Annotated in this window: 50 protein-coding genes; 25 read left to right on the top strand and 25 right to left on the bottom strand. The window is 63.1% G+C overall.

Annotated features, from left to right (window positions below; all coding sequences use genetic code 11):
• Positions 1-100: 100 nt before the first annotated feature.
• The 4 genes from DOM57_RS15505 to hutU (DOM57_RS15490) form a co-directional block, all read right to left on the bottom strand.
• Positions 101-1636, bottom strand: a complete 1536-nt coding sequence (locus DOM57_RS15505; RefSeq protein ID WP_110650098.1) for an HAL/PAL/TAL family ammonia-lyase — start codon at positions 1634-1636, stop codon at positions 101-103.
• A 375-nt stretch (positions 1637-2011) separates the two neighbouring features.
• A complete protein-coding gene (hutG, locus tag DOM57_RS15500) occupies positions 2012-2833 on the bottom strand; it encodes an N-formylglutamate deformylase (RefSeq protein WP_110650097.1) in 822 nt (273 codons plus the stop codon).
• The gene (hutI, locus tag DOM57_RS15495; protein ID WP_110650096.1) at positions 2830-4062 is read right to left on the bottom strand and encodes an imidazolonepropionase; all 1233 of its coding nucleotides are present in this window, start codon (positions 4060-4062) and stop codon (positions 2830-2832) included. The genes hutG and hutI (DOM57_RS15495) overlap by 4 nt, the downstream gene beginning before the upstream one ends.
• Before the next feature lie 10 nt (positions 4063-4072).
• Complete coding sequence (hutU, locus tag DOM57_RS15490; RefSeq protein WP_110650095.1) at positions 4073-5737, bottom strand: urocanate hydratase; 1665 nt, start codon at positions 5735-5737, stop codon at positions 4073-4075.
• Between the two features lie 228 nt (positions 5738-5965).
• Between hutU (DOM57_RS15490) and DOM57_RS15485 the strand changes: the two genes are divergently transcribed.
• Entirely contained in the window at positions 5966-7327 is a 1362-nt protein-coding gene (locus DOM57_RS15485) for a formimidoylglutamate deiminase (protein ID WP_110650094.1), read from the top strand.
• A gap of 50 nt (positions 7328-7377) precedes the next feature.
• Positions 7378-8694 carry a YjiH family protein gene (locus DOM57_RS15480; protein WP_110650093.1) on the top strand — a complete coding sequence of 439 codons (1317 nt, stop codon included), beginning with the start codon at positions 7378-7380 and terminating at the stop codon, positions 8692-8694.
• A gap of 15 nt (positions 8695-8709) precedes the next feature.
• Here the strand turns inward: DOM57_RS15480 and hutC (DOM57_RS15475) are convergent, their stop codons facing one another.
• From hutC (DOM57_RS15475) to DOM57_RS15465, 3 genes are read right to left on the bottom strand one after another with little or no spacing between them, the layout of a single operon-like run.
• Positions 8710-9423, bottom strand: a complete 714-nt coding sequence (hutC, locus tag DOM57_RS15475) for a histidine utilization repressor (RefSeq protein WP_110650092.1) — start codon at positions 9421-9423, stop codon at positions 8710-8712.
• Between the two features lie 51 nt (positions 9424-9474).
• On the bottom strand, positions 9475-10068 hold the full coding sequence (locus DOM57_RS15470) for a HutD/Ves family protein (RefSeq protein WP_110650091.1): 594 nt from the start codon (positions 10066-10068) through the stop codon (positions 9475-9477).
• A gap of 1 nt (position 10069) precedes the next feature.
• Positions 10070-11041 carry an isopenicillin N synthase family dioxygenase gene (locus tag DOM57_RS15465; RefSeq protein ID WP_110650090.1) on the bottom strand — a complete coding sequence of 324 codons (972 nt, stop codon included), beginning with the start codon at positions 11039-11041 and terminating at the stop codon, positions 10070-10072.
• Positions 11042-11376: 335 nt separating this feature from the next.
• Between DOM57_RS15465 and hutH the strand changes: the two genes are divergently transcribed.
• From hutH to hutC (DOM57_RS15420), 9 genes are all read left to right on the top strand, one after another.
• Positions 11377-12909, top strand: coding sequence for a histidine ammonia-lyase (gene hutH, locus DOM57_RS15460; protein ID WP_110650089.1), 1533 nt, complete (start codon positions 11377-11379; stop codon positions 12907-12909).
• A 1-nt stretch (position 12910) separates the two neighbouring features.
• Positions 12911-14152, top strand: coding sequence for an alpha-hydroxy acid oxidase (locus tag DOM57_RS15455; RefSeq protein WP_204352994.1), 1242 nt, complete (start codon positions 12911-12913; stop codon positions 14150-14152).
• Positions 14149-15606, top strand: a complete 1458-nt coding sequence (locus DOM57_RS15450; RefSeq protein WP_110650087.1) for an FAD-binding oxidoreductase — start codon at positions 14149-14151, stop codon at positions 15604-15606. Before DOM57_RS15455 ends, DOM57_RS15450 begins: the two co-directional genes overlap by 4 nt.
• Before the next feature lie 183 nt (positions 15607-15789).
• Positions 15790-16614, top strand: coding sequence for a transporter substrate-binding domain-containing protein (locus DOM57_RS15445; RefSeq protein WP_110650086.1), 825 nt, complete (start codon positions 15790-15792; stop codon positions 16612-16614).
• 13 nt (positions 16615-16627) lie between these two features.
• Entirely contained in the window at positions 16628-17284 is a 657-nt protein-coding gene (locus DOM57_RS15440) for an amino acid ABC transporter permease (RefSeq protein ID WP_110650085.1), read from the top strand.
• On the top strand, positions 17281-17979 hold the full coding sequence (locus DOM57_RS15435; protein ID WP_110650084.1) for an amino acid ABC transporter permease: 699 nt from the start codon (positions 17281-17283) through the stop codon (positions 17977-17979). The genes DOM57_RS15440 and DOM57_RS15435 overlap by 4 nt, the downstream gene beginning before the upstream one ends.
• Positions 17976-18806: an amino acid ABC transporter ATP-binding protein gene (locus DOM57_RS15430; RefSeq protein WP_110650083.1), complete on the top strand. Its 831-nt coding sequence runs from the start codon at positions 17976-17978 to the stop codon at positions 18804-18806. Before DOM57_RS15435 ends, DOM57_RS15430 begins: the two co-directional genes overlap by 4 nt.
• Positions 18799-19965: a histidinol-phosphate transaminase gene (hisC, locus tag DOM57_RS15425; protein WP_110650082.1), complete on the top strand. Its 1167-nt coding sequence runs from the start codon at positions 18799-18801 to the stop codon at positions 19963-19965. Before DOM57_RS15430 ends, hisC begins: the two co-directional genes overlap by 8 nt.
• Positions 19952-20701, top strand: a complete 750-nt coding sequence (gene hutC / locus DOM57_RS15420; RefSeq protein ID WP_110650081.1) for a histidine utilization repressor — start codon at positions 19952-19954, stop codon at positions 20699-20701. The genes hisC and hutC (DOM57_RS15420) overlap by 14 nt, the downstream gene beginning before the upstream one ends.
• A 62-nt stretch (positions 20702-20763) precedes the next feature.
• On the opposite strand, the gene gloA is transcribed toward hutC (DOM57_RS15420), so the two are convergent.
• Entirely contained in the window at positions 20764-21294 is a 531-nt protein-coding gene (gene gloA, locus DOM57_RS15415) for a lactoylglutathione lyase (protein WP_110650080.1), read from the bottom strand.
• Positions 21295-21426: 132 nt separating this feature from the next.
• Here gloA and DOM57_RS15410 point away from each other — a divergent pair, with 132 nt between their 5' ends.
• Positions 21427-21984, top strand: a complete 558-nt coding sequence (locus DOM57_RS15410) for a C40 family peptidase (protein WP_239496262.1) — start codon at positions 21427-21429, stop codon at positions 21982-21984.
• A 171-nt stretch (positions 21985-22155) separates the two neighbouring features.
• Positions 22156-22968: a phytanoyl-CoA dioxygenase family protein gene (locus tag DOM57_RS15405; protein WP_110650078.1), complete on the top strand. Its 813-nt coding sequence runs from the start codon at positions 22156-22158 to the stop codon at positions 22966-22968.
• Positions 22969-23177: 209 nt separating this feature from the next.
• On the opposite strand, the gene DOM57_RS15400 is transcribed toward DOM57_RS15405, so the two are convergent.
• Positions 23178-24302: an FAD-dependent oxidoreductase gene (locus DOM57_RS15400; protein WP_110650077.1), complete on the bottom strand. Its 1125-nt coding sequence runs from the start codon at positions 24300-24302 to the stop codon at positions 23178-23180.
• A 41-nt stretch (positions 24303-24343) separates the two neighbouring features.
• A complete protein-coding gene (locus tag DOM57_RS15395) occupies positions 24344-25165 on the bottom strand; it encodes an aspartate dehydrogenase (RefSeq protein ID WP_110650076.1) in 822 nt (273 codons plus the stop codon).
• A gap of 238 nt (positions 25166-25403) precedes the next feature.
• On the opposite strand from DOM57_RS15395, the gene DOM57_RS15390 reads away from it, so the two are divergent.
• From DOM57_RS15390 to DOM57_RS15380, 3 genes are all read left to right on the top strand, one after another.
• Positions 25404-26360, top strand: coding sequence for an ABC transporter substrate-binding protein (locus tag DOM57_RS15390; RefSeq protein WP_110650075.1), 957 nt, complete (start codon positions 25404-25406; stop codon positions 26358-26360).
• Positions 26361-26509: 149 nt separating this feature from the next.
• The gene (locus DOM57_RS15385) at positions 26510-27328 is read left to right on the top strand and encodes an ABC transporter ATP-binding protein (RefSeq protein ID WP_110650074.1); all 819 of its coding nucleotides are present in this window, start codon (positions 26510-26512) and stop codon (positions 27326-27328) included.
• Positions 27329-27365: 37 nt separating this feature from the next.
• Entirely contained in the window at positions 27366-28241 is an 876-nt protein-coding gene (locus DOM57_RS15380; RefSeq protein WP_162619562.1) for an ABC transporter permease, read from the top strand.
• Here DOM57_RS15380 and DOM57_RS15375 read toward each other — a convergent pair.
• A complete protein-coding gene (locus tag DOM57_RS15375) occupies positions 28232-29203 on the bottom strand; it encodes a LysR substrate-binding domain-containing protein (RefSeq protein ID WP_110650072.1) in 972 nt (323 codons plus the stop codon). The two genes, DOM57_RS15380 and DOM57_RS15375, sit on opposite strands and share 10 nt — an antisense overlap.
• Positions 29204-29336: 133 nt before the next feature.
• Here DOM57_RS15375 and DOM57_RS15370 point away from each other — a divergent pair, with 133 nt between their 5' ends.
• From DOM57_RS15370 to DOM57_RS15355, 4 genes are all read left to right on the top strand, one after another.
• Complete coding sequence (locus tag DOM57_RS15370) at positions 29337-30362, top strand: DODA-type extradiol aromatic ring-opening family dioxygenase (RefSeq protein WP_110650071.1); 1026 nt, start codon at positions 29337-29339, stop codon at positions 30360-30362.
• Between the two features lie 26 nt (positions 30363-30388).
• Entirely contained in the window at positions 30389-31183 is a 795-nt protein-coding gene (locus DOM57_RS15365) for an alpha/beta fold hydrolase (RefSeq protein WP_162619561.1), read from the top strand.
• Entirely contained in the window at positions 31173-32129 is a 957-nt protein-coding gene (locus DOM57_RS15360; RefSeq protein ID WP_110650069.1) for a Gfo/Idh/MocA family oxidoreductase, read from the top strand. Before DOM57_RS15365 ends, DOM57_RS15360 begins: the two co-directional genes overlap by 11 nt.
• Positions 32130-32399: 270 nt before the next feature.
• Positions 32400-33035 carry a peroxiredoxin gene (locus tag DOM57_RS15355; RefSeq protein WP_110650068.1) on the top strand — a complete coding sequence of 212 codons (636 nt, stop codon included), beginning with the start codon at positions 32400-32402 and terminating at the stop codon, positions 33033-33035.
• Positions 33036-33170: 135 nt separating this feature from the next.
• Here the strand turns inward: DOM57_RS15355 and hutI (DOM57_RS15350) are convergent, their stop codons facing one another.
• The 3 genes from hutI (DOM57_RS15350) to hutU (DOM57_RS15340) form a co-directional block, all read right to left on the bottom strand.
• The gene (gene hutI / locus DOM57_RS15350) at positions 33171-34379 is read right to left on the bottom strand and encodes an imidazolonepropionase (RefSeq protein WP_110650067.1); all 1209 of its coding nucleotides are present in this window, start codon (positions 34377-34379) and stop codon (positions 33171-33173) included.
• 72 nt (positions 34380-34451) lie between these two features.
• Positions 34452-36011 (bottom strand): HAL/PAL/TAL family ammonia-lyase, encoded by a 1560-nt coding sequence (locus DOM57_RS15345; RefSeq protein ID WP_239496261.1) that lies wholly within the window; start codon positions 36009-36011, stop codon positions 34452-34454.
• A gap of 81 nt (positions 36012-36092) precedes the next feature.
• Positions 36093-37766 carry a urocanate hydratase gene (gene hutU / locus DOM57_RS15340; protein WP_110650065.1) on the bottom strand — a complete coding sequence of 558 codons (1674 nt, stop codon included), beginning with the start codon at positions 37764-37766 and terminating at the stop codon, positions 36093-36095.
• 278 nt (positions 37767-38044) lie between these two features.
• On the opposite strand from hutU (DOM57_RS15340), the gene DOM57_RS15335 reads away from it, so the two are divergent.
• The gene (locus DOM57_RS15335) at positions 38045-39427 is read left to right on the top strand and encodes a formimidoylglutamate deiminase (RefSeq protein WP_110650064.1); all 1383 of its coding nucleotides are present in this window, start codon (positions 38045-38047) and stop codon (positions 39425-39427) included.
• A 27-nt stretch (positions 39428-39454) separates the two neighbouring features.
• Here the strand turns inward: DOM57_RS15335 and hutC (DOM57_RS15330) are convergent, their stop codons facing one another.
• Entirely contained in the window at positions 39455-40171 is a 717-nt protein-coding gene (gene hutC, locus DOM57_RS15330; RefSeq protein ID WP_110650063.1) for a histidine utilization repressor, read from the bottom strand.
• A gap of 213 nt (positions 40172-40384) precedes the next feature.
• Between hutC (DOM57_RS15330) and DOM57_RS15325 the strand changes: the two genes are divergently transcribed.
• Positions 40385-41245, top strand: a complete 861-nt coding sequence (locus DOM57_RS15325) for a glycine betaine ABC transporter substrate-binding protein (RefSeq protein WP_239496260.1) — start codon at positions 40385-40387, stop codon at positions 41243-41245.
• Between the two features lie 159 nt (positions 41246-41404).
• Here DOM57_RS15325 and DOM57_RS15320 read toward each other — a convergent pair whose 3' ends face one another.
• On the bottom strand, positions 41405-41590 hold the full coding sequence (locus DOM57_RS15320; RefSeq protein WP_110650061.1) for a hypothetical protein: 186 nt from the start codon (positions 41588-41590) through the stop codon (positions 41405-41407).
• A gap of 157 nt (positions 41591-41747) precedes the next feature.
• On the opposite strand from DOM57_RS15320, the gene DOM57_RS15315 reads away from it, so the two are divergent.
• Positions 41748-42302 (top strand): flavin reductase family protein, encoded by a 555-nt coding sequence (locus DOM57_RS15315; protein ID WP_204352993.1) that lies wholly within the window; start codon positions 41748-41750, stop codon positions 42300-42302.
• Positions 42303-42473: 171 nt separating this feature from the next.
• Here DOM57_RS15315 and DOM57_RS15310 read toward each other — a convergent pair whose 3' ends face one another.
• From DOM57_RS15310 to DOM57_RS15275, 8 genes are all read right to left on the bottom strand, one after another.
• Positions 42474-42809 (bottom strand): helix-turn-helix domain-containing protein, encoded by a 336-nt coding sequence (locus DOM57_RS15310; protein WP_110650059.1) that lies wholly within the window; start codon positions 42807-42809, stop codon positions 42474-42476.
• A 207-nt stretch (positions 42810-43016) separates the two neighbouring features.
• Positions 43017-44036 (bottom strand): histone deacetylase family protein, encoded by a 1020-nt coding sequence (locus DOM57_RS15305; RefSeq protein WP_110650058.1) that lies wholly within the window; start codon positions 44034-44036, stop codon positions 43017-43019.
• A gap of 31 nt (positions 44037-44067) precedes the next feature.
• Entirely contained in the window at positions 44068-45060 is a 993-nt protein-coding gene (locus DOM57_RS15300; RefSeq protein ID WP_239496259.1) for a 2-hydroxyacid dehydrogenase, read from the bottom strand.
• Between the two features lie 49 nt (positions 45061-45109).
• A complete protein-coding gene (locus DOM57_RS15295; RefSeq protein ID WP_110650057.1) occupies positions 45110-46747 on the bottom strand; it encodes an ABC transporter ATP-binding protein in 1638 nt (545 codons plus the stop codon).
• A 10-nt stretch (positions 46748-46757) separates the two neighbouring features.
• Entirely contained in the window at positions 46758-47591 is an 834-nt protein-coding gene (locus DOM57_RS15290) for an ABC transporter permease (RefSeq protein WP_110650056.1), read from the bottom strand.
• Positions 47592-47800: 209 nt separating this feature from the next.
• Positions 47801-48781 (bottom strand): ABC transporter permease, encoded by a 981-nt coding sequence (locus DOM57_RS15285; protein WP_110650055.1) that lies wholly within the window; start codon positions 48779-48781, stop codon positions 47801-47803.
• Between the two features lie 148 nt (positions 48782-48929).
• Positions 48930-50504 carry an ABC transporter substrate-binding protein gene (locus tag DOM57_RS15280; protein ID WP_110650054.1) on the bottom strand — a complete coding sequence of 525 codons (1575 nt, stop codon included), beginning with the start codon at positions 50502-50504 and terminating at the stop codon, positions 48930-48932.
• A gap of 122 nt (positions 50505-50626) precedes the next feature.
• Positions 50627-51394: a class II aldolase/adducin family protein gene (locus DOM57_RS15275; RefSeq protein WP_420820237.1), complete on the bottom strand. Its 768-nt coding sequence runs from the start codon at positions 51392-51394 to the stop codon at positions 50627-50629.
• A gap of 213 nt (positions 51395-51607) precedes the next feature.
• Between DOM57_RS15275 and DOM57_RS15270 the strand changes: the two genes are divergently transcribed.
• Together DOM57_RS15270 and DOM57_RS15265 are read left to right on the top strand one after the other, a co-directional pair.
• Complete coding sequence (locus DOM57_RS15270; RefSeq protein WP_110650053.1) at positions 51608-52291, top strand: GntR family transcriptional regulator; 684 nt, start codon at positions 51608-51610, stop codon at positions 52289-52291.
• A gap of 83 nt (positions 52292-52374) precedes the next feature.
• On the top strand, positions 52375-52968 hold the full coding sequence (locus DOM57_RS15265; protein ID WP_110650052.1) for an HAD family hydrolase: 594 nt from the start codon (positions 52375-52377) through the stop codon (positions 52966-52968).
• A gap of 110 nt (positions 52969-53078) precedes the next feature.
• Here DOM57_RS15265 and DOM57_RS15260 read toward each other — a convergent pair whose 3' ends face one another.
• Complete coding sequence (locus tag DOM57_RS15260; protein ID WP_110650051.1) at positions 53079-54608, bottom strand: alpha/beta hydrolase domain-containing protein; 1530 nt, start codon at positions 54606-54608, stop codon at positions 53079-53081.
• Positions 54609-54717 lie beyond the last annotated feature (109 nt).

Below are 54717 nucleotides of genomic sequence, written 5' to 3'. Positions count from 1 at the left end.
GACCGAACACCCTTCAATAGCGTTGCGCTTGGAACTTGAGACCGCCATGTTTTCATTGTTTTCCTCCTGGAGCGTTATTGTTGCTGTCGTGTGAGGCGAGTTATGGATCCAGATCAGCCGTCGGCGAAATTTGTTTTGTTATCAAACGATTGATCGTTTCGAAATCACAGTTGTGAGGTCTGTCTTCATGCAGGGCGGCGACATGTTCGCGCACGAAAGCCAAGGCTTTCCGGGTACCATGACCGAGGGCATTGGACGCACTACGCAAATCCACCGCCTGGGCGGAAACCACCAACTCGATCGACACCAGCCAGCGCATGCGCTCGACGACTTCCGCGACGTTCGCCAACGTGCTGGGAGCAAGTGAGGCATGATCCTCGACTCCATCAGCGACGGGGATGGCAGACATTGGCATAGGAGCGGCGAAGTGACGAATCTCCGCTTCGAGCATCGAGACGGTCTTCTGCACAGTGGCAAAACCGGTACGACTCTGACCCAGCGGAGTGAGAAAACGCGGCAATCCGGAATCGTGCGGCGACATCAGCTTCATGATGCGATGAGCGGTGGCATTGGCACTTTGCGCTATGGCCAGAGCAAGCCGCGCCCAACTCAATGTAAAGGCTGTGGTATCGAAGTTGCCGTTCGGTAGCACCAGTGCCTCATCCGCCAGGATGACCGGGTTGTCACCGCCGCTTGCCAGCTCGATACGCGTCGCCTCGCGCGCTTCGTCGAGCGCGTGCATGACAGCGCCCAGAATCTGCGGCAGGCAACGATAACTGAGCGGGTCCTGAAGCTTCCTCGCAGCCCCTTCTGCCATCAGCTCACCACCGCGAAGATGAGCGAGTAATCGAGAGGCTGCCTGCCGCTGACCAAAGGCCGGGCGAGCCGCCATGGCCCTTTCATCGAAGGCATTGGTGTTGGCGCGGAAACCTTCGCAGTTCAGGGCGGCGGCAAGACAGGACCAATCTAGCAAACGCCCAATATCCGCCAGCCGCAAGCAGGCTTGGCCAACCGAGAAGCTGTTGGCAGCCACCAGGGCATGCCCATCCCGGGGGCCCAACTCCAGGGGTACGAGACCCGCGCGGGCGAGTGCCTCCCCGGCATCGAGCACGTGACCCTGCCATTCCACTCGGCCATCCCCCATCAGCGCCCGGGTCATCTGCGCAAGCTGTGCCAGGTCCGCCGCCCCCAGCGAGCCGTGCCGAGGGATGACTGGATGAAAGCCCGCATTGATGGCGTCGATCAGCCGGGTCAGCACGATCGAAGAAACGCCACTGCCACCTGCCGCCAACCCGCAGGCCCTCGCCACCATCATCGCTCTGACGGCTTCGCGCGGAACACTGTCACCAACAGCTACGGAACGTGCCAGGGGAACCCGGTTCTGGAATGCAACCAAATCGTCGGCGTCCAGTGTCGTATCGACCCCAGCGCCCAAGCCGGTCGTCAATCCGTAGATGGGTAACTGTTCCGCAACGCTGCGTTCGACGACCCAACGCGCCGCCGCGAGTCTAGACTCGATCTCGGGAGAGACGGTCAACCAGGCTTTTCCGCAGGCGACAGCCGCGACATCGTCAACATCGAGTGGCAACGTATCAGGGAGGAGCCGATACGAAGGAGCTGATGCAAAGGAACTCATGTAATGCTACCTCCATGTCGGCCACTCACTGCTGAAAGGTGCCGGCAATTTGATTGTTGTTGTCTTTGCGGTGGAGCTTCAACACGACCACTATGTATATACAATCACTCTTTCAGTGGAGCTGCAACAGCAATCAAGCTGTCCTCGTGACTAGGTCATGGAGGTCATTGAATGAGCCCAATACTTGAGACTATTTGTATATACAAATAAAAACCATGGCCTTCCACCGAGATTTCATTACATCGTCCAAGTATCGAGCCGTAGGGCTTACCAATGCCCAGTGCCGGCGCCGTCGTCAGGCGCGCGGGCGTTTTCATGGCCGGCCCCAGCCATGAGAATGAACCGCCACGGGTTCCAGCCATCGTCAAACGAATGCTAGCACTGTGGCGGTCGCCACTGCGTCAAGGCGAGCAGCAGACGCTCGAGCACCGGCTTGACACGTCCGGCATGTGCCTCCCGATAGGGAAACGTCGTTGATGCCTCGATCTGATCGGCCTCCCGCGGCTCCTCCATATAGGTCGCCTGGGAAAGCTCGAGTTGCACGGCGTGGACATTATCGCGCGGCATTCCGTAGTGACGGGTAATGAAGCCGCCCTTGAACCGCCCGTTGGTCACCCAGGTGTAGTCGGTCTGTGCGTCGCAGATCGCCTCGAGTCGATCGCTCAAGGTAGGATCGCAACTCCCACCATCATTGGTTCCGAGGTTGATGTCGGGCAACTGGCCATCGAACAGCCTCGCCACCCGCGACCGAATCGAGTGCGCGTCGAACAGCACCACGTAGCCAAAACGCCGGCGAAGACGCTCGAGCTCCTCGCTCAAAGCAGCGTGGTAAGGCCGCCATACGTTCTCTAGCGCCCACTCCCGGGCGTCTTTTGAAGGCTCATGCCCCGCCCGATACAGCGGCTCGCCGTCGAAATCGATCTCCGGGAACAGACCGGTGGTCGCGCCGGCATAGAGCGGCTTGTCGTCTTGAGACCGGTTCAGATCGACGACATAGCGAGAGTATTCGGCCTGCAGCCGACTCACACCGAGGGCGTCGAGGAAATCGTACAGGCACGGAAGATGCCAGTCGGTATCGAGCAATGATCGTCCACGTTCGCTCAGTCCGGCTTCGACTTGCGGCGTCAGGCGAGTCCCGGCGTGAGGCATCGATACCAGTAAAGGCGTCGTTCCCCGGATCAATTGGAAACTGCTCATGCGCTGATTGTCTCTCCATGGTGGAAGCGAATGCTGGGTAGCTGGCCGCCCAGCCAGTAGGCGAGTTCCGCCGGCCCGGTCACGTCCCAGGCAACCGCGTCAGCCACCTTGCCCACCTCGAGCGAGCCATGACTGGCGCCGATGCCGAGCGCCCTGGCCGCATTCAGCGTCACACCGGCCAGGGCTTCCTCCGGTGTCAGGCGGAACAGCGTGCAAGCGAGATTCATCATCAGCCGCAGCGACAGCACCGGCGAGGTACCAGGGTTGAGATCACTGGCCAGCGCCATGGCGACGCCATGTTCCCGAAACGCCTCGATCGGCGGCAATTGGGTCTCCCGCAGCGTCAGAAACGCACCGGGCAGCAGCACGGCAGTGGTACCACTGGCCGCCATCGCCTTCGCATCGTCGCCGTTGGCGTACTCGACATGATCGGCCGACAGCGCGCCGAACTTGGCCGCCAGCTCACAGCCTCCCAGGCGCGACAGTTGCTCAGCGTGCAGCTTGACCGGCAGGCCGAGCCGGCGTGCCGTCTCGAAGACCCGACGCATCTGTACCGGAGAAAACGCAATGCCCTCGCAGAAGCCATCGACGGCATCGATCAGCCCCTCTCCCGCCAGCGTTGGCAGGATCGTCTCGCACACCCGTTCGATGTAGTCATCGCCGCGACCGGCGTACTCCGGCGGCGGGGCGTGGGCGGCCAGGCAAGTCGTCTTTACCGTGACGGGCAAGCGTTTTCCCAGTTCCCGGGCGACCTGCAGCATGCGCCTTTCGCTGTCGAGATCGAGACCGTAGCCGGACTTGATCTCGAGCGTGGTAACGCCTTCGGCTAGCAACACCCGCGCTCGTGCTTCGGCACTCGCGTAGAGCGTCTCGAAGTCGGTTTCCCGGGTCGCTCTGACACTGCTGACGATCCCGCCGCCCTGGCGTGCGATCTCGCTATAGCTGACCCCCTCCAGGCGCTGCTCGAACTCACGACTGCGATCACCGCCGAACACCAGGTGAGTGTGGCAATCGATCAACCCCGGGGTCAGCCAGCGCCCGCCGAGATCGCGGGTCTCGCTGACCTTGACGGGGGGCAGTTCGGCTTCGGGACCGATCCAGGCGATATGTCCGTCGCGGATCACCAGCGCGGCCTCGTCGATCACCGCGTAGCCGCCGCCACGCATCGTCACCGCCTGCAGGTTGCGCCACAGGCTGTCACCCGCCAATGGCTGGTTGTCTACATCCATACGTGCCTCCTCAGTCGACCATCGGCAGATCGAGGCCCTGCTCGCGGGCGCAGTCGATGGCGATATCGTAGCCGGCATCGGCGTGGCGCATCACGCCGGTAGCCGGGTCGTTGTGCAGTACCCGGGCGATGCGCCGGTCGGCCTCTTCGCTGCCGTCGCAGACGATCACCATGCCGGCGTGCTGGGAAAAGCCCATTCCCACGCCGCCGCCATGGTGCAGCGAGACCCAGGTGGCACCGCTGGCGGTATTCAACAACGCATTGAGCAGCGCCCAGTCGGAGACCGCATCCGAGCCGTCCTGCATGCCCTCGGTCTCGCGGTTGGGGCTAGCCACCGAGCCGGAATCGAGATGGTCTCGGCCGATCACCACCGGCGCCGAGAGTTCGCCGGAGCGGACCATGGCATTGAACGCCAGACCGAGCTTGGCGCGCTGGCCCAACCCGACCCAGCAGATGCGTGCCGGCAGACCCTGAAAGCTGATCCGCTCGCGGGCCATGTCGAGCCAGCGGTGCAGCGGCGCATCGTCGATCAGCTCCTTGACCTTGGCGTCGGTCTTATAAATGTCCTCAGGGTCACCGGACAGCGCCGCCCAGCGGAACGGGCCAATGCCACGGCAGAACAACGGGCGGATGTAGGCGGGCACGAAGCCGGGGAAATCGAAGGCGTTGGCGACGCCCTCTTCCTGGGCCATCTGGCGGATATTATTGCCGTAATCGAAGGTCGGCACGCCCAGCGCCTGGAAGTCGAGCATCGCCTGGACATGCACCGCCATCGACTGCTTGGCGGCCTCGACTACCGCCTCCGGCTCGCGCTTGCCGCGCTCACGGTAGTCGTCCCACTCCCAGCCCGCCGGCAGGTATCCATTGAGCGGATCGTGGGCGCTGGTCTGGTCGGTGACCATGTCGGGTCGTACGCCGCGCCGGATCAGCTCGGGCAGAATCTCCGCGGCGTTGCCGTGCAGGGCGACCGACTTGGCCTCGCCGGCCTGGGTGTACTTCTCGATGCGCGCCAGGGCGTCGTCGAGATCGTCAGCCTGCTCGTCGACGTAGCGGGTGCGCAGGCGCATGTCGATGCGGCTCTGCTGACACTCGATGTTCAGGCTGCAGGCCCCGGCCAGCGTCGCCGCCAGCGGCTGCGCGCCGCCCATGCCGCCCAGCCCGGCGGTGAGAATCCAGCGCCCGCGCAGGTCGCCGTCATAATGCTGTCGCCCGGCCTCGACGAAAGTTTCGTAAGTGCCCTGAACGATGCCCTGGCTGCCGATGTAGATCCACGAGCCGGCGGTCATCTGGCCGTACATCATCAGACCCTTGGCATCGAGCTCGTTGAAGTGCTCCCAGTTGGCCCAGTGCGGCACCAGGTTGGAGTTGGCGATCAACACTCGCGGCGCGTCCGCGTGGGTTTTGAACACGCCCACCGGCTTGCCGGACTGCACCAGCAGCGTCTCGTCGTCGTCGAGTCGCTTGAGAGCATCGACGATGGCGTCGTAGCACTCCCAGTTGCGCGCGGCGCGGCCGATGCCGCCGTATACCACCAGCTCCTTGGGATTCTCGGCCACGTCGGGGTCGAGGTTGTTCATCAGCATGCGCAGCGGCGCCTCGGTGAGCCAGCTCTTGGCGCTCAGCTGACTGCCGTGGGGGGCGCGGATCTCGGTATCGCGAAAACGGGAAGAGGCCATGGTCGCTCCTGGGAGTGGTATCGGATGGATTGAGATATGTATATACATTATGCCAGCCATGCACTGCGTGCAATGCTTCCCTCACCGCCGCTGAAGACGCCCTAATTTGGGGCCTAAAGCGATTTATTGCACCAAAGTAGCGCTTCCGGATCTGAGCATTCGCAAGGATTTACTCGGCGCTTGCTCTTCGGTATATGTATATACATTAGACCTTCATAGGAGTTCGTCATGGCCCAACGCCTCTTCGCGGAACATGCCCTGCTAGCCGACGGCTGGGCCCGGCACGTGCTGATCGAGGTCGACGACGCCGGCTTCATCGCAGCGGTCTCGCCGGATAGCGGCGCCGGGGATGCCCAACGCCTGGCCGGACCGGCGCTGCCCGGCATGCCCAACCTGCATTCGCACGCCTTCCAGCGCGCCATGGCGGGGCTCGCCGAGATCGGCAGCGAGCGCCCGGATAGTTTCTGGAGCTGGCGCGAGCGCATGTACGGCCTTGTCGATACCCTGACTCCCGAACAGGTAGCGACCATCGCCCAAGCGCTCTATGTCGAGATGCTCAAGGGCGGCTACACCCAGGTCAGCGAGTTCCACTACTTGCATCACGACCCGGCCGGCCGCGCCTACGCCGACCCCGCGGAGATGGCCTGGGCAATCAGCGCTGCCGCCGAGCGCAGCGGCATCGGTCTGACCCTGCTGCCGGTGCTCTACGCTCACGGCGGCTTCGGCGGTCAACCGCCCAATGCCGGACAGCGCCGCTTCATTCACGACGCGCCGGGCTTTCTGCATCTGCTCGAGCGGTTGACGCCGCGCCTGTCCAACCATCCGACCCAAGCGCTGGGCCTGGCCTTCCACTCGCTGCGTGCAGTGACCCCGGAGCAGATCCGCGAAGTCCTCGCGTCTGACCCCGCCGGCCCCCGGCATATCCACGTCGCCGAGCAGCAGCGCGAAGTCGAGGACAGCGTGGCCTATTCGGGGTGTCGACCGGTGCGCTGGCTGCTGGACAACGTCGCGGTCGATGCGCGCTGGTGTCTGATCCACGCCACCCATCTCGATGCCGGCGAAGTACGCGATCTTGCCGCCAGCGGAGCGGTCATCGGGCTCTGCCCGACCACCGAAGCCAACCTCGGCGACGGGCTGTTTCCTGCTGTCGACTATGCCACCCGGGGCGGGCGGCTGGGCATCGGCTCCGACAGCCACGTCTCGCTCGACGTGGTCGAAGAGTTGCGCCTGCTCGAATACGGCCAACGGCTGGTCCGTCAGCAGCGCAACTGTCTGCAGAACGGCGACACCCGCCAGGTCGGTGACTGGCTTTACCGTCACGCACTGGCCGGCGGCGCCCAGGCCTCCGGGCAACCGATCGGCGCCATCGCCCCGGGCATGCGTGCCGACCTGGTGATACTTGAAGGCGACGATCCCTACCTGGCCACGGCCAGCGACGAGACGCGTCTGGGACGCTGGCTGTTCGGCGGTTCAAAGCAGCAGATCCGCGATGTGATGGTCGCCGGTCGCTGGGTCGTCGAGGCGCGCCGTCACCTGCTCGACGCCAACAACCAGGCGGCGCTGACCCGGCTGTTCCGCGAACTTGGCTAGGGAACAGCACCCACCCGACAACAACAACCCCAACAATCCTGGAGTCCCCCATGGCCACCGCCAACGCCATCCCCAAGCCCACCCCCGCGACGCTGTTCAAGCTGCTGGTGCCCAGCTTGCTGGGCATTCTGGTGTTCTTCGTACCGCTGCCCATCAACGGCAAGACGACGATCCTGCTCGACCATATGGTGACCGCCGTGCGCGGTCTGCTCGGCGGCGCCGTGCCGTACTACGCCATGGCGGTGATCATCGCCGGGGCGCTCTATCCGGTGATCACCGGACGCTGGCGCGCCAATCGCACCGAGAGCGTGTTCACCGTATTCAAGTGGCTGGGCGTGCTGTTCGGCGTGCTGGCGCTGACCGGCGCCGGACCGGCGGCATTGCATACCCCGGACATGCTGCCGTTCCTGTTCGACAAGCTGGTGATCTCGGTGGGGCTGATCGTGCCGATCGGCGCGATCTTCCTGGCGCTGCTGATCAACTACGGCCTGCTCGAGGGCGTCGGGGTCGTCTGCCAGCCGCTGATGCGGCCGCTATGGCGCACCCCGGGGCGTTCGGCCATCGATGCCGTGGCGTCGTTCGTCGGCAGCTACTCGATCGGCCTGCTGATCACCAACCGCGTCTACCAGGCCGGCCAGTACTCGGCTCGCGAAGCGGCGATCATCGCCACCGGTTTCTCCACCGTCTCGGCCACCTTCATGATCGTGGTCGCCAAGACGCTGGATCTAATGGCGATGTGGAACCTGTATTTCTGGCTGACCCTGCTGATCACCTTCGTGGTCACCGCGATCACCGTGCGCCTGCCGCCACTCTCGCGGATCAACGACGACACGCCGAAAGCAGAGGCGCCGGTGGCCCGCGGCCATAGGCTGAACCGAGCCTGGCAGGAGAGCCTGAGCGCCGCCGAACGCGCGCCCAGCCTCGGCCGCAGCGTGGCGATCAACCTCAAGGAAGGCATGCGGATGACCATGAGCATCCTGCCCTCGATCCTCTCGGTGGGCCTGCTCGGCCTGTTGCTGGCCAAGTACACTCCGGTGTTCGAATGGATCGGGCTGGTCTTCTACCCGCTGATTGCGCTGTTCGGCATCGACGAGGCGAGCCAGCTGGCACAGGCGACGGCCTCGGGGCTGGCCGAGATGTTCCTGCCGGCACTGCTGATGGCCGACGCCGGGCTACCCGCACGCTTCGCCGCCGGGGTAGTCTCGGTGTCGTCGATCCTGTTCTTCTCGGCGTCGATCCCGTGCATTCTGTCGACGACCATTCCACTTTCCATCGGCCGCATCGTGGTGATCTGGCTGATCCGCACGCTGCTCAGCCTGGCGCTGGCGATTCCCGCCGGGTATTTCGCCGCCTGGCTGGTGGGTTGATAACTGGCTGGTGAATTAGGTAGCCGAATGGGCCATGGAACGCAGCTTGTAGCGATCGCCGGGATGCAGCAGATGGGCATAGCTGATCAGGTGATCGCCCGACCAGGTGCGCCGGCGCACGCTCAGGCAGGGAAGTGAAGGTTCGACCTCCAGCCAGTCAGCGGCCTGGGGGTCCGCCAGCACCGCCTCGACGACGTGCTCCATGTCGCTGATCGGGCAGGCGGCGACCAGCACCTCGTTGGGCGTCTGGCGCGAGAAATCGGCCTCGAGGTAACCGGGTACCCAGCGCGGATTGACGTAGCGATCCTCGAGCTGGATCGGCAGGCCGTCCTCCAGATGGATGAGGATCGAGTGGAACAGCGTCACGCCGATGCGCACCCCCATGCGCAGCGCTATCTCGTCGTCGGCGCTGATCGCTTCGCAGGAGAGCACGCGGTTGGCGTAGCCATGACCCCGGCGGCGCACTTCGTCGGCGATATTGTTGATCTCGACCAGCGGCGATTCCGAGCGACGATCGGTGACGAAAGTGCCAATCCCCGACTGACGGACCAGATAGCCCTCCTGCACCAGATCGCGGATCGCCTTGTTGGCGGTCATGCGGCTGACGCCGAAGGTCACCGCCAGTTGCTCCTCCGGCGGGATTTGATGATCGGCCGGAAAATGCCCCGTGCGGATGTTCTCCAGCAGGTACTGCTTGATCTGTTGATAACGGGGCGGTTGGCGTCCCACGGGTTCTCCTCGAAGTCCTCTGCCGCCCAGCCCCGTCGCTCGAACAGAACGTCAGGTCAGCGGTCGCAGATCAATCCTGGTCAGGCGTGCCGTCTCCGGCGCCTCCAGCGTATAGGTCGTCGACGTCGCGAGCGGGCCAAGCCTACGCCAGTGCCAGGCGTCGCCACAATCGAGACGCGCCGACGCCTGCCCGGCCAATCGCACGTCGCCGATCACGGCCAGCAGCAGCGTCTCGCAATCGCCATCGTGCGTCAGCGCTTCGCCGGGGTCGAGCCAGGCGATACTGGCCCGCCAGCGCTGCGGATTGTACATCAGGTTCAGCGCCCGGCTGGGGCCGTCGGGCAGCAGGCAACTCACCGAGGCGTCGCCGGCGAAGGCCAGGCTTTCCAAGGGCACCAGCTCGACACGCCGCTCGCCGAGCATGAGCGTTACCGGCTGCGCGCCGATCACCGTGAAGTGACGCGCCAGGCCGGCGAATGTCGAGAACGGCACCGGCCTATCGAGCTCGGCGATCGAGACCCGCCAACCCGGATCTGCGCCCTCTTCATGCGTTGCCTCACGAGCCAGTTCGCGGGTGATCCCGCCGCCGTTGCGCCAGGCAACCGGCTCAAGCTCGGCGAAGCGCAGCGTTTCAGGCAGGCCCATGTCAGGACGCGGCGGTCTTACGATAGCTCATCGAGGCATCGATGCGCCCCAGGATGTAATCGCCCGCCGCCACCGGCGGGTAGCGGGCCTCGTCCACCGACACGCCGAGATCGACCGGGTCGACGCGGGCGCCGTAGTCGGGATCGTAGAAGGTCGCGATGGAGTAGCGCTCGCGGCCACTGGTGTTGATCACCCGATGCAGGGTTGAGCGGAAACGATCGTTGGACCAGCGCGCCAGCAGATCGCCGACATTGACCACCAGCGACCCTTCGATGAACGGCGCATCGATCCAGCGTTCGCTGCCCAGCTCGCGGACCTGCAAGCCACCGATGGCATCTTGGTAGAGTAGCGTGATGCAACCGTAATCGGTATGCGGGGCGACGCCGAACTGGTCCGCCGGGCGATCATCGGGCTGCACCGGGTAATAGACCGCCTGGGTGCGCTGCAACGGTTTGGTGTACTTGGCGACGAAGAACTCGGGGTCGATCTCCAGGCTGACCGCCACGGCGCGCAGCAGGTCGGCACCGCAGCGCCCCACCTCGAGAAAGTAGCTGTCCATCGCCCGCTGCAGCTCAGGCATAAAGCCGGGCCATTGATTGGGCCCGCGCAGCGCCTCACCCGCCAGCACGCTGGGGTCGTCTTCCGCCAGGTCGAGCCCGAAGCCGAAGAACTCCTTCTCGTCGGGACGGGTGGCCTGATACATGGTCGCGCCGCCCCGTCGATGGAAACCGCGGTGGCGCTTGTTGACCGCTACCTCGGTCTTGCGCTCCAGCGGCTCGGCAAAGAAGGCCTGGGCCGCCTGCATGGCGTCGTCGATCACCGTCTGGGGCAGGCTGTGGTTGACGATGTAGAAGAAGCCAACCTCGGTGCAGGCGCGACGTATCGCTTCGCCGGCCCGGGTCAGGCTCTGTGGGTCCCTCTCGCGCACGCCCTGCATGTCGACCAGGGGTATTGTAGTTGTTGGTTGGGTCATGACTGCTTTTCTCCCATCGTAAGGATTCATCCGCCTAAGGCAGCGCTCGGTCCAGCTGCCGCACGCCATAAGTATATACATGCAAATTTGCCAACGCGCCATTCGCGAAGAAAGCGAACTCGCGATAACTCGGCGATTTTGATGCACTAAAAAGGGATAAATGACCTAAACATGCACTAAAACTTACCACTAACTCGCCAACCATTGTCCAACGCACATTCCTTCCCGTACGGCACTTGCATCGAAAAGTGTTCCTGTATATACAGGATAAAACCCTGCCTTTGCGCACCTGCTTCACGGCGGCAGACATCGCCGGCACCCGTAAGGGAACGATCATGACAACAACGCTGCGGCTCTCTCCGGGCAATCTGACACTCGACACGCTGCGTGAACTCTACGAGCGCAGCCCTACGCTTACGCTCGACGACGCTAGCCGCGCCCGGGTCGACGACGCCGAGGCCACGGTCAGCGCCATCCTGGACAGCGGACGTACCGTCTACGGCATCAATACCGGCTTCGGCGTGCTCGCCCAGACCTCGATACCGCGCGCCTCGCTGACCGAACTGCAGCGCAATCTGGTGCTGTCGCACAGCACCGGGGTCGGCGACGCACTGGATGACGCCACGGTGGGGCTGATCCTGGCGCTCAAGGCGACCTCGCTGGCGCGCGGCCACTCGGGGGTGCGCTGGACGATCATCGAAGCGCTGCTGGCTCTGTACAACGCGCGGGTCTACCCGTGCATTCCGGCCAAGGGTTCGGTGGGCGCCTCGGGAGATCTGGCGCCGCTGGCGCATCTGTCGGCGACGCTGCTCGGCGAGGGCCGCATGCGCCACCAGGGGCGCGAGATGCCGGCCACCGAAGGGCTCGCGCTGGCCGGCCTCGCGCCGCTGACGCTGGCGCCCAAGGAGGGCCTGGCGCTGATCAACGGCACCCAGGTGTCCACCGCGCTGGCGCTGCGCGGGCTGTTCGCCACCGAGAAGCTGTTCACCGCCGCGGTGGTCGCGGGAAGCCTGACGGTGGACGCCCTGAAGGGCTCGGATACCCCGTTCGACGAACGCATCCAGGCGGTTCGCGGCCATCCCGGTCAGCGTGACGTGGCGGCCTACTACCGCGAACTGCTCGCCGGCAGCCGGATCCGCGAATCGCACCGCGACTGCCCGCGGGTGCAGGACCCCTATTCGCTGCGCTGCCAGCCGCAGGTGATGGGCGCCTGCCTGGATCACCTGCGCTTCGCCGCCGGGGTGTTCCTGCGCGAGGCCAACGCGGTCTCCGACAATCCGTTGGTCTTCGACAACGGCGACGTGCTTTCCGGCGGCAACTTCCATGCCGAGCCGGTCGCCATGGCCGCCGATGTGCTGGCGCTGGTGATCGCGGAGATCGGCGCGCTCTCGGAGCGGCGCATCGCACAACTCGTCGACCCGGCGCTATCGGGGTTGCCGGCCTTCCTGGTCGAGGACAGTGGACTCAACTCCGGCTTCATGATCGCCCAGGTCAGCGCGGCGGCACTGGCCTCGGAGAACAAGACCCTGGCGCACCCGGCTTCGGTGGATAGCCTGCCGACCTCCGCCAACCAGGAGGACCACGTCTCGATGGCGACCTTCGCGGCCCGCCGGCTGGCCGACATGGCGTTCAATTCCAGCGCGGTGGTCGCCATCGAGCTGCTGGCGGCGGCCCAGGGCATCGAGTTCCATCGCCCCATGGCCACCTCGCCGGCCCTCGAAGAAGCGCTGACGCTGATCCGCCGCGACGTGGCACGTTATGAACGAGACCGCTATTTCGCCCCCGATCTCGACGCCGCGCAGCGCTTCGTCGATGATGCTGCCTTCGAGAAGTTGCTGCCCCGCCCACGCCTGTACACCGAGGATTGACGTGAAACGACGCTTCGCCCGCAGCCATCGCTGGCACCATGCCCAGAGCATCGACGAGCTCGCCGCGATGGCCCGCCAGCGGCTGCCCGCCTTCGCCTGGGAGTACGTCAGTGCCGGCGCCGAGGATGAACGTACCCTCGCCGACAACCGCCACGCCTTCCAGCGCTGGCAGTGGCGGCCGCGCACCCTGGTCGACCTGAGCGAGACCGACAGTCGCGCCACCCTGCTGGGCCGGGACTGTGCGATGCCGCTGGCGATCGCCCCGACCGGCTACAACGGCATGCTGTGGCGCGATGCCGACATCGCCCTGGCTCGTGCGGCACAGCGTCACGACGTGCCGTTCACATTGAGCACGGTGTCCTGCAACAGTCTCGAGGAAGTCGCCGCCGCGGTTCCCGAAGGACGGCTGTGGTTCCAGCTCTATCCGCTGCGCGACAAGCAGGCGACCCGGGACCTGATCGAGCGCGCCCGGGCGGCCAACACCGAGGCCTTGGTGATTACCACCGACGCCGTGGTGCTGGGCCGGCGCGAATGGGATAGCCGCAGCTACCTGAGCCCGCGGCGCCTGACCCCGGGCCACACGCTGGATGCCCTGTGCCACCCGCGCTGGGCCGCCCAGGCGCTGTGGCCCGACAGCCTGCCGACGCTGGGCAACCTGCTCAAGTATCTGCCCGCCGGACAGCACAGCGCGGCCAGCGCGGCGACCTACATCGGCCAGCAGATGGCCAGCGACCTGACCTGGGACACCCTGACCGAGATTCGCCGGCACTGGTCGGGCAAGCTGATCGTCAAGGGCATTCTCGGTGCCGAGGACGCCCGGCGCTGCCAGCAACTGGGTGCCGACGGCATCGTGGTGACCAACCACGGCGGCCGCCAGCTCGACGACTCGCCGGCCAGCCTCGACTGCCTCCCGGCGATCGTCGACGCCGTGGGCCAGGAGCTCGAGATCCTGCTCGACAGCGGCATCCGGCGCGGCAGCGACATCGCCAAGGCGCTGGCCCTGGGTGCGCATGGCGTACTCAGCGGGCGAGCCACGCTGTATGGCCTCGCGGTCGGCGGCGAGGCCGGCGCGGCGCACGCCCTGACGCTGCTCCACGAGCAGCTCCACAACACCCTCGCGCTGCTGGGACGGCCCCGCCTGGCCCAGCTCGACCGCGACTGCCTGAGCCCTTCCCCGCAGCTGTCCCCGTCCGGCGCGCCAGCGACCGCCACCGCCCAGCCGGCCACGGGAGATCTGCCATGAGTTCCGCCAGCACCGCCGACGACGCCTTTCTGGATGCGCTGCAAGACGCCTTCGGCGACAGCGTGCTGCTGGGCGAGGCGATTCCCGAGTCCTGCCACAGCGACTGGACCGGCCACGCCGCCTGCCGACCACTGGCCCTGGTGCGCCCGGCCAGCACGGCTGAAGTCGCCAGGCTGCTGAAACTGTGTCATGAACACCGCCGCGCGGTGGTCCCCCAGGGCGGCATGACCGGGCTGGCTGGCGCGGCGGTGCCCAGCGCCGACAGCGTCGCGCTGTCGCTGGCCCGGCTCACCGGCGTGGAAAGCGTCGACCGTGCCGCCGCGACCCTGACGGTGCGCGCCGGCACGACACTACAGGCCGTGCAGGACGCCGCAGAAGAGGCCGGCTTCCGCTACCCGGTCGACTTCGGCGCCCGCGGCACCTGCCAGATCGGCGGCACCATCGCCACCAACGCCGGCGGCCACGCGGTGATCCGTCACGGCATGACCCGCGACCGGGTGCTCGGCCTAGAGGTGGTGCTGGCCGACGGCCGGGTTCTCGATCTGATGAATACCATGATCAAGAACAATACCGGCTACGACCTCAAGCACTGCTTCATCGGCGCCGAGGGCACGCTGGGCGTCATCACCCGCGCCGTGCTGCGCCTGGCGCCGCCCCAGGGCGAAACCCACACCCTGCTGTGTGCGCTGCGCGACTATCCGGCGGCGGTCTCGCTGCTGCACCGCCTGCGCGGCGCCGGGCTGGCGCTGGAGGCGTTCGAGGTGATGTGGCAGGACTTCTATGCCATGAGCTGCGACTGGCAGGGTGGCCAGCCGCCGCTTGCGGCGAGCCATCCCCTTTATGTGCTGTGCGAGGCCGAAGGCGATGCCAACCGCCTGGAAACGGCGCTGGCGGCCGCGCTGGAAGCGGGTGAGGTCGAGGACGCCGTGCTGACGAGCAGCACCGCCCAGGCCCGCGAGCTATGGACGATCCGCGAGGCGACCGCTGAGTTTCCGGTCAAGCTGGCGCCGATCAACTTCGACATCAGCCTGCCGATCGCCGACATTGGCGCCTTCGTCGAGGCCGCCGGTGCGGCGCTGCGGCAACGCTGGCCGGGCGCGCGCATTGTCAATTTCGGGCATATCGGCGACAGCAACCTGCACCTGACGGTGGACGGCCGCTCGCTGGCCGAGGACACCCCGGCGACTCGCCACGCCATCGAAGCCGAAATTTACCGGCTGGTCGGCGAGCGGCGTGGCTCGATCTCCGCCGAGCACGGCATCGGCCTGCTCAAGCGTGATTTCCTGCACCATAGCGCCACCCCGAATGTCATCGACGCGATGCGTATGCTCAAGTGCACTTTCGACCCCCGCGGCATCCTTAACCCCGGCAAACTGCTGCCGGCCGACGAGGTGGACGAGGGCGCAGCCACAGGCGTGCCGGACATGCACCAGCATGGCGCAAACGAGCCGTAGACACGTCTTTGGAAACGTCGCCGCCGCCTGCGCAACGGCCAGGCGCTGCGTGTAGCGACTGAAAAGTATATACAGGGCTAGACATTGGCACGAACACTGCAAGATGACAGACGTCACCGAACCCTGGGCACCGACCCAGCCCGACTCGCCGGCCCTGCCGGCCTCTCAGCCAAGGAGTCATTCATGAACAACAAGAACCGCGTGCTCGCACTCTGCCTCGGCCTGGCCGCTAGCGCCGCCTCGCTGACGTCCAGCGCCGATGCGCTGGACGATGTCCGCCAGAGTGGCGTGCTGGAAGTGGCCACGGAAATGCAGTTTGCGCCCTTCGACTTCCACGAGAACGGCGAACAGGCCGGGCTCAACAAGGCCATCTTCGCCGAGGTGGGCAAGGAGCTGGGCGTCGAGATCGAGTTCATCGACCTGCCCTGGCCGAGCGTCCTGCCCGGTCTCGAGGCCGGTAACTTCGACATCGTCGCCGGGCCGATCATTGTCACCCAAGCGCGCAAGGCGCGTTATCACTTCCTGACGCCGATCGCCGAATCGACTGTGGCGCTGCTCAAGCGCGCCGGCGACGACAGCATCGAAAGCCCCGAGGACATCGCCGGCAAGACCGCCGGTGGCGGCCAGTCGTCCGCCCAACTGGCGGCACTCAAGGCGTATGCCGAAACCCTCGACGAGCCGGTCGAGATCAAGGAGTTCGTCGACAACAACCAGGCCTACGCCGCGCTGGCCTCCGGACGCATCGACGCCGTCGCCAATTCGCTGCCCAACATCGGCTACGTCGCCAGCCAGCGTTCGAACGTCTTCAAGGTCGTTCAGCCGCCCTTCGGCGAGCCAAGCTATTTCGCCTATCTGGGACGTGACGACGAGGAGAGCCGCCCGCTGCTGGACGTCATCGACGAGGTCCTGCTGAAGATGAAGGACGACGGCCGCCTCGCCGAGCTGCAGAAGCAGTGGCTGGGCCAGGCAATGGATACGCCGCGTGGCGACTTCGAACCCAACATCTGATCGCTGAGTTCCCATGCTCGAATGGTCCCAAATCATCCAGAGCCTGCCGATGCTGTTGGCGGGCCTCTGGTCGACGCTTCAGATGTCCGCCGTGGGCCTGGCGATCGGCTTCGTAATCGCCGTCGGCGTGTGCGGATTGAGGCTTTCCCCGCGCGCCGTCCTGCGGCGCCTGGGCGGCGCCTACATCACGATCTTCCGCGGCGTGCCGCTGCTGATCCAGTTGCTGTTTCTCTACAATGTGCTGCCGCGCCTGGGGCTGGGCGTGACGCCGGTGGTGGCGGCCATCGCCGGTCTGTCGCTGTGCTGCGGCGCCTATATCGCGGAGATCCTGCGTGGCGGCTTTTTGACCCTGCCCAAGGGCCAGGCCGAGTCCGCGCTGATGCTCGGTCTGTCGCATCGCGCGCTGCTGTTGCGCATACAGATCCCCCAGGTGGTACGGCTGACCTCGCCGGCGCTGGTCAACGAGGTGATCCTGCTGATCAAGGCCTCCTCGCTGATCTCGGTGGTGGGCATCTCCGAACTCACGCGAACCGCGCAGAACCTGGCCGCCAGCACCTTCCTGCAACTCGAGTTCTACCTGGCCGCGGCGGCACTGTATTGCGTGCTCAACGTCTCGCTGGCGCTGCTGGGTAGCTGGCTGGAAATCCGCCTGCGCAGGAGTGGCGCATGAAATTCGACCTGAGCGTACTCACCGACAACCTGGGCGCGATCGCCGATGGCTTCATGGTCACCCTGGGCACCTGGCTTGGCGGCGTGGCACTGGGCCTGGCGCTCGGCCTGTTGGTGGCGGTGCTGCAGCTGTTCGGCCCACGCTGGCTGCGCGCCATCCTGCGCGTGTATATCGAGATCATCCGCAGCACGCCGTTTCTGATCCAGCTGTTCCTGCTCTATTACGGCGGGCCTGCGCTGGGCATCACGCTGGATGCCATCCCGGCGGGACTGATCGGCCTGGGCGTGTACGGCAGCGTGTATTTCGCCGAGATCTTTCGCACCGGCTTCAACTCGATTCCCCCCGGCCAGTTGGAAGCCGCCGAGTGCCTGGGGCTCTCGCGGCTGCAGGTGATCCGGCGCATCCAGCTGCCGCAGATGCTGGTGCTGATTCTGCCGGCGCTGGTCAACATGGTCACCATCCTGTGCAAGGAGACCCCGGTGCTGTCGATCATCACCGTGCCCGAACTGACGCTGGTACTCAGCGGCATCGGCTCGCAGACCTTCGCCTTCGCCGAGGTGCTGCTGGCGCTGTGCCTGGGCTATCTGGCGCTGGTCGAGGCCACCTCGCGGGTCGGCCAAGCGCTGGAGCGTCGCGCCCAGCGTTACCTGGGGACCAGCCCCGTCAAGAAGACTCTCCAGGAGGACATCGCATGAGCGCCTCCCGCGCCAACGACGCCATCATCGAAGCCCGTGGAATGGGCAAGCGCTTCGGCGACAACACCGTGCTCGCGGACATCGACTTGCGCGTGCACCGCTCCGAAGTGGTCTGCCTGATCGGCCCCTCGGGCTCCGGCAAGAGTACCCTGCTGCGCTGCCTGGCCTTCCTCGAACGCTACGACGAGGGCGAGGTCGAGCTCGAGGGCGAGCTGCTCGGCTTTGAACGCGGCCGCCAGGGCCAGCGGGTGGCGGCCAGCAACCGCCGCGTCCGCCAGGTGCGGCGCAACGTCGGCATGGTCTTCCAGCAATTCAACCTGTGGCCGCACATGACGGTGCTGGCCAACGTCACCGAGGCGCTGAAACGGGTCAAGAGGCTGTCCCGGACCGACGCCGACAACCGCGGCCGGGCAATGCTCGACAAGGTCGGCCTCGCCGACAAGGCCGCGGCGTACCCGGCGCAGCTCTCTGGCGGCCAGCAGCAGCGTGTGGCCATCGCCCGGGCGCTGGCCATGGAGCCGCATATCATGCTTTTCGACGAGCCGACCTCGGCACTCGACCCGGAACTGGTCGGCGAGGTGCTGCAGGTCATGAAGCAGCTCGCCGCGGAGGGCATGACCATGGTGGTGGTCACCCACGAGATGGGCTTTGCCGCCCAGGTCGCCGACACCGTGGTGTTCCTCGACCAGGGCAAGGTCGTCGCCCGGGGCTCCCCCAGCGAGGTCTTCCGTCACGCCGAGAGCCCGCGCCTGCAGCAATTCCTGCAAAACTACCTGGAGCGCAACGCGTTCTGGGACACCCTCGAGGAGTCGACCACGCATGCCTGATTCACCGCCCGCCGCGTATACCATCCAGAGCCTGGCACGCGCCGAGGTGCGCTCGCTGGCGCCCTATAACGCCGGGCTTTCCAACGAGGCCGTGCGGCGGCGCTACGGGGTCGAGCGGATCGCCCGGCTGGGCAGCAACGAAAACCCCATCGGCCCGGCGCCCGGCGTGATCGAGGCCGTCACCCAGGCCGCCCGCGAGTGTGCGCTCTACCCGGATGCCGAGTGCCAGACGCTGCGCGCCGCGCTGAGCGAGCGGCTCGATATCGCCCCCGAGCGCTTGGTGTTCGGCAACGGCTCGGAGGATCTGATCGCCATCCTCGCCCGCGTCTTCCTCGACCATGGCGATGAAGTGGTCACCATGGTGCCCGCCTTCGGCCTGCACACGCTCTACCCGCAGTCGATGGGCGCCAGGGTGATCGGCGTGCCGATCACCGCGGCCGGCGCCATTGACGTCGACGGCCTGCTCGGGGCGATCACCCCGCGCACCCGGCTGGTGATGTTCTCGTCGCCTTCCAACCCGGTCGGCAGCGCCCTGTCGCGCGCAGAGATCGAACGCCTGCTGGCCGGCCTGCCGCCCCACCTGCTGCTGGTGTTCGACGAGGCCTATTTCGAGTACGGGCAACTGGCGGACGACTACCCCGACGTGCTGGCGCTGCTGGAAGCCAGCCGCCAACCCTGGGTGCTGCTGCGCACCTTTTCCAAGGCTTACTCGCTGGCGGGTTTCCGTGTCGGCTACGGTATCGTTTCCGACCCCGTGCTGGCCGATCTGGTCGATCGTGTGCGCACACCGTTCAATGTCAGCCGACCGGCGCAGGCCGCGGCCGTCGCCGCGCTCGAGGATCAGGAACATCTGACGCGGAGCCTGGCCAACGTCGCCACCGAGCGCGCCAGGCTGTCTGCGGCACTGGCCGCCGCCGGTCTGCGGGTCTATCCCTCGCTGGGCAATTTCCTGTTCCTGGCGCTGGAACGCGAGGCCGACGCCGTTGGCGAGGCGCTGCTATCCCATGGCGTCATCGTCAAGACCTGGCGCGAGCCCGGCTTCACGCACTGCCTGCGGGTGACCGTCGGCAGTCCGGCCGACAACGCGCTGTTTTTCGAGGCCCTGATGCAGGCACTCGATGCCCCCGTCCGCGGAAGTCTTGCCGATGCCAGCCACTGACACCAGCAAACCGCCCAAGGCCTTGTATCAACAGCTCAAGAGCTTCGTCCTGGAGCGTATCCAGTCGGGGCAGTGGCAACCGGGAGACATGATTCCGTCGGAAAATCAGCTCGTGAGCGAGTTCGGCATGTCACGCATGACCGTCAATCGCGCACTGCGGGAACTCACCAGCGAAGGCTATCTGGAGCGGATCAGTGGCGTCGGCACCTTCATTGCCGAACCCAAACCGCAGTCCAACCTGTTGATGATCGCCAACATCGCCGACGAAATTCATGCCCGTGGACACCGCTACCACTGCGAAGTGTCGACGCTGGGGCGCGTCGCCGCGCCGCTGGCGGTCGCCTCCGCCCTGGATGTCCCCACCGGGCGTTCGGTCTATTACCTGCGCTGCGTGCATTACGAAGAGGAAGTCGCCGTTCAGCTCGAGGATCGCTACGTTTCACCGGCGATGGCACCGGGCTTCATCGACCAGCGCTTCGGCGACCAGCTACAGCCCTCGCGCTACCTGCTCGACAACGTTCCGGTCGACGAAATGGAGCACATCGTCGATGCCCTGCTGCCCAATGCCAAGGATGCAGCGGCCCTCGACATCGATCCGCAGGAGCCCTGCCTGGCGCTGATGCGGCGCACCTGGGCCAGCAGCCAGGTGGTCACCTATGTCCGCTTTCTGCATCCCTCGTCGCGCTATCGTCTCGGCAGCCGCTTCGCCACCGGCGCCGCCAACCAGGCCGGGTGAGTTCCCGGCCACTCATTCGCATCGGCGATCCTTCAACGGCGGTTTTTGGATAGGGTCGGCTATTACCCCAGCCCCGCCGACAGCGACGGCTGCACGACTTCGATCCAGTAGCCATCGGGGTCCTTGACGAAAACCACGTTCTTCATCTTGCCCTGGTCGGAGCGCTTCTTGAACTCGACGTCGTTGGCGTCGAACCAGCGCTCGGCGGCGGCGAGATCCGGCACCGAGAAGCAGATGTGGCCGAAGCCCTGTGGCTCGGCGTTGCCATCGTGGTAGCGCAGTTCCGGATCGTCCTCGCTGCCCCAGTTGTGGGTCAATTCGAGCACGCTCTTCTGCGAGAAGGTATAAGCGGTGCGCTCGGCGTCGTCTTCGGGAATCGCCTCGCCTTCGTCGATGCGGGCCAGAAAGTAGAGCGTGAACTGCATCTCGGGAAAGTCGAGCTTGCGCAGCAGACGCATGCCGAACACCCGGGTATAGAATGCCAGCGACGCTTTCGGATCCTTGGCGCGCAGCATGGTGTGGTTGAACACGAATCCCTGGCTCTCCGCCGTGGCGGATTGGACACCGGGAACCTGGTCTTCGGCAATGGCCATAGACGTCTCCATAGACTAAGCGGGATGAACCTACAAAATGGGGACATTGCCCGATCTATCAACCGCTTCGTCTTCCACCGTGACGATAGACTGCTCTACACTCTGTTCAAACGGCAGCCAGGACTGAGCAAGATGGCGATAGGCCCCCAATCATTGCCTCCTTCGGCGTTGGACTCGATGCCGATTCGCCTGTTTTTCCCTCTTCGTAGCGGCCGACTCCTCGGCCTTTTCGCCCTACTCGCATTGATCCTGCTGAGCGGCTGCAGCTCGCAAAAGGCGATCGTCACCCGCGATGCCGGCCCGGCGATCGATGGCGACAATCTTTCCATCGACCGCATCCTGGTGATGTCCGCCGCCAAGGATGCCCTCGGCACGCCTTACCAGTGGGGCGGCAATTCTCCCGCCGGCTACGACTGTTCCGGCCTGGTCCAGATGGCCTACGGCAAGATCGGTATTTCCCTGCCACGCACCTCCAACGAGCAGTTTCACGCCCTGAAGGAACGCGACGTCGCGCGCCCGGGAGACCTGCTGTTCTTCGGCTCGGGCAGCCATGCCACACACGTCGGCATCTACATGGGCGACCGCCAGATGATTCACGCCCCCGGCAGCGGCCGCACGGTAACGGTATCGTCACTGGATATTCGTTACTGGCGACAGCACTATCTCGGCGCGGCGGGCCCCGCTCCCTAGACATGCATTCCCATTAGTCATGGGCAGAGCGTAAAAAAATCGCTCGCCGCCTTCCAGCAAAACTTCCTATCGTATTTCTTGACGCAAATACCATAAGGCCATTAATCCTTGATTCTTTGCGCCTGCGATCAAGCTTCCATTCCGGACAATAAAAAAATCAGGAATCTATCCATGACATCATCATCACTCATACATATCAGCGAAGAGCAGCGGGCTTCTTATGCCGAAGATGGCGCCATCGTGATAAGGGGAAAATTCTCGCCTTGGGTGGATTTTCTGCGTGATGCGACCGAGCGTGTCTTAGAAAATCCCGGTCCATTGGGTACGCGCTATGGCAGCGAAGACCATAAAGGGACCTTTCGCGGTGACCGTTATATGTGGACTTTCGATGAGGACTTTCGACGCTTCGTCTTCGAAAGTCCCGGTGCACAGATCGCAGCCGAGTTAATGGGATCTGCGCAGACGAGATTGTTCTATGACCATCTCCTCGTCAAGGAGCCGGGATCGGAATCCCCGACACCGTGGCACCAGGATGCCCCGTACTGGTGCGTTGAAGGTGAGCAGCTTTGTTCGCTGTGGATAGCGCTCGATTCCGTATCCCATGACAGCGGTCTACTGCAGTTCGTGCGTGGTTCGCACCGTTGGAATCGTCGTTTCCGAGCACCCGACTTCCGCTACACGCAGGACTACGCCAGCGACCTCGAGCCCATGCCGGACATCGAGGGGGAAAGAGAGAAGTACGATTTTCTGAGCTGGGAGTCACTGGAACCGGGAGATGCGATCGCCTTCCATGCCATGGCCGTTCATGGCGCCCCTGGCAACGCTCATTCACAGCTACGACGACGCGCGCTATCCGTACGCTGGATTGGCGACAATGTGCGCTATCGAGAAGCCGCCAATGTGACCAAACCGATCCGGGATCCCGGTCTGCGAAATGGGCAGGCAGTAGATAGTGACTTGTTCCCCGTTGCCTGGCCGCGCTGAAACGAACGGCACCGGATATTCTCTCAATGGTAGGGTCTTCCTTCCCATACACTTTCGAGTCAAGTGTATGGGAAGCTCATGCGCAAGAAGATGATCTGCATATTGGTTGGCGATTTTCAGCAAAAGCATCGTCATCAGCCCACCGTGCAGACATCGATCGTCAGTGTGGAGGGTTCGTTAAATAGCCGGACCGTTATGCTGGTATTCAATCAGCAGCTGAACTCTGGCGAGGTGCCAGTCGGAACGTGTCGGGCAGCCTTGAGGCCAATATCGTTCCAGTCCATACCGGCGGCCAGGTCGCGAGATGCGGCCAATTCCGACGCACGACTTTGCGTGTGATCGGTCAGCGGTCGTTCACGACGTTCCCAGAGTTGCAGCGCTTCTTCCAGCGAATCGGTTTCTTCGATGGCCACGGCGAGACCCAGCGCATTGGTGATGGCGCAACCAGCGCCCTGAGCCAGCGTCGGTGGCATGGCGTGGGCCGAATCGCCGACGATCGCCACCCTGCCGGAAGACCATCTTTCGAGTACCGTCTTCTCGTAAACGTCATAGCGGCCGTTGTCCCCAATGGCCTCCAGCACCGGCCGTAAGCGTGGGAAAGCTTCCGCCCAGACCTCCGGATTCACCGGGATGGCAGTCGCTTCGGTATCGTTCAAACCGGCCATCATCGCCATGTACAACGTATCCTCGCCCGAAGGAGTGTAGAGAATACGCAAGGTGCGCTCCGGCCGGATGTTCCAGAAATCGATCACGTGATCCCACTCGCCGCCTTTTAATATCGAACGTGGTGTCAGCACGCGTGTCAGGCCATCGTGATAACGTTCGCGCTGCATGGGTATATCAAGAGAGTCGCGCACCTTGGATTTGACGCCATCGGCGCCAATCACCAGATCGGCTTTCAGGCGTGTGCCGTCAACCAACCATAACTCCCCTTCAGGGGAAGCGCCGATCGCTTCGGAACTGGTCACGAACTCTATGTCCAAGCGTTTCGCGGCCGACAGCATGGCATGGTGAAGGTGCTGCCGGGTCATGGTCAGCAGACGCTGCTTGCCGGGACCATTGATTGCCTGAAAGGAAGTGCATTCACCGTTCGTACGCGTCTCGTAGGCCGGCGCGGCGAAGGCGCCGTCGAGCACCTCCCTGTATGCCCCCAGCGCGTCCAGAACATGCAGGCCGTTGTCCCAGATGAAGATGCCGGCGCCGAAAGCACGCAATTGCGGACTGGCTTCGTGAACGCGAACACTCCAGCCACGCTGGGTCAGTGCAATGGCGCTAGCGATTCCCGAAAAACCGGCTCCGGCAATTTCTGCATGTCTTTTGATGGGGCGACTCATCGGTTGTCGATCTCCAATTGTTATTTGAGGTGTGTCCGGTATCAGGTACCGACTCTCAATGGGGCGGCAAGACCACGTAACAAGGCGATCACGCTCTGTGCGGTAATGCGCCCGGTCTTTGGATTTTCCGAAGGAATGTTCTCGATGGTCATGGAGAAGCTGGCGCTATCGGAATCCACGATAATGGTATGCGTATTGCGATGGATCGTAGGATCGGCCCAGATTTCCAGTTCGGTCAGGTCAGGACCGATGCCTGCCAATGACAGTGAAATAGCGACGTTGAGGTTGGCAGGAAATCCGGTAGCCGCTTCGCGGGCCTTCCCGGAAAACAATAGCTTCGGCTCCGTGATATCTTCGATATCGATGTTGTGCTTGACCAGGAAGGGCGCTCCACGAAACCCTTCGACGGGTTTACGAGAAACCATCGTGACCTTGTTTATCTTGCCCTCGGCGGCAGCCTTGACCGCATCCAGCCCCAGCAAGGCGCCAGTCGGGATCAGAATCCGCCCCGCGTGACGCTGGGCCAGATCGAGTAGATCCAGTCGATCGAGCAGCGCTCCCGAACTCAGCACCACCAGCGTTTTGCCAGCTTTCAGCACGGGCTCCGCCAATTCCCGCATCACCTCGGCAGGTGCACATTCGATGGCCACATCACAGTATTGTTCCAGTTCCCCTAAGGCGACGACAGGGACATCGATCCCATGCTGCTGGAGCCAATCCTTTGCGGCTGCCACGTTTCGGGTAGAGATTACGGACAGACCGACCCCGGGTACGCCTTTTACCAGTGCCAATGCAATCGTCTTGCCAATGGTTCCCAGTCCCGCAATGCCAATTTGAATGGCAATATTATTGTCAACTCCCATTTCCACTCTCCTAGATCGTTGCGAGAATCATGGTGATACCGTGCGCCCCAAAACAAATGATTTTTGAAATCGACATGCATAACTTATCCGCATCCATAAGTTCCTCTGCATGGTTTACAGAAGCTCATGCATGGTGCGCAGATAAATCATTTGATTAAGATTTCATAGTGCCCATAAGTTGGGGTCAGAAAGGCGTATCATCCGCTCTACAACAATTCGCCCAACGGAGAACAACAACATGGGACTGTTTGACGATTCGCGCTTCTCGCGCCGCACTTTTCTCAAGACAGCAGGGGCGGCCGGGGCGGTGGCGCTGGCCCCGTCGGTCTTTGCACAGAGCTCGCGAACGCTGAAATTCACCCTGCCCTGGTTGGCCCAGGGAGCCACAGCTTACATGTACGTGGCTGAAGACCAGGGAATGTTCAAAAAGCGTGGTATCGACGTCGAAATCAGCCGTGGCTATGGCTCCCTGGCCGCGGGTCAGGCCATCGGCAACAAGCAGTTCGATTTTGGTCTGGTATCGGCGAGTTCCACGATACTGTGTGCCGCGAACGGTTTGCCGCTAGTGGCATTGGGAACAACCAACTACGAAGCCTATCTGGGGCTGCTGGTACGCTCCGACTCACCGATCAAGAGCGCGAAGGACTTGGTGGGCAAGAAGATGGGCGGCGTTCCCGCCTCCGTCGAGTTTCCGCTGTGGAAAGCGTTCGCCCTGAAGTCCGGTATCGATCCTCAGCAAGTGGAGATCGTTCAGTCCGATCCGCGAGTACTGGAAAGAACTCTGGTGGAGGGACAGATCGACGCCGGCTGGTGCGTCACCAGCAGCTCCTATGCCGTCGCGCAAGGCATGGGAGTGGATACGCGAGCAATGCTGATGCAAGACTACGGCATGTCATTTTATTCGAACAACATCGTGACCCGCCCCGAAGTACTCGAGAGCGATCCGGAACTATGCCGGGATGTCACGGAAGTCATCCTGGAAGCACTGGCTTTCTCTGCCAAGGATCCTGAAGCTTCCATGGGAATCCTGCTGAAAAAGGTGCCTGAACTGGCGTTGAGTTCGGGCGGCAAGGAAAACGTGAGATTGAGCCAAGGTTTCATGCTCGCGTCGGTGCCGCATCCAGAAGCCATCGAGAATGGCTTGGGTTACAGCGACCTGGGACGGGTCGCCGAGATGACCGATCTCATCATGTAGTACGCCGCGCCGGATTCTGCAAAGCGGCCGGATCCACAGACGCTCTTTACCAATGAGTTCATCGGATCCGTCAAACTGAGTGAGCCGGAGTGGGAAAGTCTTAGCAAGCGCACTCGCGAATTCCCAAGTCGTCTCAGGGGTGACGCGGTATGAGCAACCAACTGGATGTCTGGAAAGTCTCAAAGATCTACGAAACCACTCACGGCCAGGTAGAGGCCGTCAGCGATGCCACCTTCACGATTCAGAAGGGAGAGTTCGTATCGATACTGGGACCCAGTGGTTGCGGCAAATCCACGCTGATGATGATGATGGCGGGACTGGAGAGTAGCAGTGCCGGCGGGATCATCGATCGGGGCAAGGAGGTCACGGGTCCGCGCCCCGATGTCGGCTTGATTTTCCAAGATGCCACATTGCTGCCATGGGCCACGGTGCTCGACAACGTACTGTTCCCGATACGCATCCTCAAACGTCCGCGCCGCGATTATGAGATGCGGGCCCGCGACCTGCTGGAAATGGTGGGCCTGAAGGACTTTCTTCACCAGCGCCCGGCGCAACTTTCCGGCGGCATGCGTCAGCGTGTGGCGATTTGCCGGGCCTTGATCCTCGACCCCCCTCTCTTGATGATGGACGAACCATTCAGTGCCCTGGACGCCATCACTCGGGACGAGATGAACGTTGCGCTACTGGATATCTGGCAACAAAACCCCAAGACGGGAGTGTTTATCACGCACAGTATTCGGGAAGCCGTGCTGCTCTCCGATCGCGTACTGGTCATGACCCGCCGCCCGGCTACCGTCGTCCAAGACATCAAGATACCGTTCGAACGCCCGCGCGATCCCAGCATTGTCGAAAGTGCCGAATTCAACCGTCTCTGCAGCGAACTCAGAGGTCATATCGAATCAGGCCATGCGACAAGCCAGAACAACCGCTATCGCTCGGCCACATCGGCTGCGGCCACCACCGAATGACTTTAGCCCTTCGTCGTCTATTACGCAGGTCAAGAACATGAACGTCCGCGAAGTCCACGGCGAGGCACACCTTGCCCAAGCCGCCCCAGCACCCAACAAGCGTGTAAGCAACACCACTACGCCTGCTACATCGCGCAAATCCAGGCCTACGCTGCCACAAAGTTACCGCCAGCTATTAGAGAAAACGCTGTTGCCGCTATTGGTGATCGCTATTTTTCTGTGCCTGTGGGAAGCCCTGGTCACACACTTCCAGGTTTCTGTCAGCCTGCTGCCTCCGCCCAGTTACATTTACACTCGCCTGACCGAAGTCTGGACAGTGCTGCTGAACCAGGCCGTACCGACGACGCTGGAAACCATTGCCAGCTTCTGCGTGGCAACCGCTCTGGGCATCGTTCTTGCCTCGATACTGACCTACTCGCGACTGCTCAATTCGGCGTTCTATCCCATCATTGTGTTCTTTCAGTTGATACCCAAAATCGCCCTTGCTCCGCTATTCGTCGTCTGGATGGGCATCAGCAGTCAGTCTCGTATCGAATTCGCCACGTTCATGGCGTTCTTTCCGATTGTCGTATCGACCATGGCCGGCCTGCGCGCCACGCCACCAGACATGCTGCGCCTGTGCAAAGGCCTGACAGCCAATTCCTGGCAGATATTCACGCTGGTACGTCTGCCTTATGCGATTCCACACATATTCAGCGGCATGAAGGTCGCCGTGACCTTGGCAATGATCGGCGTCATCGTTGCCGAATTCATCAGTGCACCGAAAGGGCTCGGTTATTTGATCGTCTTTGCGTCCTCGCAGGCGGATACGGCCTTGATTCTTTCGGCGATCCTCTTTCTCTGCATCATCGGGTTGGCTTTGTATGGTGTGGTAGCGCTGCTCGAGTATGTGGTGACACGTCGCTACGGTTGAGTGTCGATCGCCGGCTTGCCTTCGTTGTGGGCTTCGGTCAGCAACCAGTTGCAAAAGGTGTGTACCGAGCGATTGGTATTGGCATCTTCCCGCGTCAGCAGATAATAGGCGCCGTCGCTTTCGATGGTGCCGGGCAATGGCCGAACCAAGTCCATGCTTTCCAGTGAATGATCGACCAGTATCGCGGGCAGTATCGCCACGCCCTTGCAGTTGAGCGCTGCCCGCAATGCCATGAAGAAGTGCCCATAATGGATCGATTCCGTGCGCGAGGTCAGCCGCACGCCATGCGCCGCCAGCCAGTCCGGCCAAGCGTGTGGACGGCTGGTATTGTGTATCAGCCGATACTTGAGTAGGTCCTTCGGGCTGTTGATTTCAGCCCCCTGGGATAACAGTTTGCTCGACACCACCGGCACCAGCACGTCAGGCAACAGGAATTCGGCATTGATACCCTTCCAGCTGGTTACCATCTCCGACTCAATGCGTGGTCGCCCCGGTTGACGCGGGCTCCCTGGCAAGCGACCACATCGAATCGCGACATCGATCTCGTTGGTTTGAAAATTGACCGGGGCGATGGAAGAGATCATGCGGATGTCGATGTGAGGATAAGTTTCGCTGAAACTGGCCAGTTTCGGCATCAGCCAGGTCGCGCCAAGCGTCTGCATGACATTGATAGTGATGGAAGTGCGTTGATCGGTCTCTTTGGCACGCTGAGTCGCTTTCTCGATATCGCCCAAGGCGATCTGGATCGCGCGATAATACTCGAGCCCCGTCGGGGTCAGCTCAACACGGCGGGTGAAACGATCGAACAAACGCTGCCCGAGCAACTCTTCCAATCCCCGCACATGGCGACTGATAGCACTCTGGGTCAGGAATAATTCATCGGCTGCATACGTGAACGAAAGATGTCGAGCAGCTGCTTCAAATGCTCTGAGAGAGAGAAGGGAGGGAAGACGAGAAGACATTTCACGGTCCTGTTTGCGCGGTGCTCAAGTTCACCGCATACATGAAGGTAACTCATCCATGATGTTGCCATAAATCGTTTGTGAAGGTGATCGGCATTTTCAAGAATACCCACAGCGACACGAACAAAAACCAATGCCCCCATATCGATTCGCAGAAAAGGAACAAGATCAAATGGCACGTATCACTCTGGGAATGGGCTCCTCACATAGCCCGGCGCTGCTGATGGAGCCCGAAGCCTGGCTCGCCCGTGCGGGGCATGACGATGTCCACATCCATGCCCTCTTCGATCATGAAGGGAAGCGGGTAAGCTACGAGCAACTGCTGGCCGACGCCGATCCGTCCATCCTCAAAGAAATCGACATGGATAAGTTATGGGAACGGCATCGCACCAATCAGCAGGCGGTCGCCAAGATGAAATCCATTCTGGCCGAAGCCAACCCGGACGTGGTGTTGATCATTGGTGACGATCACAAGGAAGTCTTCCAGGAAGACAACATGCCGGCCATCTCCATCTACTGGGGCGAGAAGCTTCCCTATAAACCACAAGGCATGATGAAGTGGAAGTATGCTGCCGACCTCAGGGCCGAAGACTGGTATCCGCAGGAGGAAAAGGAGTACCCCGTTGCCAATGGCCTGGCGGAGCGTCTGATTGGTCAATTGATGGAACAGGACTTCGACGTCGCGCATTCCCATCATTACAACCCAGAACAAGGCATGAGCCATTCCTTTGGCTACGTCTACTACAAGATGATGGGTGAAACCCCGATTCCGATCATTCCGGTGAGCATCAATACTTACTATCCACCGAACCAGATCACCCCGGCTCGCGCCTTCAAACTAGGCCAGGCGCTGCGTGAAGCGGTGGAGAGCTGGCCGGAAGAGATCAATGTCACGATCATTGCGACAGGAGGGCTGAGTCACTTCGTGGTCGACGAGGCATTCGACCGGCATTTCCTCGACATCATGGAAAACGGTACCGTCGAGGAGCATGCGGCACTGCCACGTGAGAAGCTGCAGTCCGGCAATTCGGAGTTTCGCTGCTGGTCCGCGCTGGCCGGTGCGGTGCAACCGATGCAGATGGAACTCATCGACTACGTGCCCTGCTATCGCAGCCCAGCCGGTACCGGATGTGCCATGGCGTTCGCCGTCTGGCGCTGACCGCCGAATACCTCGAAGGAGCATTCATGGCCTCTGTGCGTGGAGATAATGCGACGCTCTACTACACGCTCTACGAAGACGCGGGCACGACTGACGAGCCAACACTTGTTCTATTACATGGCGTCGGTGGCAACCACGCCAGTTGGTATCAACAGATCGCCGCATGGCGCAAACGCTTTCGTTTGCTGATACCGGATGCTCGCGGGTTCGGCAACTCGACGGACCCGGGGCGACTGGGGCGAGACCGCTTTATCGAGGACTTGGAGCTCGTATTGGACGCCACGCAAACGGCCTCGGCCGTTCTCATCGGCCAATCGATGGGCGGGGGAACGGCACTCAGTTATACCTGCAAGCATGCGGAGCGCGTCACCGGACTCATTCTGGCCGATACCCTGTTTGGCTTACAGCTCGAACCGGAGCAACATGCGCGAATGGCGGCGCTGAACGCGAACAATGCCGGCCTGAGCCAGATCGAGCGTGTGCTGGGCAGAACCTGCATCGCCAGTCGGCCCGACCTCACAACGCTCTATACCGCGATCGCCAGCTTCAACGTGGCCAACGTCAGCAACCTGACGGGCACGCAACAATCGCATGCGCCGGCGGCCTTGGCCGAAACCGGGGTACCGGTGTTGTTCCTGGTTGGCGAGGAAGACGTGCTCTTCCCTCCGACGGAGGTCGCCGAAGCCCGTGCGACCGTTGCGGGCGCGGATTACGTCTGCCTGGAGCGCTCGGGACATTCCGCCTATTTCGAAACTCCCGCCGACTTCAATCAAACGATCGAGGCGTGGCTGAAAGCGAAGACACTCATTCATGACGACTGACTCCTCTCTCCGGGTGGCACTGGTAGGCGAAGGCGCAATGGGCCATACGCATGCCAAGGTTCTTTCCTCGCTGCCAGGTGTCAATCTACATGCCCTGATCGCCAAGGACGAGGACGCCGGTCGGCGGCTGTCGCAGGAATGGGCGATTCCACACCAGACCGACGATTACGCCGCCTGCCTAGCCAGCGGCGATATCGATGCCGTGATCATCGCCTCCCCCTCCGGGATGCATGTCGAACAGGGCATGATGGCTGCCGAAGCAGGCCTCCCTTGCCTGATCGAGATCCCCGCCTCACTGGACCTGGCGGGAACCCAGCAGCTGTGCGAGGCCCAGAGCCGCAACGGCAGCGTCATGATGGTAGCTCACAGTCGTCGTTTCTCTCCGGCTCATCAATGGCTCAAGCAACGCCTCCAGGCCGGTGAGTTCCATCTCTATCACCTGGTTGCACAGACCTATTTCCTGCGTCGGACCAATCTCAACATGTTCGGCCAGCCGCGTAGCTGGGCGGACAACCTGCTTTGGCATCATGCCTGCCATTCCGTGGATCTGTTCGCTTGGCTGTTGGGGTCCGATGAATTCGACGTCTGGGCGCAGCAGGGGCCGCCTCATCCGGAGATGGGCATCCCCATGGACATGACTATCGGAATGCGCGAGAGAAGTACCGGTCAGTTACTGAGCCTGGCCCTGTCTTTCAACAACAAAGGGCCCTTCGGTGGTTTCTATCGCTACATAGGCGAGGAGGAAACCTACCATGCATTCCGCGATGAACTCAGCGACAGCGAGCACCAAAACATCCCCTTGAAAGGCTCGGCATTCACCTTACAGGACCAGGAATTTTTCGACGCCATACGACAAGGTCGTCGACCCGAAAGCGATATCCACTCCGTCTTGACCACCATGCAGCTCTTGAGCAGACTGGAAAAGCAACTGAACGCGCCTCGATAGATGCCGATAATCGTCGAACCGAAGCGCCTCTTCTACCCTACGTGCTCGGTTCCGCATCGACGTGATAGTGTAAACCGCCCCCTTGAGAAATCATTGAAGAAGTACCACGTTCTCTAAGGTGATGCCGACGGCCACCTCAGCGGCACCCCGAACAACGGGAATGTCGTTAGTCTCAATGATTGTTTCACAGCGCCGCCGTGCCACGGCATGATCAGTGATTCCGTCCCATGGGCTCCGGCTCGGAGCCGCCACCGGTAAAAGGAGAACGCCATGGCTTTGCAGCTCGGCGATACCGCCCCCGATTTCACTCAGGAAAGCACCGAAGGACCGATCCAGTTTCACGAGTGGGCCGGCGATAGCTGGGTCATCCTGTTTTCCCACCCGGCCGATTTCACCCCGGTCTGCACCACGGAGCTGGGCGAGGTTTCGCGCCTCAAGCCGGAGTTCGAGCGCCGCAACGCCAAGGCGATCGGTCTCTCCGTCGACCCGCTGGACGACCACTCCCGCTGGGCCGGCGATATCGAGGAGACCCAGGGCTGCGGTCTCAATTTCCCGCTGCTGGCCGACGCCGACCGCAAGGTGAGCGAGCTCTACGGCATGATCCACCCCAACGCCAGCGGTACCAACACGGTGCGCTCGGTGTTCATCATCGACCCGGCGAAGACGGTGCGCCTGACCATCACCTACCCGCCCAGCACCGGCCGCAACTTCGCCGAGATCCTGCGCGTGCTGGACAGCCTGCAGCTCACCGATGGCTACAAGGTCGCCACTCCGGTGAACTGGAACGACGGCGACGACGTGATCATCGTGCCGTCCATCGACAACGAGAAAGCCAAGGAACTCTTCCCCAACGGCTGGGAGGAGAAGAAGCCTTATCTGCGCGTGACCAAGCAGCCCAACAAGTGAGGGCTGGCCGGCCGGTGCAGTGCCGGCCGGATGCGCAACAGCGAGTGATGCAAGATACCCGCGCTTCGGNNCCGAAGCGCGGGTATTTTTTTGTCTCCCGACTTTACTTTATCTCCCGGCTTTACCTTTCGAGCGTCACCGGTCGACCACCGCACCGGCCTTGAACCGGGTGACCGGCAGCTGTCCGCCGAGCCAATAGGCGAGCTCGGCCGGGCCGCCGATCTCCCAGGCCACCGCATCGGCGACCTTGCCGACCTCCAGCGAGCCATGGGTGGCGGCGACCCCCAGCGCCTTGGCGGCGTTCAGCGTCACGCCGGCCAACGCCTCCTCCGGCGTCAGCCGGAACAGCGTACAAGCGAGGTTCATCATCAAGCGCAGCGACATGACCGGCGAAGTGCCCGGGTTGAGGTCGGTCGCCAGCGCCATCGGCACGCCATGTTCGCGGAACGCAGCAATCGGCGGCGACTGCGCCTCGCGCAGCGTGAGAAAAGCGCCCGGCAACAGCACCGCGGCCGTGCCGCTGTCGGCCATGGCGCGGGCGTCATCGACATCGGCGTACTCGACGTGATCGGCGGATAGCGCGCCATATTCCGCCGCCAGTTGGCAGCCGCCCAGATGCGACAACTGCTCGGCATGCAGCTTGACCGGCAGGCCGAGACCGCGCGCCGCGGCGAACACCCGACGTATCTGTTCGGGGGAGAAGGCGATCCCCTCGCAGAAACCGTCGACGGCATCGACCAGCCCTTCAGCGGCCAGCGTCGGCAGGATGGTTTCGCACACCAGATCGATGTAGTCGTCGCCACGCCCGGCGTATTCGGGCGGCAACGCATGCGCGGCCAGGCAGGTCGTGTGCACCGTCACCGGCAGACGACGACCCAGTTCCCGGGCGACCTGCAACATGCGACGCTCGCTTTCCAGGTCGAGTCCGTAGCCGGACTTGATCTCCAACGTGGTCACCCCTTCGCTCAGCAACACCTGGGCGCGCGCTTCGGCGCTGGCGTAGAGGGTGTCGAAGTCGGCTTCCCGCGTGGCGCGCACGCTGCTGACGATGCCGCCGCCCTGACGCGCTATCGTTTCGTAGTCGACGCCTTCCAGGCGCTGTTCGAATTCGCCGCTGCGATCGCCGCCGAACACCAGGTGGGTGTGGCAATCGATCAGTCCCGGCGTCAACCAGCGCCCGCCCAGATCGCGCCGGCTCTCGACCGCAACGTCATCGGGGAGATCGGCTTCGGCGCCGATCCAGACGATGCGGCCGTCGCCGATCACCAGCGCGGCGTTCTCGATCACGTTGTAACTGCCGCCGGCCATGGTAATGGCATGACAGTGGTGCCAGAGCTGGTTCATAAGTGAACTTCCATTGTGTCGGGTCATGGGTTGTTCGGTGATGGGCCGCCCGGAAATCAGATGGCGTTTCCCCTAATCCGCCGATAACGCTCTCTCTAGTAGGGGCTCGCCAAGCGTCGCCGCCAGCGCTTCAGGCAGCGGCGAGCGCTTCAGCGCCGCATAAGTCGTCTCGATATCCTCGGCCAGCGGATGCTCTTCATCGTAGGCGGCGACGATCCCGCGCAGCCAGCGCCAAGCAGCCGTGGTGCCGGTGGCGAAACGTTCGCTCGGCAGCAGGTCGAAGGCCTGCGCGGCGCAGAGCCACTCGATGGCGATGATACGGAAGGCATTGTCCAGTGCGGCATCCAGCTTGAGCGCGGCGCTGTCGCCGAGGCTGACGTGATCCTCCTGCAGCGCGGAAGTCAGGTAGTTATCGGTCGCTGCCGGCTGCGCCAGTCGCTTGTTGTCGGCGGCCAGCGAGGCCGCCGTATACTGGGCAATCATCATGCCCGATTTCATGCCGCTCTCGGCAGAAAGGAATGGCGGCAGTCCACTGATGAGGTTGCTGACCTCCGGCGTCACCAATCGGTAGATGCGTCGCTCGGCCATGGCGCTCCACTCCGCCACCGCCATCGCCAGCTGATCGCAGGCGAGCGCCACCGATTCTCCGTGAGGGTTGGCCTGCGAGACGACCCGGTACCCCTCGGCGTTTTCGACCAGCAGCGGGTTGTCGGTGGCGCTGTTGAGCTCCCGGTCGATCTGGCGACAGGCGTGGGCAAGCTGATCGCGGCAGGCGCCATGCACCTGGGGAATGGCGCGCAGGCTCAACGCATCCTGCAGATGGCTGCCCTGACGGGCGGCGAGCCAGGGGCTATCGTGCAACAGCGCGCGCAAGGTTCGGCCGCACACCTGCATGCCCACCTGCGGCTTGAGCGCCAGCACGTCGGCATCGAACGCGGCCAGTTGACCGCCCAGTGCCTCGAAACTCATGGCTGCCGAGACATCGGCCCAGGCGCTCAGCCGGTTGGCGCCATCCAGCGCCAGGCAGGCCAGCCCGGTCATGGCGGGCGTGCCGTTGACCAGACTCAGGCCATCCTTGGCACCCAGCGTTACCGCCGGTTTGCCGAGGCGCGCGAGCGCCGCTTCGGCCGTGATGAGTTCGCCCTCGTGGCGCACCTGCCCGCGGCCGATCAGCGCCAGCCCGATGTGTGCCATATGGGTCAGGTAGCCGACCGATCCCTGCCCCGGCACGATCGGCGTGACGCCGGCATTGAGAAAATCCAGCAGTCGCTCGACGATTTCCGGGCTGATGCCCGAATGGCCGTGGCTGTAGTTGACCACGGCGGCGGCCATCACCGCGCGCACCTGATCGTCGCGCAGCGGATGGCCCACGCAGCAGGCATGACTCATCAGCGTATGGTAGGAAAGCCGCTGCAGCTGCTCCGGCTCGAGGCGTACGTGACAGAGCGCGCCCAGGCCGGTATTGATGCCGTAGTAGCGGGTCTCCTCCCGCGAGAACGCAACGGCCGCTTGCCGGGCGCGGCGGATGCGCGCCCAGCGCTCCGGCGACAGATGAAACGCGGCACCATGGCGGGCCACGTCGACGATCTGCCGCCAGCCGATGGGCCGCGAATCCAGCAGCACTTTGCTCACGGCATCCGGCGATGAGTCGCTCCCGTTCGAGGTTCGGCCCACGATTCGTCTCTCAGTTCGATGCATGCGCAATGCAGGGCATCACGCCTGCGGCATCATCGGCAGATTGAGTCCCTGCTCCTTGGCGCAGGCCACGGCATCGTCATAACCGGCATCGACATGGCGCATCACGCCGGTGGCCGGGTCGTTGTGCAGCACCCGGGCGATGCGCCGGTCGGCGTCCTCGCTGCCGTCGCAGACGATCACCATGCCGGCATGCTGGGAGAAGCCCATGCCGACACCGCCGCCATGGTGCAGCGAGACCCAGGTCGCACCGCTGGCGGTATTCAGCAGCGCGTTGAGCAGCGCCCAGTCGGAGACCGCGTCGGAGCCGTCGCGCATCCCCTCGGTTTCGCGGTTGGGGCTGGCCACCGAGCCGGAATCGAGATGGTCGCGACCGATCACTACCGGCGCCGAAAGCTCGCCGCTGCGTACCATCTCGTTGAATGCCAGGCCGAGCTTCTCGCGCTGGCCGAGGCCGACCCAGCAGATCCGCGCCGGCAGCCCCTGGAAGCTGATGCGCTCGCGGGCCATGTCGAGCCAGTGATGCAGGTGCGCGTCGTCGGGAATCAGCTCCTTGACCTTGGCGTCGGTCTTGTAGATGTCCTCGGGGTCGCCGGAGAGTGCCGCCCAACGGAACGGACCGATGCCGCGACAGAACAGCGGGCGGATGTAGGCCGGCACGAAGCCGGGGAAGTCGAAAGCGTTCGCCACCCCTTCGTCCTGCGCCATCTGGCGGATGTTGTTGCCGTAATCGAAGACCGGAATGCCCTGCTCGGCGAATGCCAGCATGGCGCGCACGTGCTCGGCCATCGACTGCTTGGCTGCCCTGACCACGGTCTCCGGCTCGCGCTTGCCGCGCGCGCGGTAGTCGTCCCACGTCCAGCCGGCCGGCAGATAACCGTTGAGCGGATCGTGGGCGCTGGTCTGGTCGGTGACCATGTCGGGGCGCACGCCGCGTCTGATCAGCTCGGGCAGGATCTCGGCGGCGTTGGCGTGCAGCGCCACCGAAACCGCCCTGCCTTCGGCGGTGTAGCGCTCGATGCGCGCCAGGGCGTCGTCGAGGTCACTGGCCTGCTCGTCGACGTAGCGGGTACGCAGGCGGAAATCGATGCGCGACTGCTGGCACTCGATATTGAGCGAGCAGGCACCGGCCAGCGTCGCCGCCAGCGGCTGGGCACCGCCCATGCCGCCCAGCCCGGCGGTCAGAATCCAGCGCCCCTCGAGCTTGCCGTCGTAGTGCTGGCGCCCCGCCTCGACGAAGGTCTCGTAGGTACCCTGAACGATGCCCTGGGAACCGATGTAGATCCAGGAGCCGGCGGTCATCTGGCCGTACATCATCAGCCCCTTGGCATCGAGTTCGTTGAAGTGTTCCCAGTTGGCCCAGTGCGGTACCAGGTTGGAGTTGGCAATCAATACGCGCGGCGCGTCGGCATGGGTCTTGAACACGCCGACCGGCTTGCCCGACTGCACCAGCAGGGTCTCGTCGCTTTCCAGCGTCTTCAGCGTGGCGACGATGGCATCGAAGCACTCCCAGTTGCGCGCCGCGCGGCCGATGCCGCCGTAGACCACCAGTTCCCAGGGATTCTCGGCCACGTCGGGATCGAGGTTGTTCATCAGCATGCGCAGCGGCGCTTCCGTCAGCCAGCTTTTGGCGGAAAGTTGCGTGCCGCGCGGCGCGCGGATCTCGGTCTCGCGATAGCGTGAAGCGGTCATGGTGACTCCTGGTAACCTGAGGGAGAGAGGCAAGCGCCGCGGTGGTGGCGGATGAAGCCATTGAATCTGTATATACATTAAACTGTCAACCGGCTTGGCCAGTTTGGCCGCGAGGTTCGACCGTGACACGATAGCCCCTCGCCAAAGTCCACCAAATTGGTGCATGCCTTTTCATTTCGTACTCATTTTTCGCACATTCCGATACCGCGCCGATGGATTGCGGACGGTCGACGGTTGCGATACATGTATATACATAGCCCATCAGCGCAGGAATCCCGATGCCCGACTCCTACTTCGCCTCCTACTTTGCCGAACATGCCTTGCTGGCGGAGGGCTGGCGAGCCGACGTGCGCCTGGTCGTCGACGCCGAGGGATTCATCGACAGCGTCATCCCCGATTCCCCTCCTGGCGACGCCACAAGATTGAACGGTCCCGTGCTGCCGGGCATGCCCAATCTGCATTCCCACGCCTTTCAGCGCGCCATGGCCGGACTGGCGGAGATCGGCAGCGCCCGGCCGGACAGCTTCTGGAGCTGGCGGGAACGGATGTACGCGCTGGTCGACCGCCTTACCCCCGAGCAGGTCGGCGTCATCGCGCGCGCGCTCTATGTCGAGATGCTCAAGGGCGGTTATACCCAGGTCAGCGAGTTCCACTACCTGCATCACGACCCTCGAGGACGGCCCTACACCGATCCGGCCGCGATGTCGCGCGCACTGCTGGAGGCGGCCGATGCCAGCGGCATCGGCATGACCCTGCTCCCGGTGTTCTATGCCCACGGCGATTTCGGCGGCCAGCCGGCGAGTCCGAGCCAGCGGCGCTTCCTGCACTCTCCGGACAGCTATCTGCGTCTGCTGGAAAACCTCGCCCCGCTTTGCAGCGGCCATGCCACCCGAGCCCTCGGCATGGCGCTGCACTCGCTGCGTGCCGTCACGCATGACGAAATCAGCGACATACTGGCGGCGGACCCGGCCGGCCCGCGCCACATCCATGTCGCCGAACAGTGCAAGGAGGTCGAGGCGTGCCTGGCGTGGTGCGGCAAACGCCCGGTGCGGTGGCTGCTGGATAACGTCGATGTCGACGAGCGCTGGTGTCTGATCCATGCGACCCATCTCGATGCCGGCGAGATTCGCGACCTGGCCGCCAGCGGCGCGGTCGCGGGACTCTGCCCGACCACCGAGGCCAATCTGGGAGATGGCATCTTCGCCGCCACCGAATACGCCGCCGGCGGCGGACGCTGGGGCATCGGCTCGGACAGCCATGTCTCGCTCGACTTGGTCGAGGAGTTGCGCCTGCTGGAGTACGGTCAGCGCCTGACCTCGCAACGCCGCAACGTACTGCAGGATGCCGGTCAACGCCGGGTCGGCGACTGGCTCTACCGCCAGGCACTGGCGGGAGGCGCCCAGGCTTCGGGACAACCGATCGGTGCCTTGGGCCCCGGCAAGCGAGCCGACTGGATCGTCCTCGACGGCGACGATCCCTACCTGGCCTCGGCCGGCGACGACACTCGCCTGGGGCGCTGGCTGTTCGGCGGCTCGAAGGGGCAGATTCGCGACGTGATGGTCGCGGGCAGATGGCAGGTTCGGGACGGCAGGCACGAGTTGGACGACAACAACCGCAGCGCACTCACCGATCTGCTGCGCGCGCTGCGGAAGGCCGAGTGAAGTACACCCAGGCGAGGCACCGCGGGCTCAACGTTGCGGCGAATGCGCCATGGAGCGCAGCTTGTAGCGATCGCCGGGATGCAGCAGATGGGCGTAACTGATCAGGCGGTCCCCCGACCAGGTGCGCCGCCTGACGCTCAGGCACGGCGCCCGCTCGTCCACCTCCAGATGGCGCGCCGTTTCGGGATCGGGCAGTACCGCCTCGACGGTGTGCTCCATGTCGCTGATCGGACACGCCGCGACCAGCACTTCGTTGGGTGTTTGGCGACTGAAATCGGCCTGCAGGTAGTCGGGTACCCAGCGCGGATTGACGTAGCGCACCTCGAGCTGTATCGGCAGGCCATTCTCGAGATGAATCAGACGCGAATGAAACAGTCGGCTGCCGACTCGGACGCCCATGCGCATGGCAACTTCGTCGTCGGCGATCACCGACTCCAGGGTCAGTACGCGGCTGGCGTAGTCGTGACCGCGCCCGCGCACTTCGTCGGCAATGTTGTTGATCTCGACCAGCGGCGATTCGGAGCGGCGGTCGGCGACGAAGGTGCCGATGCCCGACTGCCGCCACAGATAGCCCTCCTGCACCAGATCGCGAATCGCCTTGTGGGCCGTCATGCGGCTCACGCCGAAGGTTGCCGCCAGCGCCTCCTCCGGTGGGATCTGGTGATCCACTGGAAACTCGCCGCTATGTATCCGCTCGAGAAGGTATTGCTTGATGACTTTGTAGCGTGGTGGCTGGCGGCTCACAGCGACTCCTTGTCGTGGCCGGCTCTCTCTGGAACGGGCTTGGATCGGGCGAGCCACCGAGGGTTTCGAGAGGGTCCCGGGTCGGCTCGTGCCGGGAAAGCGTTATTCTGCGTTTGAAAACAATGTATATACATTATATAAACGACTTTCAGCCGACAAGAGCCACTTCCGTTCCTCGACGCGTATACAGCCAACGACTCCAAAGGACAACGCATGACCTCCATTAGAATGCTGCTTGCCGGCACCTGCCTTGCCGTGGCCGGTATGGCTAACGCGAACGCCGCGGATCAGAGCGTCGTTATCGGCACCAACAACTGGGCCGAGAATATCGCCATTTCCCATATGTGGCAGCAGTTGCTCGGCGAGAAAGGCTACGACGTCGAGCTCAACGATGTCTCCAAGCCCGTTCTGTTCGGCGGCCTCGCCGAGGGCGACATCGACATTTCGCTGGAAGTCTGGCTACCCAGCGACAACGCCTTCGTCGAACCCTATAGCGGCCGTATCGACCTGCACGGCACCTGGTACGACGATGCGTTGGATGCACTGGTCGTGCCCGCCTACGTCGACGACATCAACACCGTCGACGACCTCAAGACACATGCCGACGACTTCGTGTACCAAGGGGAATCGACCATCTTCGGCATCGAGCCCGGCTCGACGATCGCCGACGAAACCGATGCCGCCATCGAACAGTATGACCTGCCCTTCCGTCAGCTCAGCAGCAGTGAGTCCGCAATGCTGGCACAGCTCAAGGAGGCATACCGCGAGCAACAGCCGATAGCGGTGACATTGTGGCAACCGCACTGGGCCTTTGCGGAGTACGACCTGAAAATCCTCGATGACCCCAAGAAGACGTTCAGTGCCGGCGAACAGATCAAGTGGGTTTCCCATTCCGGCTTCGGCGACGCCAACCCCGAGCTCAAGGCGATGCTGGATGCCTGGCACATGACGCCCGAGCAGCTTTCCCAGCTGATGCTCGAGATCGAACAGACAGGAGACCCGGATGAAGGCGCTTCGCAGTGGATTGCCGACAATCGCGACCTGGTCGATAGCTGGCTGGCGGCCACTCCGTAAGCGGCATCATCGGCTACGATAGCGTGGCGCTGGAGCAAATCGCCGGGAGCGATTTTGACGTCGCGCAGCGGCGGCCCGAGGTGTCGGGCCAGGAATGACGGGGTACAAAAAAAATTCCGGCCACCGGGCCGGAATTTTTCGTCGCAGAGCCGACGGGCGTCAGCAGCGCGTGCAGTGCTTCAGTGTCTTGTCCTCCTCGCGCCCGAGGCGGGGAAAACGTCGTGGCGAAGGCAGCAGCGCGAGCGGACGCGTCAACGTCAGCGCCATGGCACGCACCACGTGCCCCAGCACGTAGATGACGATGGCCATAACGATCAACGCCTTGATGCGCCCTGGGATTTTCACGCTGTTTCTCCTGAAGATAGAGGGATGTCTAGGATGGCGCCCAGAATATAACCACACGACTGTGACGAAAAATTGAACGCATCGATAATCGTCATGCCGATTATCGATGGCTGTGGTCTACCCTGATAGGGACGTTATCGGCGCAAGAGGTTCCGACTTGAGTTCGCGCAAATCCGACTTCCCGCTCGACCAATGCCGCTGCCACCTGGAAACCGGCCCGATCGTGCTGGTGGGTTCCCAATGGCAGGGAGAGCGCAATCTGATGGTGATGGGCTGGCACATGATGCTCGGCTTCGTTCCGGCCCATTTCGGTTGCCTGATCACCGCCGCCAACCATAGCCACCGCCTGGTCCGCGAAAGCCGCGAGTGCACCATCAACGTGCCGACACGGGAATTGGTCGATGCCGTGGTCGGCGTCGGCAACAGCGATGGCGACCAACTCGACAAGTTCGACGCCTTCGGACTGACCCCGGCACCAGGGGAGATCGTCTCGGCACCGCTGGTCGACGAGTGCTACGCCAGCTTCGAATGCCGCCTGGTCGACGATAGCCAGATCGACCGCCACGAGCTGTTCATCTGGGAGATCGTCAAGGCCCACGTCGACACCTCGGTGGCCCTGCCGCGAACGCTGCACTATCGCGGCCATGGCCGCTTCATGGTCGCCGGCGACGAGATCGACCGATCCAAGGATTTCCGGGCGCAGAATCTGTAAGTCGCAGCATGGCGGTCAGGCTCGCCGATTCAGTGTTCCCTTAGGATCTGTTTACGATTGAGTGACGCCTTAGCCGTTCCTGCATGTCCCGAATGACAATATGACGAATGGCGAGCAGCACCTTTTCTTCGACGCCAACGGGCTCCCCATTATGGTAGACATCGAGATGCCTCATTGGCCGGCTTCCCCGGCGTCATCCCTGTATTGTGGCGTTTCCTTTCGATATCGGCGTCGGGGCGGCAGAGGCTTGAGGCCCTCCTTCTGCAGTTTTTGATAGAAGGGCAAGGCCGATTCCGGCACGTCGAATTCCATGCGAATGCCCAGCTCGTCGAGCAATCGCAAGAAGCGGCCGAACTCGATGCTTTCCTTGCCCCGCTCGGCATCCCGAACGAACACATGCCCGACGTTGGCAGCGCCAGCGAGGTCATCCATACGGACGGATTGGCTTTTGCGGACGGCTCGGACGAGCATACCGGCCTGCTGGACATTGGATACGGTGACTTTCATTGGCGGGACCTACATTCTATGCGTACGCATAGAATGTAGGTCCCGCAGTGTATCGTCAATTATCTATGCATACAGTTCGAAAATGTGACGGATTTTAGTGAGGAAATAGATTATCGATGCGTACGGATCGATTTTTAATCAACCAACCTATTGGCTCGAATAAAACGATGCGTACAGTTCGTTTAAACAATCTATAGCGGACACGACTTAGCGCCCCAGCAGCCCTTCGAAGAAGCTCACCGCGTTATCCTCGAGCCCCTCCAGGTAGTAGCCGCCTTCCTGTACCACCAGCGTCGGCAGATTCAATCCGGCCACGGTGTCGCCGAGCCTGGCGAAGCCGGGAGTACTTACGGCGACCTTGGCCTGCGGATCTTTTTCGTGGATGTCGAAGCCCAGCGCCAGCACCAGCGCGTCGGGCTCGAACAGCCGGATCGCCTGGCAGGCTTGCTCCAGGCGCTCGAAGAATACCGACTCCTTTGAGCCGTGCGGCATCGGCAGGTTGAGATTGTAGCCGTAGCCCGCGCCGCGACCGCGTTCGTCCTCGAAACCGCTGACGCCGGGATAGAAGTTGGTGGTATCGCCGTGGATCGAGATGTACATCACGTCATCGCGCTCGTAGAAGATCTCCTGCACGCCCTGGCCGTGGTGCATGTCGGTATCCAGCACGACGACGCGGGGATAGCGCGAGGTCAGGTGCTGAGCGGCGATGGCGGCGTTGTTGAGAAAGCAGAAGCCGCCGGCGGAGTCGATGCCGGCATGATGCCCCGGCGGCCGTGACAGCGCGTAGGCCATGCGCTCACCGCCCAGCAGCGCCTCGGCCCCGGCCACCGCGCTCTGCGCCGCCCAGTAGGCGGCCCGCCAGGTATGCTGGCCGACCGGCGCGCTGCCATCGGCAAGGTAGCGCGCCGCCTCGGCGAGAATGCCGCGCAGGGCGTTGGGCGAGCGCACGAAGATGTTGGAGATCACCTCCTCGCCCCAGTCCTCGTCCAGTTCGTGCCAGCGCCGATGGGCGCTCTCGAGAAAACGCAGGTAAGGCAGCGAGTGCACCGCGCGCAACGGGCCGACGCCGTGGTCCGCCGGCGCCTGGATCTCGAAGCCGAGCCGTTTGGCCGCCGCCAGTAGATGCCGGGCCCGGTCCGTCACCTCCTGCGGCGTGCGCATCTTGCCACGGGAGAAATAGGTTTGCGGCTGGTGCAGCAACTGATCGTCGTGAAAGAAGGTTTTCATGTTTGTCCTTGTATCTCCGGAGTCGGCGTTTTCAATAACCGGCTTGTCGATCCACCAGACTCGATGGCGATTGGCCCTGATCCAGCCTCTTCAACGCCTCGGCAACCTCCCGCGCGACCTGGGCTGGCGTCGAATCGCTGGCGTCGTGCGGGGTGACGACGATCCGCTCGTGGCGCCAGAAAGGATGATCCCGCGGCAACGGCTCGACCGCGAACACGTCCAGCGAAGCGGCCGAGAGTTGGCCGCTATCCAGCGCCGCCAGCAGATCCGCTTCGACCAGATGCTCGCCGCGGCCGACATGGATCAGCACCGCGCCAGGCGGCAAACGGGAGAACAGCTCGCCATTCAGGATGCCGCGCGTCTCCGGCGTCAGCGGCAGCAGGTTGATCAATATCTCGCTGCGTGAAGCGAGTTCCGCGAGCCCTTCGCGGCCGGTGAACCCCGCCACGCCCGCGGGCAGATTGCGACCGCTGCGGGAATGGATGGCGACATCGTAATCCAGCGCCGCCAACGCTTTCGCGACTGCGCTACCCATCTTGCCGGCGCCGAGCAGGCCGACGCGGATGTCGCGGGCCTCGCGCTTGGGGAAACGCTCCCAATGGGCCTGGCGCTGGTGCGCCAGATAGTCGCCGAAGCGGCGGTGGTGCCACAGCACATGCCAGGTCACGAATCCGGCCATCATCCGCGCCTGGGATTCTCCGGCGATGCGCATCAGCGGCACGTCACGCGGCAGGCTCGCACTGGCCAGGATGCCGTTGACCCCGGCGGCGATGGAGGAGACCAGGCGCAGATTGGGATAAGCCCGGAAGTCATCGTCGCCCGGATTCCAGGCCAGGGCGAAGGTCACCGCCTCGGAATCGGCGACATCCTCCGGCAACGCCAGATGAATGTGCGGTGCGGTCTGCTCGAATGCCGCGATATAGGGCGTCATGATCTCGGGAGTGCCCAGCAGCACGCCATGGACGGTGGCTTGCCGGGGCTCGGATGCCCCCTCGGCAGAGCCCGGGTTTTCCATCTTGCTCATGCGTTTCTCGACCGGTTCTTCTTCTCACTAACGGTTTTCTGGCGGCAATTCATGCGCTCCCCGCCGCTGCCGCCACGCTCTCGCGCTCGCCATGGCGACCGGGGATCGCCGCCAGCAGCTCGCGGGTGTAGGCGTGCCGAGGAGAGAGGAATATCTCCGTGGCGCTGCCATGTTCGACGATGCGCCCCTTCTGCATCACGATCAGGCGATCGCAGATCTGGGCGGCGACGCGCAGGTCATGGGTGATGAACAAAAGCGACAGCTCGAACTCCCGCTTCAAGCGGTCGAGCAGCGCCAAGACCTGGGCCTGGATCGACACGTCGAGCGCCGAGACGGCCTCGTCGGCAACGATCAATTGCGGGTCCAGTGCCAAGGCCCGCGCAATGCCGATACGCTGACGCTGGCCACCGGAGAACTCATGCGGGTAGCGCTCGGCGGCGCTGGCGTCGAGTCCCACGGTCGCCAGCAGCTCACGCGCCTGTTCCAGCGCCTTGACCTTCGACACGCCGTTGGCGATCGGCCCCTGGGCGATCGCCATGCCAACGCGGATGCGCGGGTTGAGCGAGGCATAAGGATCCTGGAACACCATCTGGATGCGCCGACGATGCTCGCGCAGTTCGCGCCCCTGCAGGGCGCGCAGATCGACGTCATTGAGCCGGATCTCGCCGCTGTCCGGCGTATTCAGGCCGACGATGCAGCGTCCCAGCGTCGATTTCCCCGATCCCGATTCGCCGACGATGCCCAGCGTTTCGCCTTTTCCCAGCACAAAATCGATGCCGTCGAGCGCCACCACTTCCCGCTTGGGCTGGAACCAGCCGCCACTGGATCGGTAGATCTTGTTGAGCCCTTTCACCGACAGCAGCGGTGCCGATGCCGAATCGTCCCGGCTCGGTGGTACGGCATCGCCGGGGATGGCCTCGATCAATGCGCGGGTGTACTCGTGCTGCGGGTTGTCGAGAACCTCGCGGGCGCTGCCCATCTCGACGATTCGGCCTTCGCGCATGACGCAGACCCGGTCGGCGATCTCGGCCACCACGCCGAAGTCGTGGGTAATGAACATCACCGCCATGCCACGGCGCGCCTGCAGGTCCTTGATCAAGTGCAGAATCTGCGCCTGGGTGGTCACGTCCAGCGCGGTGGTCGGTTCGTCGGCGATCAGCAATTCCGGCTCGAGCGCCAGCGCCATGGCGATCATCACCCGCTGGCGTTGCCCGCCGGAGAGTTCGAACGGATAGGCGCGCAGCGCGGTGGCCGGATCGGGCAGGCGCACCTCTTCCAGCAGCGCCAGCGCCCGCTCGCGGCGCTCCCGTGACGTCAGCAGGCCGTGGGCCTCGAATACCTCGGCGATCTGCTCGCCGACGCGCATCAGCGGGTTGAGCGCGGTCATCGGCTCCTGGAAGATCATGCCGATACGCCGGCCACGCAGCGCGCGATGGCTGACCTCGTTCATCGCCAGTACGTCCTGCCCCGCGAACAGCGCCCGCCCCTTGGTGGCATGGACCCCGGTCGGCAACAGCCCCATGACCGCGTTGGCGGTCATCGACTTGCCGGAGCCGGACTCGCCGACGACGCAGAGAATCTCGCCGACATTCAGGTCGTAGCTGACGTTGTCGACGGCGTAGAGGCGATCGGCACCCTCCGGCAGCGCCAGGGCGAGACGTTCGATACGCAGTAGTGGTTGACTCATGATCGATTCCTTAGCGCTGGCGAGCGAGCTGTGGATTCAGCGCGTCATCCAGACCTTCGCCGACCAGGTTGAGCGCCAGCACGGTCAGCAGGATCGCCACGCCGGGGATCACCGACAGCCACCAGGCCTGACGCATCACCGTGCGCGCGGCACCGATCATGTAGCCCCAGGACATGGTGTCCGGATCGCCCAGGCCGAGAAACGACAGCGACGACTCGAGCAGGATCGCGGTGGCGACCATCAACGACGCCAGCACGATCACCGGCGACAGCGTATTGGGCAGGATCTGCTTGAGAATGATGTCGCGATGGGTCTGGCCGACCAGCCGCGCCGCCTCCACGTATTCGCGATGCTTGAGCGACAGGAACTCGCCGCGCACCAGACGCGCCACCGGCGGCCAGCTGACGATGGCGATCGCCGCCACGATGGACGTCGTGCTCGGCTGCAGGATCGCCACCAGCACGATCGCCAGGGCGAAGTTGGGGATGGTCTGGAAGAACTCGGTGAAACGCATCAGCGCATCGTCGATCTTGCCGCCGAAGTAGCCGGCCAGCGCGCCGAGCGGCACGCCGATCGCCAGCGCCACCACGGTGGAAATCAACCCGATCAGCAGCGACACCCAGGCGCCGTGCGCGAGACCGGCGGCGACGTCGCGGCCCATGGTGTCGGTGCCGAGCGGAAAGCCCGCCATCTCGCCGGGGGCCAGGAACGGGCGCTGCACCATGCGCCACGGCGAATCCGGGTAGAGAAACGGTGCCAGCACGGCCAGCAGTACGACCAGCGCAAGGATGATCAACCCGACCAGGGCACCGCGGTTCTGGGCGAAGCGTCGGAAGAAACTCATGCGACCTCCGTAGGAAGCGTTGGCTCGATCGCCGAGCGGAATGAAGCGCAAGGCACGCGGCGCACAGAGGGCAAGACATAACTTGCCGTTAGGATTGCGCTCGAGCACCGCGTACCATTTCGCCGGGAGCGAAATGGAACAGCCGTAGGCTGGCCTTCGGTGGCCGCCAGGACGGCGGCCATAGCGAAGTGATTCGTCCGCGCAGGCATCTAGGCAACGCCTTCCTTGATGCGCGGATCGGCAAGCCGATAGATCACATCAGTGAGCATGTTGAACAGAATCACCAGCAGGGCGCAGAAGAAGAAGATGCCGAGCAGCAGGTTGTAGTCACGCTGCATCAGCGCTTCGTACATCAGCCGGCCGATGCCCGGCCAGGCGAATACGGTTTCGGTGAGCACCGCGCCGCCCACCATCTGCCCCGCCTGCAGCCCGGCCAACGTGATGATCGGCAATAGCGCGTTGCGCAGGATGTGCCGACGCTGGATGACGCCGGGCGCGAGCCCCTTGGCGCGGGCCGTCTTGACGAAATCCTGCTGCGAGACGCTCAGCATCGAGGTGCGCGTCATGCGGGTGTAGACCGCCATGAAAAAGAGCCCCAGCGTCAGCGCCGGCAGGATCAGGTGTACCGCCACGTCGCCGACATGGGCCAGTCCGGTATAGCCGGCGCCCACCGTCGAGTAGCCGTAGGCCGGCAGCCAGTCGAGCATTACCGAGAACACCAGCACCGCCATCATCGCCACCCAGTAAAGGGGAGTGGCGTAGAACAGCAGCGACAGTCCCATGATGATCGACCCCGACGGCCGCTTGGCGCGCATCGCCGCGAGCGTGCCGGCGAGAATGCCGAAGACCAGCGAGATCACGAAAGCGGCCCCGGTCAGCAGCAGCGTCGCCGGCAATCGATCCAGGATCAGATCGAGCACCGGCATCTGCTGGCGATAGGAGTAGCCGAAGTCGAGCTGCATGACGCCGCTCATGTAACGCCACAGCTGCACCGGCAACGGCTGATCGAGTCCGAAGCGCTCGCGCAGATCGTCGAGAAACTGCTGATCGGTGGCGCCGGCCTCGCCAGCCATGACCGCGGCCGGATCGCCGGGTGCCGCGTGAATCAGGAAGAAATTGAAGACCAGGATCGCCAGCAGCACGATGACGGCTTTACCGATGCGACCCAGAATCAGAGAGACATAGGGCATGATCTTTTCCTCGCCACGAGTCCGTAGCCGTTGCGGCAGCCGAGACGCCACGCTCTTTCGAGTCACGATTGCAGCCAACGGGAACGGAACTCAGGCTTCTGCGGAGCCGTCGGCCTTTCGATAGGCAGGCCGACGGCGACGGGCGCGCTTACTGCTGTTCGATCCAGGCGTTCTTGAACCCATCGTTGAGCCCGATTCCGGTAGTGATCAGATCATGCACGTTGCAGCGATAGATGGTCGGCTGCGCCAGCTCCATGATCCAGGCCAGCGGCACGTCGTCATGCAGGATCTGCTGCACCTCGTCGTACATCGCCTGACGTTTTTCGGGATCGTTCTCCACCGCCGCCTTGGCGAACAGCTCGTCGGCCTTGGGATTCTCGTAGCCCTCGACGTTGTTCCAGGGCGAGCCCTTGGCGATGTTGCTGGAGATATAGGTACGCGCGATGCCGAGTGACGGATCGCCATACTGGAAGAGATAGGTGAAGGCGATATCGTAGTCCCAGTCGCTGATCTTCTGGTTCCAGCCCGCCACGTCGGAGGATTCGGTCTCGACGTTGATGCCCACGTCCTCGAGATTCTGTCGTACGGCCTCGCCCCAGCGGGTCCAGGTCTCGCCGTAAGGCAGCGGCAACAGACGCACCGGCTTGCCGTCGTAGCCCATCTCGTCGAGCAGTTCTTCCGCCTTGTCCGGATCGTAGGGATACTGTTCGAGATCGTCGTCATGCGCGGCGAGCGTCGAGCTGAACGGACCGTTGGGTACCTTGCCCAGGCCGTTCCACAGCACGTTCTTGGCAAAGTCGCGATCGATCGCGTACATCACCGCCTGGCGAAAGCGCTTGTCGGCGGTAGGACCTTCACGGTTGTTGAGCCACAGCATGGCGAACGGGTTGAAGAACTCGTTGCCCTGCTCGGTCATGCAGCTGCCGTCCATACCGGAAAGCCGGGGGATATCGAAGTTCTCCACCGAACCGGCGGGCATGATGTCCAGCGTGCCGTTCTCGTAAGCGGCGGCGCGAGAGGCCGCGTCAGGAATCACGTGCCAGTAGATCTTGTCGAGGTACGGCTTGCCGTCTTCGTAGTAGTCCGGGTTCTTGTCCAGTTCGATCACCGAGCCGCGATCCCACTTGGCGAACTCGAAAGGACCGGTACCGATCGGATGGTTGTTGGCCGGGTTGTTGTAGAAGTCGGTGCCTTCGTAGATGTGCTTGGGCACCATCGGCATGGTGCCGACCTCGAAGGCCTGGATGAACGCCGGGAACGGCTGCTTGAGCGTGAATACGACCGTCTCGTCATCCGGTGCCTCGATGCTTTCGACGTGATCGAGAATCGCCCGGGTTCGCGGGTTGGTCTCGCGCAGGAAGACATCGGCGGAGAACACCACGTCGGCGGCCGTGAACGCCTCACCGTCGTGCCACTTCACGCCCGGATGCAGATGGAAGGTGTAGGTCAGACCGTCGTCGCTGATCTCCCATGAATCCGCCAGCTGTGGCATCGGCTCGAGATCGGTGTCGTAGCGCAGAAGCCCTTCGAAGATGTTGCCGGCGACACGCTGGGTGGGGGCATTCTGTACCAGCGGCAGCATCAGCCCTGGTGGCTCGGGCTGGATGGCGACGTTGGCAACGCCGCCGGACTGCGGGGTTTCCTGCGCCGACGCCGGCGCAGCCAGGGTTACCAACAAGGCGGCCGCCGTCAGACGGCCGGTCACGGACGATAGCAGGGTCATGGCAGGTCTCTTGTGTTATTGGATTTGTAGAATCTTTAACCGCTGGCAGAGCGATGTTTGGCATCACCGCGCTGCTCTATAACCTTAATAACTGACGGCAGCGAGCGACCGCTACATCCCCGTCAGCCCTCGAAATCGGGCTGGATGCGCTTCAGCAGGCGCAAGTACGCCTCCCACTCCGGATCGTGATCCGTCACACCGTGGTCCGAATCCCACTTCTCGTACTGCTGCGCCGTATGCTCGGCCAGGGCGGGATCGACCCGACGAATTTCCATGCCGCTACCCATCAGGGCGAGCTGCGCCTGGCAGCTGCGCTCCAGGTTGTACATGCGCCGGAACGCCTCTCCGACCGTGCGCCCGCACACCAGCATGCCGTGGTTGCGCAGCACCATGATCGGCTTGTCGCCGAGATCGGCCACCAGGCGTTCACGCTCGGCCAGATCCAGCGCAATGCCTTCGTAATCGTGATACGCGGTGCGTCCGTGAAACTCCATCGACCACTGGTTCAACGGCAACAAGCCCTCTTCCAGACAGGAGACCGCGACACCGGCCACTGAATGGGTATGCAGCACGCAATGCACGTCCGGACGCGCGGCATGGATCGCGCTGTGAATGGTAAAGCCGGCCTTGTTGATGCCCGCACTCTCGGGATCGTCGACAACGTTGCCTTCCAGATCGATCGTCACCAGATTGGCGGCGGTCACTTCCTCGAAGCGATAACCGTAAGGGTTGATCAGGAAGTGCTCCTTGCCGGCCTCGGCCCGCGCCGAGATATGCGTATAGATGCTGTCGTCCAGGCCGAAGTGGGCAATCAGGCGGTAGGCGGCCGCCAGGTCGCGGCGCGCATCGGCTTGCGCTAGGTGATTCGAGGGCTCGGTCGTCATGTCCATCGTCGATCTTCTCCGTGGCTCGATTTCTTGTGCTTATGGCGGTGTTCATGGCTGCGTTTGCCGAGGCGTTTGAACCGACATTGCTCGCAACGACGACCACCCTGAACCCTAACCTATCAGGCAAATTTCAAACTGTCGACACTCGACAGTCGACCCGAAGTGAGATTTACGCGATAGTGTGTCGGTCGGTAAACGCCAGCCAAACGAGATCACATGACCACGACCACACGGGGCTTCGCCACCATCCAACAGCGCGATCTGGTCAACCAGATCGCCGACATGCTGACCGAGGCGCTGCTGAAGGGAGACTTCGCCCCCGGCGCGCATCTGGCCGAAGCGCAGCTGGCGCGGGATTTCGGTGTCAGCCGCGCCCCCGTTCGCGAGGCGGCCCGTCTGCTGGAAAGTCGCGGCATGCTGGTGTCGCAGCCCCGCCGGGGCTTCTTCGTGCGCACCTTCAACGCCGCGGAGCTCGTAGACGTCTACGACCTGCGCCTTTGCCTCGAACGTCACGCCATCCGCTCCCTGGCGGGGCGCTTGACCGGCGAGATGGAGACGGCCCTCAATGGCCAGCTCGACACCATGCGTCGTGTCGCCCGAGAGGGAACGGCGGTACAGCAGATCGAAGAAGACGTTGCCTTCCACCGCATGCTGTGCGAGTTCAGCGGCAATCAGCGGCTGGTGCGTGTCTTCGACGAGCTGTGCCACGAGATGCGCTTCTGCATTCTCTTGATCGGCCAGCTCTACGATGACCCGATGCGTGTCGCCGACACTCACGAACCGATCATCGAGGCGCTACGCACCCAGGATCCGGAGGCTTGCGAAGCCGCGTTGAATTACCATATCGGCGTCGCGCAGCAGCGCGTGGTGGAGATGTTTCGAGAAAGGGAGCAAGAGTAAGAAGAAAGTCTGTCGTTGGCGGGTGGTCTGGCACTGGTTGCCCAGGCAGGTAGGATGAAACCTTCTCTCGACCAGAGTTCCCCATGCCTTCCACACTCAAGACGCTCACCCACTGGGTCTTCGACATGGACGGTACGCTCACCGTCGGCGTGCATGATTTCCCGGCGATCCGGCGCGCGCTGGAGATCCCCCAAGGGGCGGATATCCTGCACCATCTCGACACGCTTCCCGCCGCAGAGCGCGATGCCAAGCACGCCTGGCTGCTCGAGCATGAACGTGAGTTGGCGTTGCGTTCGACGGCCGCGACCGGCGCAGTCGAACTGGTTCAAGCGCTGTGCGAGCGCGGCTGTCGCCTCGGCATCCTGACCCGCAATGCCAAGGAACTGGCGCATATCACACTGACAGCGATCGGACTCGATGACTGCTTCGCTCCCGATGACGTGCTCGGCCGCGACGAGGCGCCGCCCAAACCCCATCCCGGCGGTCTGGAACACTTCATCCGCCGTTGGCAGGTCACGCCGCCGCAAGTCGTGATGGTCGGCGACAGCCCGCTGGATCTCGAGTGTGGGCGTGCCGCCGGCACGCGCACCGTCCTGGTCAATGTGGCGGAGAATCGCTGGCCGGCGCTCGCCGACTGGCATATGCGAGACTGCAGGGCACTCGCGCAGGCTCTCTGACGATGCAGAGACACCGGCCGCAGGATCAGCTGCTCATCGATAGTGCAGGCTGACGACGATCAGTGTCTCTATCGCTAGTACAGTAGTCAGTGATACGGAACCAGATTCCGCTACTCAAAAGGCACTGCCTTGGCGGTCGCCATCAGCGCATCGACATCCTCGCTGAGCAAGAAGCCTTCCTGCACCAGTTTCCAAGCTGCCTGGCGATAGGCATCGAGATAGGCCTCACGCGTCCCGTAGAGTCGTTTCAGCTTCTCGGTGCCGAACGGCACGATTTCTGGACACCCTGCCGACAGTGTAGCGCGGCCTTCACCAAAAGAGGCCACCGGCACTTCCACCATAGGCAAGCGTAGACCACCTTTCGCGGTGTTGTTCTCATCGAAGGCGACCTGCCCCTCTGATGTCAATTCGATGGGATCAGCCGAGGGTGGAGCCTTTTCATCTTCCACCCAATCGATCAAGTGCTCGTAGAGCGCTTTCTCGGCCATATAGAGCGGTACTTCCGGACTGGCTGGGCTACAACTCCATGCGCTCCACTCTGCATTGGGCGAGAGAAGTCCTGCCTTGCGGAGGTCATCATGGTCAGCGTCACCATACAGATACTGGAAGCGCCAGCCATGATTGGCGCCGGCAAGCTCCCAGGTCACGCTCCGGTCGTCGGCCGTATTGGCGTCAGGCTTCCGTTGCCCACCCCGCGCCGGAAAGAAGTCCCATTGCGAGTTGATCATGGCCAAGGGCGTACGGCGATCCGGGATCTGGTTTTGCGGATCGTCGGCAGGAAGCGGCGTCGCGCATTGCCGAATCGGCACCCCTGTCGGAGTAGTGGCCGCTTCGGTCAGGAAGCCGTCATATATCGGCACGCTCCCGCCATTCTGCTCGATCGTGGCATCGGGCTGGAAGAATTTGTAGTAAGTGACCGCATAGTTGCCGCTCTGGGACTCGCCGGTAAAGAACACCCGTTCGGCGGGAGCATCCAGCGGGTTCTTCGGATCGCCGCTTTTGAGCAGACCGCCAATTTGAGTCAGCATGTCCCATGCCACGCCACTTTCCGTCTCCGAGGAAAGCCCCTTGTAGGCGAGTTTGTCCTGCGGCAATTCGCAGTTTCGATCGCTTTCGAGATTCGCGCTCGGCATGGCCAGTCGACCATAGCGATCAGCATCGAAGGCCACTAGACCGGGAATGATGTTCGGCTTGCCAGTGATACCGACATAGATATCGCCGTTGGCCGTCACCCGCTCCCAGAGGGCCGCCCACATGGCGGTCCAATCGTAATCAGCCGACATGTTGATGACCTCCATCACCACGCGGCCACTGAAATTCTCCATGTTCTCGGGCCGGCGGACGACCATGCGAGTCGTGTAAGTGCTCTTTCCGATCGGGACGGCTTCAAAGTCACCATTGGGCTCCCAGTCATAAACCTGAGCCTGCCCCGATACCAGAAACTCTTCTTCGGTGTAATTGAATGATGGCAGGTCGATGGGCTCGACCTGATGAGCAGCGCCATTGAAGGGATACGATTCTTCAGTGATGGGTAGTAGTTCCACCTCTCGCGGAAACTGCTCCAACGGCTGGGCAAAGACTACCCCACTGCTCAGGATGGCCCCTAGACTCGGCAAGACGATTCTGTAGTCGAACTTCATGTGTATCTTTATTCTGCTTGGATCGGCTCAGTGTGCATGACACCTCTGCCAGATGCCAGAGGGAGCGAGCAGACTCTGTGACCGTTTCGTCCCTCTAGTGTGGTGATTC

It is taken from the genome of Salinicola peritrichatus (genome assembly GCF_003206715.1).
Taxonomy (GTDB): Bacteria; Pseudomonadota; Gammaproteobacteria; order Pseudomonadales; family Halomonadaceae; genus Salinicola; species Salinicola peritrichatus.
This window is presented reverse-complemented; position numbering and strand designations above follow the sequence as displayed.

Excerpts from the sequence above, each read along its gene's own strand:
- DOM57_RS15480 (WP_110650093.1), top strand. The coding sequence starts at position 7,378 with ATGGCCACCGCCAACGCCATCCCCAAGCCCACCCCCGCGACGCTGTTC.
- DOM57_RS15260 (WP_110650051.1), bottom strand. The coding sequence starts at position 54,608 with ATGAAGTTCGACTACAGAATCGTCTTGCCGAGTCTAGGGGCCATCCTG.
- DOM57_RS15275 (WP_420820237.1), bottom strand. The coding sequence starts at position 51,394 with ATGGACATGACGACCGAGCCCTCGAATCACCTAGCGCAAGCCGATGCG.
- DOM57_RS15365 (WP_162619561.1), top strand. The coding sequence starts at position 30,389 with ATGGCCTCTGTGCGTGGAGATAATGCGACGCTCTACTACACGCTCTAC.
- DOM57_RS15445 (WP_110650086.1), top strand. The coding sequence starts at position 15,790 with ATGAACAACAAGAACCGCGTGCTCGCACTCTGCCTCGGCCTGGCCGCT.
- DOM57_RS15400 (WP_110650077.1), bottom strand. The coding sequence starts at position 24,302 with ATGAGTCGCCCCATCAAAAGACATGCAGAAATTGCCGGAGCCGGTTTT.
- DOM57_RS15375 (WP_110650072.1), bottom strand. The coding sequence starts at position 29,203 with ATGTCTTCTCGTCTTCCCTCCCTTCTCTCTCTCAGAGCATTTGAAGCA.
- DOM57_RS15310 (WP_110650059.1), bottom strand. The coding sequence starts at position 42,809 with ATGAAAGTCACCGTATCCAATGTCCAGCAGGCCGGTATGCTCGTCCGA.
- DOM57_RS15335 (WP_110650064.1), top strand. The coding sequence starts at position 38,045 with ATGCCCGACTCCTACTTCGCCTCCTACTTTGCCGAACATGCCTTGCTG.
- hisC (WP_110650082.1), top strand. The coding sequence starts at position 18,799 with ATGCCTGATTCACCGCCCGCCGCGTATACCATCCAGAGCCTGGCACGC.
- hutG (WP_110650097.1), bottom strand. The coding sequence starts at position 2,833 with ATGAGCAGTTTCCAATTGATCCGGGGAACGACGCCTTTACTGGTATCG.
- hutC (WP_110650081.1), top strand. The coding sequence starts at position 19,952 with ATGCCAGCCACTGACACCAGCAAACCGCCCAAGGCCTTGTATCAACAG.
- hutU (WP_110650095.1), bottom strand. The coding sequence starts at position 5,737 with ATGGCCTCTTCCCGTTTTCGCGATACCGAGATCCGCGCCCCCCACGGC.
- DOM57_RS15470 (WP_110650091.1), bottom strand. The coding sequence starts at position 10,068 with ATGGGCCTGCCTGAAACGCTGCGCTTCGCCGAGCTTGAGCCGGTTGCC.
- DOM57_RS15440 (WP_110650085.1), top strand. The coding sequence starts at position 16,628 with ATGCTCGAATGGTCCCAAATCATCCAGAGCCTGCCGATGCTGTTGGCG.
- DOM57_RS15435 (WP_110650084.1), top strand. The coding sequence starts at position 17,281 with ATGAAATTCGACCTGAGCGTACTCACCGACAACCTGGGCGCGATCGCC.
- hutH (WP_110650089.1), top strand. The coding sequence starts at position 11,377 with ATGACAACAACGCTGCGGCTCTCTCCGGGCAATCTGACACTCGACACG.
- DOM57_RS15325 (WP_239496260.1), top strand. The coding sequence starts at position 40,385 with ATGACCTCCATTAGAATGCTGCTTGCCGGCACCTGCCTTGCCGTGGCC.
- gloA (WP_110650080.1), bottom strand. The coding sequence starts at position 21,294 with ATGGCCATTGCCGAAGACCAGGTTCCCGGTGTCCAATCCGCCACGGCG.
- DOM57_RS15370 (WP_110650071.1), top strand. The coding sequence starts at position 29,337 with ATGCCCCCATATCGATTCGCAGAAAAGGAACAAGATCAAATGGCACGT.
- hutU (WP_110650065.1), bottom strand. The coding sequence starts at position 37,766 with ATGACCGCTTCACGCTATCGCGAGACCGAGATCCGCGCGCCGCGCGGC.
- DOM57_RS15405 (WP_110650078.1), top strand. The coding sequence starts at position 22,156 with ATGACATCATCATCACTCATACATATCAGCGAAGAGCAGCGGGCTTCT.
- DOM57_RS15360 (WP_110650069.1), top strand. The coding sequence starts at position 31,173 with ATGACGACTGACTCCTCTCTCCGGGTGGCACTGGTAGGCGAAGGCGCA.
- DOM57_RS15430 (WP_110650083.1), top strand. The coding sequence starts at position 17,976 with ATGAGCGCCTCCCGCGCCAACGACGCCATCATCGAAGCCCGTGGAATG.
- DOM57_RS15305 (WP_110650058.1), bottom strand. The coding sequence starts at position 44,036 with ATGAAAACCTTCTTTCACGACGATCAGTTGCTGCACCAGCCGCAAACC.
- DOM57_RS15355 (WP_110650068.1), top strand. The coding sequence starts at position 32,400 with ATGGCTTTGCAGCTCGGCGATACCGCCCCCGATTTCACTCAGGAAAGC.
- hutI (WP_110650067.1), bottom strand. The coding sequence starts at position 34,379 with ATGAACCAGCTCTGGCACCACTGTCATGCCATTACCATGGCCGGCGGC.
- DOM57_RS15285 (WP_110650055.1), bottom strand. The coding sequence starts at position 48,781 with ATGCCCTATGTCTCTCTGATTCTGGGTCGCATCGGTAAAGCCGTCATC.
- hutI (WP_110650096.1), bottom strand. The coding sequence starts at position 4,062 with ATGGATGTAGACAACCAGCCATTGGCGGGTGACAGCCTGTGGCGCAAC.
- DOM57_RS15485 (WP_110650094.1), top strand. The coding sequence starts at position 5,966 with ATGGCCCAACGCCTCTTCGCGGAACATGCCCTGCTAGCCGACGGCTGG.
- DOM57_RS15280 (WP_110650054.1), bottom strand. The coding sequence starts at position 50,504 with ATGACCCTGCTATCGTCCGTGACCGGCCGTCTGACGGCGGCCGCCTTG.
- DOM57_RS15395 (WP_110650076.1), bottom strand. The coding sequence starts at position 25,165 with ATGGGAGTTGACAATAATATTGCCATTCAAATTGGCATTGCGGGACTG.
- DOM57_RS15300 (WP_239496259.1), bottom strand. The coding sequence starts at position 45,060 with ATGAGCAAGATGGAAAACCCGGGCTCTGCCGAGGGGGCATCCGAGCCC.
- DOM57_RS15380 (WP_162619562.1), top strand. The coding sequence starts at position 27,366 with ATGAACGTCCGCGAAGTCCACGGCGAGGCACACCTTGCCCAAGCCGCC.
- DOM57_RS15265 (WP_110650052.1), top strand. The coding sequence starts at position 52,375 with ATGCCTTCCACACTCAAGACGCTCACCCACTGGGTCTTCGACATGGAC.
- DOM57_RS15385 (WP_110650074.1), top strand. The coding sequence starts at position 26,510 with ATGAGCAACCAACTGGATGTCTGGAAAGTCTCAAAGATCTACGAAACC.
- DOM57_RS15505 (WP_110650098.1), bottom strand. The coding sequence starts at position 1,636 with ATGAGTTCCTTTGCATCAGCTCCTTCGTATCGGCTCCTCCCTGATACG.
- DOM57_RS15450 (WP_110650087.1), top strand. The coding sequence starts at position 14,149 with ATGAGTTCCGCCAGCACCGCCGACGACGCCTTTCTGGATGCGCTGCAA.
- DOM57_RS15290 (WP_110650056.1), bottom strand. The coding sequence starts at position 47,591 with ATGAGTTTCTTCCGACGCTTCGCCCAGAACCGCGGTGCCCTGGTCGGG.
- DOM57_RS15390 (WP_110650075.1), top strand. The coding sequence starts at position 25,404 with ATGGGACTGTTTGACGATTCGCGCTTCTCGCGCCGCACTTTTCTCAAG.
- DOM57_RS15465 (WP_110650090.1), bottom strand. The coding sequence starts at position 11,041 with ATGACCCAACCAACAACTACAATACCCCTGGTCGACATGCAGGGCGTG.
- DOM57_RS15270 (WP_110650053.1), top strand. The coding sequence starts at position 51,608 with ATGACCACGACCACACGGGGCTTCGCCACCATCCAACAGCGCGATCTG.
- DOM57_RS15410 (WP_239496262.1), top strand. The coding sequence starts at position 21,427 with ATGGCGATAGGCCCCCAATCATTGCCTCCTTCGGCGTTGGACTCGATG.
- DOM57_RS15295 (WP_110650057.1), bottom strand. The coding sequence starts at position 46,747 with ATGAGTCAACCACTACTGCGTATCGAACGTCTCGCCCTGGCGCTGCCG.